Raw genomic sequence first — 56,351 nt, forward strand, 5'->3', positions numbered from 1 at the left:
GACGGGATGATGCGGCTGCTGCCGACGGCCGAGGTGGGCTTCCTCGGCATGATGCGCAACGAGGAGACCCTCGAGGCGATCACCTACGCCGAGCGGCTGCCCGACGACCTGTCGGGGCGCCAGTGCTTCGTGCTCGACCCGATGCTGGCGACCGGCGGCACGCTCGCCGCGGCGATCCGGTTCCTCGTCGACCGCGGCGCCGACCACATCACGGCGATCTGCCTGCTCGCGGCCCCGGAGGGCTGTGCGCGCGTCGAGGCCGACCTCGAGTCGCTGCAGGTCCCGGTCACCGTCGTCACGGCTGCCCTCGACGAGCGCCTCAACGAGAAGGGCTACATCGTCCCGGGCCTCGGCGACGCCGGCGACCGGCTCTACGGCATCGCGGGCTGACCCCGGCCGGTCGGACACCTCAGCCGGGCAGGCACGCCCGCAGGGCCGTCACCTCCGGGTCGTCGCCGGCGGGGTAGTAGAGGCGCGCGACGACGTTGCCGGCCACCCACGAGGTCGGGGTGTCGGCATCGGCCAGGGTGATCGTCGAGCGGTTGTCCTCGGCGGCGGTCGGGTCGGCGAAGACCCACAGGTCGGCGCCCTGGGTGCCGTCGCGGCCGGACATCGGCGCGACCTCCACCCCGGCCACCGGCACCTCGACGCCGAACGGCACCGAGTCCTGGGCGGTCGCGGCCAGCCCGGCGTCGGTCAGGCAGCCGAGCAGCTCCTCGGGGGTGGTGCCGTCGGTGACGACGAGGCCGCCGGCCGGTGCGGGCGTGGGGTCCGCGGCCGACGCCGCCGGGGTCGGCGCGGGCGTCGGCTCGTCGTCCCCGCCGCAGCCGGCCAGCACGGTGCCAGCCAGTGCCAGGCCGGCCAGCAGCCGGACCGGACGTCGGGTCGCGGCGGTGCGCAGGGGGTGCATGGGGTTCCTCTCGTACGGTTGGTCGTGGAAACCCTGGCGGCCGCGCCTTGCGGACCGCTTGCGACCGGCTGGCGGTCCGGTGGTCACCGGACCGGGCTCAGAGCCCCTCGCGCAGGAATACGTCGAGCCGGTCGAAGCGCTCGCCCCGCACCAGTCCCGCGAGGTCGCCGGCGAACACGACCCGCCGCCCGTCGGGGCTGAGGTTCGGCGTGAACGCCTGACCGTCCGGTCCGTCGACCGCCGCCACCGCGGTACCGGTCGCGCGCGACCAGACGAAGACCGTGGTGTCGGCGTCGATCCCGCCGGGCACCAGGTCGGGGGCGTAGGAGGTGAAGGCCACCCGGGCGCCGTTCGCCGAGACCGAGGCCTCGAGGCTCTCGCCCCAGGCCGTCGCCGTGCCGGCGGCGTTGCGGCTCACCAGCGTCGAGCGCGGGGCCACGGAGTCCTGGGAGTCCCAGAGCAGCACGTCGGGCGACCCGTTGCCGTCGTAGGCCCCGCTGACGTCGGTGGCCCACGAGGAGTAGGCGACCCAGCGACCGTCGGCCGAGATGTCCGGGGCCTCGCTGCTGCCGTTGGCCAGGCCGTCTATGCTGTCGCGGCTCACCAGCGTCGTCACCAGCGAGGTGGGACTGTGGAGGAACACGTCGGTGAACCCGTTGACGTCGTTGGGCACCACGTCGGGTGCGGTGGACTGGTAGGCGACCCGGCCGTTGTCGGCCACCGACGGCCGGGTGCTCGCACCGTCGGGGGCGGCACCCGCGCCCGTCCGGGAGACCCGCACCGGCGCCGTCGCCGGCGCGGTGCGGTCCCAACGGAAGACGTCGTAGGAGGCGTTGTCGTCGGCGTCGTCGCGGGCGATCCCGGACTGGAAGACCAGCCAGCGGCCGTTGGCGCTCAGGTCGACGCCGAGGCCGTTGCCCAGGCCCCGCAGGGTGCCGGTGACCCGGTCGAAGAGGTAGACGTTCTCGAACCCGGCATCGTCCTGGGGCGTGAGCTCGGCACCGAAGCCGCTGAACGCGACGTAGCGGCCGTCGGCGGAGATCCGGGCGCCGCCGTAGACGCCGACGTCGTCGCTGCCGCTGGCGGTGCGGCTCAGCTGGCGCGTGGTGCCCGTCCAGCGGTCGCGCAGGAAGACGTCGGTCACGTAGCCCGGCTCGGCGCCGGTGACGGCGGGGTCGAGGCGGCCGTTGGAGGCGAAGGCGACGTAGCGCCCGTCGCCGGATACCGACGGCGCCAGGCTCGCGGCGTCGTGCTGGGCGCCGCCGTTGTCGCGCGAGACCAGGGACGTCGGCGTGCCGCGGGGCGGCGCGCCCACCGCCGGGCTGGCGACCGCGCGGAGCCGGCGCGGCCCCGCCTGCGCGGCCGGCGCCTGCAGCCGGACGCCGAGCGGCAGGCCGCTGGTGCGCAGCGTCACCGTGCCGAGACCGCGGCCGGCCGGGGTGGTGGTGCCCTCGCCCAGGGTCGTCCACGCGCCGGCCACCCGGCCCTGGAGGCGGACCGTGCGGCCCGGGCCGGAGCCGACCAGCCCGCTGACGACGAGGGGCGCGCCCGGCTCGCGGCGGGTGGGGCCGACGTGCGGCAGGCCGGTGACCCGCAGGGCGGGGCCCCGCCTGCCGGCCACCACCGCGCGGTAGCGGGTCGCGCCGATCGGCACGGGCGTGCGGAACCGGACCCGCGGACCCGAGCCGAGCCGCTTGCCCGCGACGGTGGCCCAGCGGCCGCCGGCCCACTGCCGCTGGAGCACGACGCGCTGGCCCGGCCGGCCCTGCGGCACCCGCGCGGTCAGCCCCACCCGCGGCCCGGAGGTCACCTTCGTGCGGGCGGTCGTGAGCACCGCGGTGGGCGCCGCACGTCCGGCGGCCGGGAGGGTCGCCTCGGCCGCCGCGGTGGGGGCGGCCGGGGCGGTGGGGAGGAGCAGGGCGGCGGTGGCGAGGGTGGCCACGACCGCGGCGAGGGGACGGGTGCGCATCGGGAGTCCTGACGGGAGACGGTTAACTAGCGTTGCTAGTCGCAGAAACTAGCGCCGCTCGTTATCTCCGTCAAGCACCTGGGCTAGAGCGCCTTCACCGCCGACAGCAGCTTGGAGAGGGACTCCTTGGCGTCGCCGAAGAGCAGCGTGGTCGTGGGCTCGAACAGCAGCTCGTTCTCGATCCCGGCGAAGCCGGGACGCATCGAGCGCTTGAGGAAGACCACCTGCCGGGCCTGGTCGACGTCGAGGATCGGCATGCCGTAGATGGGGGCCGAGGGGGTGGTGCGCGCGGCGGGGTTGACCACGTCGTTGGCACCCACGACGAGCACGACGTCGGTGTGGCGGAACTCGGAGTTGATGTCATCCATCTCGACCAGCTGCTCGTAGGGCACCTGCGCCTCGGCGAGCAGCACGTTCATGTGGCCGGGCATCCGGCCCGCGACGGGGTGGATCGCGTAGTCGACGCGGGTGCCGCGGCCCTGGAGCACCTCGACCAGCTCGCGGAGGGTGTGCTGGGCCTGGGCGACCGCGAGGCCGTAGCCCGGCACGATGATCACCTTGTCGGCGTAGCCGAGCAGGATCGCGACGTCGTCGGGGCCTGCCGAGCGCACCGGCCGGTCGGAGGCCTCCCCCGCACCCAGCGTGGAACCGCCGCGCAGCGCCCCGAACAGGATGTTGGCCACCGAGCGCCCCATCGCCGACGCCATCAGCAAGGTGAGGAAGGTGCCCGACGCCCCGACCAGCGTGCCGGCCACCAGCAGCACGACGTTGCCCAGCACGTAGCCGCCGGCGGCGACGGTGAGACCGGTGAAGGCGTTGAGCAGCGAGATCACGATCGGCACGTCGGCGCCGCCCACCGGCAGCACCAGCAGCACGCCGATCGCCAGCCCCAGCAGGGCGAGCACCACGCCGGTGCCGACCGAGGGGTCGCGCACGACGAGCACCGAGAGCACCACGGCGGCGAGGAGAGCGGCGCCGAAGACCAGCGGCAGCGCCGGGAACACCACCGGCCGTGAGGTCATCAGGTCCTGGAGCTTGGCGAAGGTGATGACCGACCCGGCGAACGACACCGCGCCGACCACGATCGTGAACGCCGTCGCCGCCACGTCGAACCCGGGGGTGATGTCACCCATGTGCTCCAGCTCGAGGAGCGCCACCAGCGCGGCCGCGCCGCCGCCGACGCCGTTGAACAGCGCCACCATCTGGGGCATCTGGGTCATCTGCACCCGCTGGGCCCCCAGGACGCCGGCAGCAGTGCCGATCGCGATGGCGGCCAGGATCCGCGGCACGTGGTCGAGCTCGAGGTAGAAGAACGGCACCGCGACCGCGACCACCGCGGCGGCCGCACCGACCAGGTTGCCGGTGCGGGCGGTGCGCGGGCCGGCCAGCCCCTTGAGCGCGAGGATGAACGCGACCGCGCAGCCGAGGTAGACCAGCTGGGCCCAGGTGGGGGTCACCGGTCGGCCGCCTTGCCCCGGGGTCGGGTGAACATCCGCAGCATCCGGTCGGTGACCACGAACCCGCCCACCATGTTGATCGCCGCCAGCACGATCGCGACCAGACCGACGGCCAGCGCGACGCCGTCGTCGGTCGTGCCGGTCACGATCACCGCACCGAGCAGGATGATCCCGTGGATGGCGTTGGCGCCCGACATCAGCGGGGTGTGCAGCGTCGAGGAGACCTTGGCGATCACCTCGATGCCGACGAACACGCTGAGCACGAAGATCGTCAGCCAGACGACGGGCTCGCTCATGCGGGGTCCCCTTCCAGTCGCAGCCGGGTCGGCTCGTGGCGGACGACTCCGGCGTGGGTCACGCAGCACCCCGCGACGATCTCGTCGTCGAAGTCGGGCGCGAACGCCGCGCGGCCGGCGACCTCGCCCGTCATCAGCGTCACCAGGTTGACGACGTTCTGGGCGTAGAGGCGCGAGGCCGGGCCCGGCATCTGGGCGGGCACGTTGCGACCGCCCCAGACCTGGGCGTTGCCGATCCGCACGATCTCGCCGGCGACCACGCCCTCGACGTTGCCGCCGGAGTCGGCCGCGAGGTCGACCACGACCGAGCCGGGCCGCATCTGCTCCACCATCTCGGCGGTGACCAGCAGCGGGGCGCTGCGCCCGGGCACCGCCGCGGTCGTGATGAGCGCGTCGGCGGCGGCGACGTGGGGGGTGAGCAGCTCGCGCTGGTGCGCGGCCCGCTCCTCGGTCATCTCCCGCGCGTAGCCGCCGGCGCCCTCGAGGGTCGGCAGGTCGAGCTCGATGGCCTGCGCCCCCATCGAGCGGATCTCCTCGGCGGCCGCCGCGCGCACGTCGTAGGCCTTGACCACGGCGCCGAGCCGTCGCGCGGTCGCGATCGCCTGGAGGCCGGCGACGCCGGCGCCGAGCACCACGACCTCGGCGGGGGGCACGGTGCCGGCGGCGGTCATGTTGAGGGGGAAGAACCGGCGCAGCATCCCCGCCGCGACCACGGCGCAGCGGTAGCCGGCCACGAGTGACTGCGAGGAGAGCGCGTCCATGGCCTGGGCCCGGGAGATCCGCGGCACCAGCTCCATCGCGAACGACGTCGCCCCGACGTCGCGCAGGTCGGCCACCAGGCCGAGCTCGGCGCCGTCGACCCCGGTGGGCAGGAAGGAGATGGTGGCGGCGCCCGCGCGCAGGGTGCGCACCGCGGCCGGCTCGAGCGGCTGCACCGAGACGACCAGGTCGGCGGTCGCCACGGCGTCGTCGACCACGACCGCCCCGGCGGCGGCGTACTCGGAGTCGTCGATCAGCGCGGACCGACCGGCGCCGGGCTCGAGCGCGACCTCGTAGCCGAGGGCGGTCAGGCGGCCGACCAGCTCGGGCACCAGCGCGACGCGGGACTCGCCGTCGCGGGTCTCCCTGGCCACTGCGATCCTCACCCCACCGAACCTAGCCGAGCCCGGCCCCGCCCCGCGGGAGGTGGCGGCGTCCGTACTCTGGTCGGGTGAGCAGCGGCCCGGCCACGCCTCCGGACGACGACTTCCGCCGGTTCATGCTGGAGCACCGCTTCGGCATGGACGAGGTGGTCACCAAGCTGACGATCCTGCGCGACGAGTTCACCCACCTCCACGACTACAACCCCATCGAGTCGGTGTCGTCGCGGCTGAAGACCCCCGAGAGCCTGGTGGAGAAGCTGCGTCGCAAGGGCCTCGATCCCGAGGACGGACCGTCGTTCGACGAGATCAGGGCGCGGGTCACCGACATCGCCGGCGTGCGCGTGGTGTGCAGCTTCGCCTCCGACGTCTACCGCGTCTTCGACCTGCTGACCGAGCAGGAGGACGTGCGCACGGTGCAGGTGCGCGACTACATCAAGGAGCCCAAGCCCAACGGCTACCGGTCGCTGCACGCGCTCGTCGAGGTGCCGGTGTTCCTCTCCGGGGGCGCGGTTCCGGTGGTCGTGGAGGTGCAGCTGCGCACGGTCGCGATGGACTTCTGGGCCAGCCTCGAGCACAAGATCTACTACAAGTACCGGCGCGAGGTGCCGGCCGAGCTGCTCGCCGGGCTGCACGAGGCGGCCGAGACGGCGTACCAGCTCGACACCCGGATGGAGGGACTGCACCAGGAGGTGCGCGGCCTCGACCCGCTCGCCCCCGACCTGGTGGCCGGGCTGCGTGGCCACGCCGGCCCCGACCCGGGGCTGCTCGACGTGCTGCGGCGCCTGGGCACGCCGGAGCTGGACGGCGAGCCGGGCCCGCAGGCGCCCGTCTAGGAGCCCGCCTAGGAGCCCGTCTAGGAGCCCGTCTAGGAGCCGGGGCGCAGCGGCTCGAACCGACGGACGAAGCGGCGCTGCCACGGTGTCTCGACCGCGCGCGGGTGGTAGGTGCGCCGCACCCAGGCCACCGCCTCGTCGGCCGGGTGGCCGGCCAGCACCGCGAGGCAGGCCAGTGCGGTGCCGGTGCGGCCGCGGCCGCCGGTGCAGGTGACCTCGACCCGCTCGCCGGCCCGGGCCCGGGTCAGCGCCTCGACCAGCGTCGCCCGGGCGGCCGCCGGGTCGCGGGGCACCCGGAAGTCGGGCCAGTCGATGCGCAGCAGCGGCCAGGCGGCGGCGTCCGCGTCGTCGGGCCGGCGCGCGTCGGCGCAGTGGACGGCGACGTCGGGCACCGGCCCGGCGGGCAGCGGCGACCGGCGCGAGCGGCCGCGCACCGGGGTGCCGTCGGGCAGCGCGATCGAGCCGGCGAGCGTCACGACCGGTCGTCCAGGTGGTCCTCCCAGTGCCGGCGCAGCACGGTCGGCACCGGGCCGGACAGGGCGACCCGCAGCTCGTCGAGCTGGGCCGGCGACAGCGCGAGGGCCGGGAACGCGCGGCCCACCACCTGCGAGAAGGCCTGGCCGCGGCGCTCGGCGATGGTGGCGCCCTCGGCGAGGTACTGAGACACGTACGGCGCGCACAGGTCGGCCTGCTCGGGCGACCACAGCCCCGCGAGCAGCGCGGCGAACATCCGGTTGGAGACCCGCTCGTCGTCCGCGGCCGCCGACCACGCCTCGGCCTTGGCCTCCGCGGTGGGGCGCGCCGCGCGGGCCCGGGCGGCGCCGAGCTCGCCGTCGATGGTGCCGTCGTCGCGGCGCTGGCGCTCGACCTCGGCGTCGTCGATCGCGCCCAGCTCGGCCAGCCGGTGGACCGCGCTCCACCGCAGCCGCGGGTCGAGCTCGACACCGAGGTGGCGGCCCGCGCGCAGCCACTCGTGCAGCAGGTCGGCGTCGCGGGAGTGGTCGGCCAGCCCCGCGGCGAAGGCCAACCGGGCCTCGGCGTCGGTCGCCAGCCCGAGGCCCTCGCGGCACGCCGTCGCCAGCAGGTCACGGGCGGCGGCAGCGTCCGCGGCGGGGAGCTGGCGCGGCAGCACCGCGCCGGCCACCCGGCCGAGCACCGCGTGCACCAGGTCGCCGCTGCGCTCGCGGGGCAGGTGGGATGCGGCGGCGTCGAGCAGCGCGGACGGCGCGAGCACCCGCGACTGCACCTGCTCGAAGAGCGTCTGCCAGAGCACCGCGCGCACCAGGTCGTCGTCGACCGACGACAGCCCGGCGGTGACCGCGTCCGAGGAGCGCGGGTCGAGGCGGAGCGCGGCGAACGTCTCCCCGTGGGCGTTGGGAACCACCACCCGACCGGCATATTCCTCCAGCCGCACCGGATCGTCGCCGAGGTCGACCAGGCGCGACCCGACCTCGCCCAGCGCGTCGTCGTACGCCGTGACCCGGAACCGGTGCGGGCGCACGCCGTCGCGGTGGAGCACGGGCACGTCGCCGTCGAGCTCCACCCGGATGGTGTCGTGGCCGGCCCGCGCGAGCCACACCTCCACCCAGCCGCGCACGTCGCGGTCGGAGGCACCGTCGAGCGCCTCGACGAAGTCGGCCAGGGAGGCGTTGCCGAACCGGTGGCGGGTGAGGTGGGCGTTGACGCCGGCGAGGAAGTCGTCGTCACCGAGCCAGGTGGCGAGCTGGCGCAGCACCGAGTTGCCCTTGGCGTAGGAGATCGCGTCGAAGTTGCCGAACGCCGCGTCGACGTCGGGCACGTCCTCGGGAGCGGGAGCGACCGGGTGGGTGGAGCGGCGCACGTCGGCGTCGTAGGCGCCCGGTTTGCGCTGCCCCTCGTGGAGCAGCAGGGTGCCGGCGAACCCGGCGCCGTCGGCGGCCACCCGGTAGCCCATGTAGTCGGCGAACGACTCGTTGAGCCAGGTGTCCTCCCACCAGCGCATCGTCACGAGGTTGCCGAACCACATGTGGGCCATCTCGTGGGCGATGATCATCGCCCGGTGGCTGCGCTGGGTCTCGGTGATCCGGCCGCGCGGCAGCAGCTCGTCGCGGTAGACCACGCAGCCGGGCATCTCCTGGGCGCCCCAGTTCTGCCCCGGGACCATCGCCTGGTCGTAGGAGTCGAACGGGTACGGCTCGTCGAGCAGCCCGGCGTAGTGGTCGAAGCAGTCGACGGTGGTGCGCCGCAGCTCCTCGGCGTCGCGCTCGAGCTCGGCCGCGAGCGACCGGCGGGCGTGCCAGCCGAACGGCAGGCCGGCGTGCTCCCAGGTGACCGAGTGCCACGGCCCGCAGCAGACGACGAAGTTGTCGATCGGGATCGGCGGCGTGGTCGCGAAGGTCCAGCTGCCCTCCTCGCGCGAGGTCGCCCGGCCGTTGGCGAGCACCGTCCAGGCCGGGTCGGCGACCACGGCCAGGGTGACCGGCGCCTTGAGGTCGACCTGGTCGAAGCAGGGGAAGACCCGCTGGGTGACGTCCATGCCGAGGTAGGCCGACACGTAGGTCTCGCCGTCGGCCGGGTCGACGAAGAGGTGCATGCCGTCGCCGTCGGTCACGTACGGCACCCGGGCGGTCACCGTCACGACGTGGGCGCCCGGGGTCAGGCCGGTCAGCGGGATCCGCCGGCCGTCGTACGCCGGGTCGCGCGGCTCGCCGTCGACCGCGAGCGCCACGTCCTCGCCGCGGGTGAGCTCGAGGAACGTGTCGGCTCCCGTGGAGGTGAACCCGACGGCGACCTCCACGCCGAACCAGCCCCTCCCGGGCTCGGTGACGTCGAGCCGGAGGTCGTAGGAGACGTCGGACAGCGCGGCGGCCCGGGCGCGGGCCTCGTCGAGGGTCAGCGACATGCCGCCGACCCTAGGACCCGGGCCCCAGCGACCAGCCCGCGACGACCTCGTAGCGGGGTCGCCGCCGCGGCCCCTCCCCCAGGTGGGACTCGACCAGGTGCACCTCGTCGGCCCGCCACGCCGGCCCGTCGTAGGCGTCGAGCAGCCGCACCCAGCTCGTCACCTCGGTGGGTCGACCGGTGCGCGCGACGGTGACGTGCGGTCGGAACCTGGCCCCGTCGACCGCCACCCCGGCGTGCGCGGCGGCACCCCGGCAGTCGCGGGCCAGGGCCGCCAGCGTCGAGGCGCCGGCGTCGTCGAGCGCGAGCCCGGCCGCGACGACCTTGGCCCCCGCCGGGTGCGGGAACGCGACACCCCCGGCCAGCCGCACCTCGAACCCCGGCTTGCGCCCCACCGTCACCCCCAGCCCCTCGACCAGCGCGTCGAGGCTGCGCTCGGGCACCTCGGGCAGGAACGCCAGCGTCACGTGGAGGTGCTCCGGCAGCGTCCACCGGAACCCCGCCGCCGCCCGCCGCGGCTCCAGGAACGCGTCGAGGTGCTCCACCGCCTGCTGGCCGGGCAGCAGCGCCACGAACATCCTGCTCACCGCGGCAGTATCCCCCGCGGGCGCCGGTGTCGAGGACGTAGCACCAGCGACCGCCCCGCTGGTTGAGGAAGTCGCGCTAGCGACTGTCTCGAAACCCCCGCACCCGAGCGCCCTCCGGCGGGAACGGAGGGCTCTCGTCTCACCGGGTCACGCGCCGCGCGCTGGTTGAGGTGCGAGCGAAGCGAGCCTCGAAACCCCCGCACCCGAGCGCCCTCCGGCGGGAACGGAGGGCTCTCGTCTCACCGGGTCTCGAGGCTCAGGCCTAGCGGCCTTCGCACCTCGACCAACGCCAGCCGGCGTGCCGCGCCGCACGGCACGGAGGCGGCGGAGCGAGGGGCGGCGTTCGGCACGTAGACGGCGGCGTGGCGCCGCAGCGAGCGCCGGGGAACCGCAGGGCAGCTCCGGCGACACGGCAACGAGTGCCGAACGACGTCCGGCGCGCAGCAGCCGCAGTGCCCCACCCACGCGCGGCACGCCGCACCCACCCCCACCAACAGTCACCACCCGCCCGGATCACCCAAGCCGGAGTCAGCACCGGCCCGAGCCCCCGGCGCGGAGTCCCCACGCACGGGAGGGCGGTCACCTCACCGGGTTTCGAGACACGACGTCGTCGTTCCTCAACCGGCGGTGAGGGAGGGCGGTCGACTCACCGGGTCTCGAGGCTCAGGCCTAGCGGCCTTCGCACCTCGACCAGCGAGCGGCGCTAGACGTGCGTCCCCAGCAGCGTGCCGATCAGGTACGTGATCCCCATCGCGAACAACCCACCCACCACGTTGCGGACGACGGCGCGGCCCCAGGGGCCGTAGCCGAAGCGGGCGGAGGCCCAGCCGGTGAGGGCGAGGGCCAGGGTGACCGCGGCGACGGTGACCGGCACGCGGGCGTCGGCGACGACGAGCAGGATCGTGAGCAGGGGCAGCAGCGCGCCGACGGTGAACGAGAGCATCGAGGCCCAGGCGGCGGTCCAGGGACTGGAGATGTCGTCGGGGTCGATGCCGAGCTCGGCCTCGGCGTGGGCGCCGAGGGCGTCGTGCTCGGTGAGCTCGCGGGCGACCCGGAGCGCGAGCTCCTCGGAGAGACCCTTCTCGACGTAGAGGCCGGCCAGCTCCTCGAGCTCGTCGACGGGGTCCTCCACCAGCTCCCGCCGCTCCTTGTCGAGCAGGGCGAGCTCGGAGTCGCGCTGGGTGCTGACCGAGACGTACTCCCCGGCGGCCATGCTGAGCGCGCCGGCGGCGAGCCCCGCGACGCCCGCGACCAGGATGGTGCCCCGGTTGCTGGTCGCGCCGGCCACGCCCATCACGATGCCGGCCGTCGAGACGATGCCGTCGTTGGCGCCCAGCACCCCGGCCCGCAGCCAGTTGAGGCGGTTGTTGAGGCCGCCCTCGTGGGGCTCGTGCGGGTGGGGCTGGGCGGTCAGGTCGTCGAGCTCGAGGTCGGCGGGCAGCCCGTCGGTGGTCATGCCCCGATCGTGCTGATGCGCCTGCGGCGGCGCAAGGAAGGCGAGGCTGCGCTACGGCCCGTCCTGACCGGCGACCTGGTCGGAGGCCTACTCGGTGGCGATGTCGGCCTCGGCCGGCGCCTCGGTCTCGACGTCCTCGTCGAAGGAGTCGAAGGTGAACTCGCCGCCGTCGGCGCCCTCGCGGCTCAGCTTGAGCAGGTAGTGGTCGCCGTCGACCTTGACGTAGCCGGTGGAGTCGCCCTCGTCGTCCTTCTTGGTGACCGGCACGGCGTCCTCGCCGGCGACCTGCTCGACCTCGCCCACCTCGTACTCGTCGTCGTCGTTGTCGGCGAAGAGGTTGCCGAGGAACTTCTCGAGGTCGCAGAAGTCGCCGAAGGTGCCGTCGTCGACGATCCACTTGCCCTGGGTCTGCGGGGCCTGGAACCACACGTCGCCGTCCGCGCCGAGCACGGTGATGGTCTCGCCGCCGGCGGTGAGCTCGCCGGTGCAGTCGCCCTCGGCGTCGACGGCGATGTCGAGGGCGAACCCGTTGCCCTCGCTCGAGGCCTCGCCGGAGAGGTGGACGCCGTCGAGCTCGAGCATCGTCTCCTTGGCCTCGTCGGCGATCTCCTTGCCCGACAGCGAGGTGAAGTCGCCGCCCGAGCCGGAGTCGCCGGAGCCGCCGTCACCGCCGTCGTCGCCACCGCATGCGGCCAGCGAGAGCGAGGCGGCGAGCGCCAGGGAGGGCAGGGAGAGCAGGCGGGTGTTCACGAACGGCCTTTCGCGGTACGTCGGGAGGGGTGGGGCTCAGAGGCCGAGGTCGCGGCCGATGAGCTCCTTCATGATCTCGTTGGACCCGGCCCAGATCTTGGTGACCCGGGCGTCGCGCCAGGCCCGGGAGACGCGGTACTCGTTCATGAAACCGTATCCGCCGTGCAGCTGCACGCAGTGGTCGAGGATCTCGTTCTGCACCTGGGAGGTCCACCACTTCGCCTTGGCGGCGTCGACGGCGGTGAGCTCGCCGGCCGAGTGGGCGATCACGCACTGGTCGATGTAGGCCTGGGTGACGTCGACCTGGGTGAACAGCTCGGCGAGCAGGAACTTGTTGTGCTGGAAGGTGCCGATGCCGGCACCGAACGCCTTGCGCTCCTTGGTGTAGTCGAGGGTCTCGACGAGGATCTGCTTGGCGTGGGCGAGGTTGGAGACCGCGCAGGTGAGCCGCTCCTGCGGCAGCTTCTCCATCATGTGGATGAAGCCCTGGTCGAGCTCGCCGATGATGTCGTCGTCGGTGAGGCGGACGTTCTCGAAGAACAGCTCGGCGGTGTCGGACTCGTCCTGGCCGGCCTTGTCGAGCTTGCGGCCGCGGCTGAAGCCCTCGGCCGTGGCCGGGATGCCGAACAGCGTGATGCCCTTGGCCTTCTTCTCCGGGGAGGTGCGCACCGCGGTGACGACCAGGTCGGCGGAGTAGCCGTTGGTGATGAAGGTCTTGGAGCCGTTGATCACCCACGCGTCGCCGTCGCGCACCGCCGTGGTGCGCAGCGCGGCGAGGTCGGAGCCGCCGGACGGCTCGGTCATGCCGATCGCGGTGAGCAGCTCGCCGCTGGCCGCGCCGGGCAGCCACCGCTTGCGCTGCTCGTCGGTGCCGAGCTCGACGATGTAGGGGGTGACGATGTCGGAGTGGATGCCCACGCACGAGGAGAGTGCGGCGTTCACCTTCGACAGCTCCTCGGCGAGCACCGCGTTGAAGCGGAAGTCGCCCGCCCCGGAGCCGCCGTGCTCCTCGGGGATCTCCAGGCCGAGGAAGCCCTGCCGACCGGCCTCCAGCCAGAACTCGCGGGGCAGGCCCTTGGCCGCGGCGTGCTCCTCCACGTGGGGGATCACCGACCGGTCCAGGAACTCGCGCACCGACGCGCGGAAGGCCTCGTGGTCGTCGTCGTAGATGGAACGCCTCATGGCGCCCATGCTACTTCCCGGTAACCGCGAGGTCAGTCGGCCATGACCGGAGTCACAGCGGGCGCCTCGACCCGGCGCGGCATCAGCAGCCCGGCCACGACCAGGGCCACCGCGATCGCCGCCGAGGCGACGAAGACGCCGTGGACGGCGGGGTCGAGCACGGCGGGCGAGAGGTGCTCGAGGTCGGGCGAGGTGTCGCCGAGCCGGTCGGCGACCGCACGGTTGACCACCGCGCCGAACGCCGCCACCCCGACGGCGCTGCCGACCGAGCGGGCGAACAGGTTGGCGCCGGTGGCGACGCCGCGGTGCTGCCAGGCCACCGACGACTGCGCCACCACCACGGCCGGGCTCGCGGCGTACCCGAAGCCCAGCCCCATCACGAAGCACGGGACCGCCAGCCACCAGACCGAGTCGTCGGCGCCGACGGTCGTGAGCAGCAGCGCCCCCGCCAACGCGATGACGCCGCCGAGGGTGACGGTGGCGCGGAACCCGAGGCCGAGGTAGATCCGCCCCGAGGTCGACGCCGCGATCGGCCACCCGATGGTCATCGCGGCCAGCGCCAGGCCACCGGCCAGCGCGCTGGAGCCGTAGACGACCTGGGCGTAGACCGGCACGTACGTCGTGAGCCCGAGCAGCAGCACGCCCACCACGAACGACGCCGCGGCGGCCGCGTTGAGCGCCCGGCTGCGGAAGAGCCACAGCGGGAGCACCGGCTCGCGGGCCCGGCGCTCGACCAGCACGAAGGCGGCCACCAGCACCGCCGCCGTCGCGAAGACCGCGATGCTCGCCGGCGACGACCACGCCCAGCGGACGCCGCCCTCGAGCAGGCCGAGCAGGAGGAGGGTGCCACCGCCGGCGAGCAGCACGGCGCCCAACCAGTCGACCGAGCGCTCCCGGCGCTGCACCTCCTCGTGGAACCCGCGGCGCAGCAGCCAGGCGGCGACCAGCCCGATCGGCAGGTTGACCAGGAAGATCCAGCGCCACGACAGGTGGTCGGAGAACAGCCCGCCCAGCGTGGGGCCGACCAGCGACGAGACCGCCCAGACGCTCGCGAGGTAGGCCTGCACCTTGGCCCGCTCCTCGAGGGAGTAGATGTCGCCGACGACCGTCATCCCGGTCGACTGCACCGCGCCGGCGCCCAGGCCCTGCACCACCCGGGCCGCGATCAGGGTGCCCATGTTCCAGGCCAGCCCGCACAGCAGCGAGCCGACGACGAACAGCACGATGCCGGCCAGGATCACCGGCTTGCGGCCGACCAGGTCGGCGACCTTGCCGTAGAGCGGCAGCGTGACCGCCTGCGCCAGCAGGTAGGCCGAGAACAGCCAGGGGAACGACGAGAACCCGCCCAGGTCGTCGACCACCGCGGGCACCGCCGGCGCCAGGATCGTGGAGTCGATCGCCACCAGCGAGATGCTCAGCATCACCGCCAGCAGCACCGGCCCGCGCTCGCTGCGCAGGCCGACGTCGCGGCGCGAGATCGCGGGGGCGGAGGTCACGTCAGGGCGGAACCGCGACGGGCGCCGGGTTTGTTCCCGGGCGTCCGGATCGTGGGCGTCCGACCGCCGTACGCCGCCGGGTGCCCCGGGGGAGTGCGAGCCGGGGCGGGTGGGTGTGGTGGCGGCGTACGGCGGTGGCTCAGACCCCCGCGGGTTCGCGGGCGGGGGTGGCCGGCTGGGAGGAGCCGGCCTCCTCGCCCTCGCGGAAGCCGTGCCGCTCCCACCAGCGGGCCAGCGGGCCCGGGGCCCACCAGTTCCACCGGCCGAGCAGCTTCATGGTGGCCGGGACCAGCAGGGCCCGGACGATGGTGGCGTCGATGAGCAGGGCGACCAACATGCCGATGCCGAGCATCTTCATGAACGTGATCCCGCTGGTGCCGAAGGCGCCGATGACCACGCCGAGCAGCAAGGCGGCGCTGGTGATGATCCGGCCGGTCTTCTGCACGCCGGTGGCGACCGCGAGGTCGTTGTCGCCGGTGCGGTCCCACTGCTCGCGCACCCGGCTGAGCAGGAACACCTCGTAGTCCATCGACAGGCCGAACAGCACGGCCAGCATCAGGATCGGGTTGGTGGCGTCGAGGAAGCCCTGCGGGGTGAAGCCGAGCAGGCCGGAGAGGTGACCGTCGTTGAAGATCCAGGTGACGACGCCGAACGCCGCCGTGATGGAGAACGCGTTCATCAGCACGGCCTTGATCGGCAGCACCAGCGAGCCGAACGCCAGGAACAGCAGCACCAGCATCACCGCGACCACGATCAGGCCCATCCACGGCAGGTGGTCGCCGACCGAGTCGATCAGGTCGACGGTGTCGGCGGTCAGGCCGCCGACGAGCACGGTGCCCTCGGCCGGCTGCACGGCGCGGATCTCCTCCAGCAGCCGCTGCGACGACTCGACCTGGCTGTTGCCCGGCCACGAGGCGCGCAGCAGGGTGGCGCCGTCCTCCGAGAGCACGGGCTCGACGGCTGCGACGCCGTCGAGCGCGGCGACCGCCTCGGTGTAGTCGGCGACGGCGGCCTCGTCGGCTCCCTCGAGCAGGAGGTTGGCGGTCGAGCGCTCCCCACCGAACTCCTCGTTGGCGAGCTCGGCGGCGATGTACGACGGCGCGTCCTCGGGCAGCACCCGGTAGTCGACGCTGCCCCAGTTGGCGTGGAGGAACGGGCTCGCGACGGCCAGCAGCGCGGCGACGGTGCCGGCGATCACCAGCAGCGGGCGGCGCATCACGCCGCGGGCCAGCGCGGCCCAGCGGCCCCGGCCGTCCTCGAGCGGCGTGCGGCGGGCCAGCCACGGCAGCCGGCCCTTGTCGACCCGGTGGCCCAGCACGGTGAGCAGCGCGGGCAGCACCGTGAGCGAGGCGACCATCGCCACGACCACGGCCGCGATGCCGCCGTAGCCCATCGAGCGCAGGAACGCCTGGGGGAAGATCAGCAGGCTCGACATCGCCGCGGCGACCGTGAGGCCGGAGAAGAGCACGGTGCGGCCGGCGGTCTGCATCGTGGTGCGGATGGCGGCCGCGGGGGCGCCGGGGTCGTCGGCGGGGAGGGTGGCGAGCTCCTCGCGGAACCGGCTGATCACGAAGAGCGCGTAGTCGATCGCGAGGCCGATGCCGAGCAGCGAGATGACGTTGACCGAGAAGACCGAGACCTCGGTGACGTGGGTGAGCACCCGCACGACGGCCATCGCGCCGACCATCGCCAGCAGTCCGACCAGCACCGGCATCGAGGCGGCGACCAGGCTGCCGAAGATCAGCAGCGCGAGCACCAGCACGATCGGCATCGAGATGAGCTCGGCGCGCTTGAGGTCGTCGCTGGTGGTCTTGTTGACGTCCTTGTAGACGGCGTAGGAGCCGGCGAGCGAGGTCTCGACCACGTCGGCGTCGGCGGTGAGCGACGACTTGATCTCGTCGTAGCTGGTGATGAAGTCGTCCTGGGTCTCGCCCGCCAGCGAGACGTGCACCTGGGCGTGGTGGGCGTCCTCGCTCACCAGGCCGGCCCCGGCCGGCGCGTCGTAGTACGGCGTCACCCGGGTCACCGAGTCGGCCGGGATCGCAGCCACGACGTCCTCGACGGCGGCGCGAAACTCCGGCTGGTCGGCGGTCAGCTCGTCGCTGGAGTAGATCGCGACGACGTCGACGCCCTGGTTGCCGAAGAGCTCCCGCTCGCGCTGGAGCTCGCGCGACGACTCCGAGCCGCGGTCGTCGAAGCCGCCCTGCGAGAGCGAGTCGAAGACCCCGAGCCCGTAGATGCCGGCGCCGAGGATGGCGGCGATGCCGACCAGCAGCACGGCCCGGGCCCGGCGACCCACGAAGGCGGCCCAGCGATCGATCATGACGACTCCTGTGAACTCTGGTGAAGGTGCATCAGTTTGGTGAACGGTGTAAACCGTAAACGGTGTAAACTCTCGTCGTCAACCCCGCATCCGAGGAGCTGCACCCCGTGCCGACCCTGCCCCAGACCACCCGCCGCGAGCGCCAGCGCGAGGCGACGTACGACGAGATCGTGCGGGTCTCGCGCGACCTGCTCGCCGAGGGCGCCGAGCTGTCGCTGCGGGCGGTGGCCGGCCGGATGGGGATGACCGCGCCCGCGCTCTACCGCTACGTCGGCAACTACCAGGAGCTCGTCGACCTGGTCGCCTTCGAGATCGACAAGGCCGCCACCGCGACCTTCGCCGCGGCGGCCGACGAGCTGCCCGAGGACGACTACGCCGGCCGGCTGGTCGTGTCGGTGACCGAGTTCCGGCGCTGGGCGCTGCGCAGCCCCCGCGAGTTCGGCCTCGTCTTCGCCAACCCGATCGCCGACGCGTCGTGCCAGCGCCGCGAGCTGCTGACCCTGGCCTCCTCGGGGCACCTGTTCACCGACCAGATGCGCGCGCTGTGGGAGCACAACCACCACCCGATCCCGGCCCTCGACGACCTACCCGAGACGATCCGCACCTCGGTGCTCGACCCGTTGATCCCGGCCGAGGTCGAGGGCCTGGCGACCGAGGACCGCGGCCTGGTCTGGATCTACATGCAGGGCTGGACCCGCCTCTACGGCGTCGTCGCCCTCGAGGTGTTCGGCCACATGGACCCGCGGGTGATCGAGAGCGGCGAGATGTTCATCAGCGTGGTGCGCGAGTTCGCGCCGGTCATCGGCGTCGAGGACGACGTCGAGCGGCTGGTCGGGTTGGTGCGCGCCCGGCTCGCCCTCCCCTGATCGACCCGCGTCGAATCAGCCGGACGGCGGCGGCGGGGCGTCGCGGAGCCACCGCGAACCCGGCGGCATCGCGTCGACCTCGGTCGCGCCCCAGGCCCGCACCTCGCGGGTGAGCCGGAAGTCCGCGAGCTCGACCGCCACGGTCAGCACCCGCACGACGCCGTCGACCTCGGCGACGACGATCTCGCCGCTGCCCGAGCCCTCCGGTCCGCGCGAGCGCAGCACCACCCGGGGCCGCCCGTCGACCAGCTCGCGGCTCGCGACCTCGGGGTCGGGCACCAGCGAGCCGGGCGCCTGGGTGCGACCGGTGCCGAAGATGTTGCCCTGCGGCGAGTCGCACGGCACCTGCGCCCGCTCCACGACCAGCCAGCGGCCGTCGAGGTCGCGTCCCTGGAACGGCTGCTCCGACGTCACGACCGTGCTGCCGGCGTAGCGCGACACGAAGTCGACCCGGCCGCCGGCGGTGTCGACGTGGCCCGAGCACGCGCCGCTGTCGTCGATCTCGACCAGGGTGCGGCTGCGCTGGTCGCCCTCGACGAGCCGGGTGTCGACGGTGACGCTCTCCGGGGCGAGGGAGGTGACGATGTCGACGACCTCCTCGTCGGTGCCGAGCGCCAGGATCCTGCGGGTGTCGTCGGCGTCGAGCTCCTCGTACTCCGACAGGTCCGCCCCCTCGGCGTACGCCGGGGCCGCGGAGGCGGGCTCGGTCGGCGAGGCGGGATCGGCGTCGTCGCTGCACCCGGCGAGCACGAGCGCCGCCAGCAGCGCGACGCCCGGGGCCAGCCGCCTCACGACGGGTTCCCCAGCTCGGCGATCAGGTCGTCGACCCAGGCCGGCACCAGCTCGCCGGCGCGGCCGTGCCGGGCCTCGCGGAACCAGTGGGTGCCCTCGCTGGGCATCAGGTTGAGCTCGAGGGTGCGGGCGCCGGCGCGGGTCGCGGCCTGCACGAACCCGGCCGCGGGGTAGACCGCACCCGAGGTGCCGATCGAGACGAAGAGATCGGCGCTCTCCAGGGCCTCGACGATGCGCTCCATCTCGTAGGGCACCTCGCCGAACCACACCACGTCGGGGCGCAGCTCGGTGGCGCCGCAGCCGGGGCAGGGCGGGAAGTCCGACAGCGGGCCGGTCCACGGCACCCGCGCCTGGCAGGCGCGGCACAGGGCCTTGAGCAGCTCGCCGTGCATGTGCAGCACCCGGGTGGCGCCGCCGCGCTCGTGGAGGTCGTCGATGTTCTGGGTCACGATGAGCAGGTCGTCGCCGAGGAACTCCTCGAGCCGGGCCAGCGCGCGGTGCGCCGCGTTGGGCTCGACGCCGGCGAGGGCGGCCCGCCGGTCGTCGTAGAAGCGCTGCACGACGCCGGGCTGGAGGTCGTAGGCCTCGGGGGTCGCGACGTCCTCGACGTGGTGGCCCTCCCAGAGCCCGTCGGAGTCGCGGAAGGTCGGCACCCCGCTCTCGGCCGAGATGCCGGCGCCGGTGAGCACGACCACCTTCATGGCCCTCACCCTCTCACCCCGCCCGATCCCCCGGTCCGCGTCTCGGCCACCGTCACGGCGTACCCGTCGCGCTGGTCCGCGAACGGCGTGCGCTGCCACGACGACCAGCGCTCCACGACCTCGAGCCCGGCCGCCGCCAGCGCCGCGTCGACCTGGGCGAGCGGCAGCACCGGGCAGCCTGCCGGCAGGTGTTCGGCGTCGAGCCCGAACCCGGTCACCAGCCGTCCGCCCGGCGCCACGTGCGCGGCCAGCGCGGTGCACGCCGGCCCCAGCGTCCCGGGCTCGAGCAGCGGCAGGGTGTTGCCGGCGACCAGCACGACGTCGAAGGCCCGCCCCAGGTCGAATGTCGACAAGTCGTCCTGTCGCCAATCCAGGTCCGGGTGGTCGCGCTCGGCCTCGGCGAGCATCACCGGGTCGACGTCGACGCCCATCACCTCGTGCCCCAGCTCGGCCAGCCGCGCGGCCACCCGTCCGGTGCCGCACCCCGCGTCGAGCACGCTCGCCTCCGGCGCCAGCGCGTGCACCAGCGCCGCCTCCCCGTGCACGTCGCCCCCGCGCTCGGCGATCCGCCGGAACCGCTCGGCGTACGCGCGCCCGTAGTCGGCACCGTTGGTGTCACGGGCGATGCGTTCCCAGAGCGTCGGCACGTCGCGAATCCCCTGTCGTGGCAGGGGTTCAGTAGTACCAGGGGAAGGGCGACCAGTCGGGGTCGCGCTTCTCCAGGAACTGGTCGCGGCCCTCCTGGGCCTCGTCGGTCATGTAGGCGAGGCGGGTGGTCTCGCCGGCGAACAGCTGCTGGCCGACCAGGCCGTCGTCGATGGCGTTGAAGGCGTACTTGAGCATCCGCTGCGCGGTGGGGCTCTTGCCGTTGACCAGCCGGCCCCACTCCAGCGCGGTGGCCTCGAGCTCGGCGTGGGGGACGGCGCGGTTGACGGTGCCCATCCGGACGCCGTCCTCGGCGTTGTACTCCTGCCCGAGGAAGAAGATCTCGCGGGCGAGCTTCTGGCCGACCTGGCGCGCGAGGTACGCCGACCCGAAGCCGCCGTCGAACGAGCCGACGTCGGCGTCGGTCTGCTTGAACCGCGCCTCCTCCCTGCTGGCCAGGGTGAGGTCGCAGACGACGTGGAGGCTGTGCCCGCCGCCGGCCGTCCAGCCCGGCACCACGCAGATGACGATCTTGGGCATGAACCGGATCAGCCGCTGCACCTCGAGGATGTGCAGCCGCCCGAGCCGGGCCTTGTCGACGGTGTCGGCGGTCTCGCCCCCGGCGTACTGGTAGCCGGCGCGGCCGCGGATCCGCTGGTCGCCGCCGGTGCAGAACGCCCACTTGCCGTTCTTCTCGCTCGGGCCGTTGCCGGTGAGGAGCACGCAGCCGACGTCGCCGGAGGTGCGCGCGTGCTCGAGCACCCGGAGCAGCTCGTCGACGGTGTGGGGGCGGAACGCGTTGAGGACGTCGGGCCGGTCGAAGGCCACCCGGACGGTGCCGTGGGCGCGGGCCCGGTGGTAGGTGACGTCGGTCAGGTCGTCGAACCCGGGCACCTCGTCCCAGGCGTCGGGGTCGAACGTCTGCGACACACCCTCGATGGCACTCATGACCTCGGAGGCTATCGCCGCTGGAACAACCGGCCTCCTCGTGGTCTTGTGGAGGCATGACCCTTCAAGGCGAGTACGAGCCCAGTCCCGAGCAGTGGGTCCGCGACCAGGTCGCGGCCTACGAGGCCAGCGGCGGCCGCGAGGCCAACACCCTCCCCGACCACCCGGAGTGGCCGATCGTGGTGATCACCTCCCGCGGCGCCAAGAGCGGCAAGCTCCGCAAGAACCCGGTGATGCGAGTCGAGAAGGACGGCGTCTACGCCGCCGTCGCCTCCAAGGGCGGCGCCCCCCAGCACCCCACCTGGTACCACAACTTCCTCGAGCACCCCGAGGTCGACCTCCAGGACGGCCCCGAGCCCCGCACCTACCGTGCGCGCATCGCCGAGGGCGAGGAGCGCGCCGAGTGGTGGGAGCGCGCGGTGGCCGTGTACTCGCCGTACGCGGAGTACCAGCAGAACACCGACCGCGAGATCCCGGTGTTCCTGCTCGAGCCCGTCGACTGACCGCTGTTGGTTCTGTGGGTTGAGGAAGGGCGACCGTCGCCCCGCGCTGGTTGAGGAAGGCGTGCAACGCCTGTCTCGAAACCCGGTGGGACGAGCACCCTCCCGTACCCACCGGCGGGCTTTCGTCTTCCGGGGTTCCGAGACAGTTGCTAGCGCAACTTCCTCAACCAGCGATCAGTTCCGTCTGTGGAAGCGGACCTTCCCGGTGGGCAGGTAAGTCGTCCGGTACGCGGGGTCGTGAGCCCGTTGGTGGTGGCTGGGGCAGAGGAGGACGCCGTCGCGGAGGTCGGTGTTGCCGCCGTCGGTCCAGCGGACTCGGTGGTGGGCCTCGCAGGTGGAGGCGGGGCGGTCGCAGCCTTCGCTGCGGCAGGTCTTCTGCTGTAGGCCGAGGGCGATGCGTTGCGGGGTGGTGAACAATCGTCGGGTGCGACCGATGTCGAGGACCTGGGACTGACCGTCGAGGACGACGGGGATGAGTCCGGCCTCGCAGGCGAGGCGGCGTGCGGCGCCGGGACTGAGGCGGGTGCCGGTGTCGAGCTCGCAGGCGGCCAGCCGTCCTTCCAGCACGGCGAGCGGGATGGTGACCACGACGGTGGCGTTGACGCCGCCGCGCTGCGGAAGCCGGTCTGCGGGGTAGCGGAGGATGTAGTCGCAGAACGCCTGGCCCAGCGTCTGCGAGGTCACCTTCTCGTGGGTGAGCGCCGCGTGCGCGAAGAGCGCCTTCTTCAGTGCTTCGGCGTGCATGGTCGGGATGACGAATCGCCCGTGCGTCGAGCCTTCGCCGTCGTCGAGCATGGTGAGCTTGGAGGCCTTCTCGGCCTCTCGCTCCTCCCTGGCCAGCGCGGCTGCTTCGGCTGCTTCGCCGACCTCGGGGCAGACGATGTCGAGGATCCGGTTGCCGAAGATCGTGAGGTCCTTGGCGTCGTGATGCCGGGCCAGCTCGACGAGCTTGACCTGTGCCTGCTCGCGGATCCGGGGATCGGTGTCGTCGGGGAGCTTGTCGATCGCTCGGGCGATGACCTCGGCCTGCTCCAGCAGCAGCTCACCGCGTCCAAGCGCCTGCGCGACGACGGGCATGGTGTCGAGCTGCTCCGCCAACCGCAGGGTCCTGCCTGCTTCGCGACGTGTGGCGTGAGTGGCGACCGCGAGCCACGCCGCGGTGCTCGTGACGCCGGAGGCGGCTTCGACCTTCTGGCTCTGGGCGTGCCTCGCGACGCGCAGCTCGAGGGCTGCGACCTGGCTCTTGAGCTTCGCGAGCTCGGTGAGGGTCTCGGCGGCTTCAGGTGCCTGCATGCTCCACAGCGGCAGCTCCCCGACGTCGCCCAGCGTGGCGCGCACCTCCGCGACAGCGCGGCCGATGCGGTGCCGTCCGTGAGGTGTGGCCTTCGCTGTCATGCCTCTACCCAAGCACCGACCACCGACAGTCCCCGACCGGTTTTCGCGTTGTCCACAACGGGGATTCGTGGTTGTGACCCGATCGTTACCTTGCTCGCCGGTGGTTGAGGAAGTCGCGCTAGCGACTGTCTCGAAACCCCCGCCGGCCGAACGCCCTGCCGTCCCAACGGATGCGGACTCGGGTATCGCCGAGCCGGCGTTAATTGACGACGGCTCGGCGAAACCTGGGTTGCCCGCCGGGTGGTTGCGGGAGGGCTGTCGGCTCACCGGGTTTCGAGGCGGGCGGGCACGCCTTCCTCAACCAGCGGTGGGACAAGCGCCCGCGCACTGCTGGCGGCGCGAGCTTGCGAGTGCCGGCAGTGCGCCGTCGTACCTGGTCGGGAGAGGCTCGGGTCAAGGGCGCGGAGCGCCGAAGGGAACCCTTGACGCCGAGACCCGACCAGGTAGGCGCGCGGGCGCACCGAGTCACCACCGGGGTGACCCGAATCCCGAGCAAGGGAGGGCGCTCGGCTCACCGGGCAACGAGGGAGGGACTTCGTCCCTCCTCAACCAGCGAACGGCGACTACGGGCGAGCCAACGACGTCGCCAACCCGACCAGGTGGCCCAGCCGGGCGAGCTCGGACTCCAGGAACTCCGGGCCGCCGCGGCGGCCGATGACGACGATCTCGTTGCCGTCGATGCGGGCGCCGGCGTAGAGGTTGTCGTCGTCGGAGAGCTCGAGGTAGCGGGCCCGCTCGATCTCGGTGAACGGCAACGCGTCGGGGGCGTTGGCGGTGCGGGTGCCGGGGCCGGTGACGCGGTGGATGCGGACCGCCCAGTCGGCGCGGAACACCACCGGCAGGAGGTGGACGACGCGGTCGAGGGCCTCGGCGGGGTCGGCGGTCAGCTCCTCGACGGCCTCGAGGTCCAGGAACAGGTTGCCGCCCGCGGCGTAGCGGCCGATCCACACCACCTCGACGCCCTCGAGCGCGTTGCACGCCGACACGATCGAGTCGGGCATCGCGCCGGGCGCGGTCTCGAGCAGCACGTCGTCAACGGCGACCCCGTCGTGGCGCTTCTCGACGATCTCGATGGCCTCGATGTCGCCGCCGGCCTCACCGATCGCGCTCGCCAGCCGGCCCAGCGAGCCGGGGACGTCGGGCAGCTCCACACGCAGCAGGAAGGGCACCCGTCGACCCTAGCCCCCGGATGTTGCGGGCCGGTGTCGGCCGTCGGCGCCTAGGAGCCGGCCTCGGCGATCCGGCGGCGCAGGCCCGTGGCGCGCTGCGCCTCGGTCGCCACCGCGGCGCGGACGGCGGCCTCGCTGCCGACCACCCGCACCAGCCGCTGGGCCCGGGTGACGGCGGTGTAGAACAGCTCGCGGGTCAGCAGCCGCGAGCCCTCGTCGGGGAGCAGCACGGTCACCTCGGCGGCCTGGCTGCCCTGGCTCTTGTGGATCGTCATCGCGTGCATCGTCTCGACGGCGTCGAGCCGGCCCGGCGCGAACGAGCGGGGCCCGCTGGAGCCGGAGATCACCGCGCGGGCGCGGCCCTCCTCGCGGACGACGACGCCGGTCTCGCCGTTGTAGATGTCAAGGGCGTAGTCGTTGGAGGTGACCAGCACCGGGCGGCCGACGTACCACTGGCCGAACACGTCGACGCCCGGCTCCTCGGCCAGCCAGCGCTCGACCAGCTGGTTCCACCGGCGTACGCCGTAGGGGCCCTCGCGGTGGGCGCAGAGCAGCCGGTAGCGGTCGAGCCGTTCGATCGCCGCTGCGGCGTCGCCGGCCACGGCGGCGTCGAGCACCGCGCGGGCGGCCGCGACGGCCGGTCCCCGGAGCGCGCGCTCGACGTCGGCCTCCGTGGTCGCCTCGACGAACTCGACCTCGGCGGGCGCGGTGCGCAGCACGTCGAGGACGGCGTCGGCGTCGCCGCTGCGCAGCGCGGCGGCGAGCGCCTTGATGTGCTGCTGGGACCGGAAGTTCTCGGCCAGCGCGGCGACCGGCGAGTCCGGCCGCCCGGCGTGACCCTCCACGAGGTCGCGCAGCACCGCGCCGGCGCCGACCGAGGTCAGCTGCTGCGGGTCGCCGACGAGCACCAGCCGTGCGTCCGGGCGCAGCGCCTCGAGCAGCCGGCCCATCATCGTCAGCTCCACCATCGAGGCCTCGTCGACGACGACGACGTCGTGCTTCAGGCGGTTGCCGCGGTCGTGGCGGAACCGGGTGGCGTTGTCGGGCCGCCAGCCCAGCAGCCGGTGGAGGGTGACGCCCTCGGGCGCCCCGACCGCGGCCGCGGCCTCCGGCGACGACTCGGCGACGGTCGCGAGCTCGGCCGCCACCGCCTCCTGGAGCCGGGTCGCGGCCTTGCCGGTGGGGGCGGCCAGCGCGATCGAGAGCCGCTCGCCGCGGGCCGCTGCCTGGTCGGCGAGCACCACCAGCATCCGGGCCACCGTGGTGGTCTTGCCCGTGCCGGGCCCGCCGGTGAGGATCGTGGTCCAGCGCCGTGCGGCCGCGACCGCCGCGGCCTCCTGCTCGTCGCTGAACCTGCCCGAGCGAACGACGTCGAGCACGGCGGCCAGCCGCCCCTGGTCGACGGGCGGGGACGGCAGCGCGGCGCGGGCGCGGAGGTCGTCGAGCACCTGGGTCTCGAGCCGGTGGTAGCGGTCGAGGTAGAGCAGCCCGAGGTCCCACCGCAGCACGCCGGCGGCCACCAGCGGCGAGGCCGCGACCGCGCCCGCCCACTCCACCGGGTCGGGCCAGGGCAGCTCGGGGTCGACGCCGGTCACTGCGTCGAGGTCGAGGCAGACCGCGCCCCGCCGCACGGCCCGGACGGCGAGCGCCAGGGCCAGCCGCACCCGCTCGTCGTGCTCCTCCCCCAGCGCCGCCACGCGGTCGGCGACGTGGACGTCGGAGGCGGTGAGCACGCCGGCGGCGTTGAACGTCGCCAGCAGGCCCCGCGCGCCGGCGGCGAGCCGCCAGTCGTGCTCGCCGGTGGGCTCCCACAGCTCGGTCACGGCGCTCCCCCGTCGAGCAGGTCGGAGACGGCCTCGACCAGCGCGACCGGCGGCCGCCACGAGAAGACGCCGCACGGGTGCCCGTCGACCACCGGGGTGTCCGGACCGCACATGCCGCGCAGGTAGAGGTAGAGGACGCCACCGAGGTGGAGCTCCGGGTCGTAGCCCGGCTGGCGCCAGCGCAGGAAGCGGTGCAGCACCGCGGCGTAGAGCAGCGCCTGCAGGGGGTAGTCGGAGTGGCCCATCGCCGCCGCCAGAGCCTCGGGTCGGTAGGAGTGGGCGGTCAGCGGCTCGTCGGCCGGGCCGAGCCAGTTGGTCTTGTAGTCGACCACCAGGTAGCGCGGACCGGCGTCGGTGCGGGTGCGCAGCACGACGTCGACCGAGCCGGTGAGGTAGCCGCGGAGGCTCTGCGCGGCCAGCTCGCCGGTGAGCTGCTCGGCGTAGGCCCGCACCGGGTCGCCCTCGGGGAGGTGCGCGCGCAGGATCGGGGCGAGGTCGCCGAGCCGGGGGTCGACCACCGGGCCGCGCACGTCGCCACCGGCCAGCGGCAGCTCGAAGTCCATCTCGCGCAGCCGGTCGCGCAGGGGCAGCCGGCGCAGCGTCAGGTCGCCGACGAGCGGTCCGAGCGGCGAGTCGCAGACCGTCACCAGCGCGTCGGCGAGCTCCTCGCGGTCGAGCTCCACGGGCCACCAGCCCAGCTGCTCGTCGATGTGGCCCAGCAGCTCGGCGCGGAGGTCGGGCGCGTCGGGGTCGGTGTGCTCGAGCACGGCGTGCACCAGCGAGCCGAACGTCGCGCCCACCGGCAGGCCGGCCATCGGCGACACCGGGGCCGCCGCGGCGCCAGTACCGACAGGGGCACCGGCCGCCACCACCAGCGCCTCGCCGTCGAGGCCCTCGTCGTCCTTGGCGGTGACCTCGGGCTCGCTGGTGACCCGGTCGGCCGGCACGGTCGCCGACTCCAGCCGGCTCAGCGAGGAGTACGACGTGCGCCGCCACGCGGCGTCGACCTCGCGGGTGAACGACCGGGCGGCGAGCGCGGGCGGGGCCGGGCGGGGCGGGTCGGCCCCCGGGTCGCCGGGCACCGCCGGCTCGGGCACCGGGCCGCCGCGGTCGCGCCACTCGGCGAACAGCCCGACCAGCTCGTCGTCGGACGGCACCGGCGGGGCCGCCGGCACCTCGCCCGGGTCGGGACCGTCGGGGTCGCGCATCAGTAGCCGGTGCAACGGGGAGGCGACGGCGTTCTTGGTGGGCGCCCACCAGGCCACGACCTGCGACTGGGCGCGGGTCACCGCGACGTAGAGCAGCCGCAGCCACTCGCCGGCCTCCTCCTCGGCCCAGCGCCGGCAGTGGTCGGCCCAGTCGGCGCCGCCGCCCCCGACGTTGATGCAGCGACGGCCGGCGTCGTCGTGGAAGAGCGGCCGGGTCGGCTTGCCGACGAAGCGGTCGGCGAGGGCGGGGAGGTAGACGACGGGGTACTCCAGCCCCTTGCTGGCGTGGATCGTGACGAGCTGGACGGCGGCGGCGTCGGAGTCGAGCCGGCGGGTGCGCTCGAGACCCCGACCCGCCCGGCCCTCGGCGACCTGCTCGCGCAGCCAGGTCAGCAGCGAGACCAGGCCGTGCCGCTCGGTGAGCGTGACCTCGTGGAGCGCCTCGCCGATGTGGCGCAGGTCGGTGAGCCGACGGTCGCCGCCGACCTCGGCCAGCACCCGCTCCGGCAGCCCGCCGACGGTGGCGGCCTCGACCACCGCGGCGACCCCGCGGGTGGTGAACAGCTCGACCCACCCGCGCAGCGTCTCGGCCACGTCGTCGGTGAGGGCGTCGCCGCGCTCGTCGAGCTCGGCCGCGCTGTGGCCGAGGAAGCAGGTGAGCGCCGCCGACCGCACCCGCGTCGAGCGGTGCGGCTGCTCGAGCGCCTCGAGCAGGGTCAGCCACTCCACGGCGGCGGGGGTGGCGAACACGCTGCCACCGCCCGCGATCACGGCCGGCACGCCGACCTCCTCGAGGGCGGCCCGGGTGGCGGCGAGGTCGGCGTGGCGGTAGGCGATCACCGCCACGTCGGCCGGGCGCAGCGGGCGGCCGTCGAAGGTCGCGCCGCTCGCGAGCAGCCGGCGTACGTCGAGGGCCAGGTCGCGGGCGACGTGGGGCCGGGTGTCGCCGACCGCGAGCGTGGCGTGACCGGGGCGGCCGAGCTCGTGGCGGCGCAGCACCCGCACCCGGAACGGCGCCGGGGCGGGCGCCCCGACCAGGCGGCTCTCGTCGTGGCGGGCCTCGACGTCGCGCACCACGATGCGCGGGTCGCCGAGAGCGGCACCGACCAGCAGCCGCTGGAACGACGCCAGCAGGGGGGCGTCGCTGCGCCAGTTGACCGAGAGCGTCTGGCTGGTGGTGGCGCCGGCCGCGGCCCGCAGGTAGGTGGTCACGTCGCCGCCGCGGAAGGCGTAGATCGCCTGCTTGGGGTCGCCGATCAGCACCATCGTGGCGTGGCCGGAGAAGGCCCGGTCGAGCACCTGCCACTGCACCGGGTCGGTGTCCTGGAACTCGTCGACCAGCACGATCCGCCAGCGCTGCCGCATCCGCTGGGCGGCCGCGCCGTCGGTGTCCTCGAGCGCCCCGGCGAGCCGGCTGAGCAGGTCGTCGTAGGAGAGGATGCCGAGCCGGCGCTTGCGCAGCTCCAGCTCCTCGCGCACCCGCAGCGCGAACGAGACCCGCCGCCCGGCCGGCGTGGACCGGTCCTCCCCGGCCGGCTCGAGGTGGGCCTGCGGGTCGTTGACCACCGTGCGCGCGATGGCCAGCGCCTCGTCGTGGGAGAACGCCGGGCCGGCGGGGTCGAAGGCGAACGCGCGGAGGTAGAGGTCGTCGACGGTCTCCTTGACCAGGTCGTCGAGGTCCTCGACCAGCCGCGACCGGGAGTCGGTGTCGCCGGCGACGCCCAAGGAGTCGAGCACCATCGAGCAGAACTGGTGGGTGGTCGCGATCGTCGCGCCGTCGAAGCCGGCCAGCGCCTCGGTCACCCGCCGATGCGCGAGGCGGCGGCGGTCGGCGTCCCACTCCCGGAGCAGGTCGACCAGGTCGGAGCCGGGCACCTCCCCGGCCGCCGGGTCGTCGCCCAGCACCCGCTCGGCCTCCACTAGCTGGGCCCGCACCCGCTCACGCAGCTCCTGGCTGGCGGCGCGGCCGAAGGTGACGATCAGCATCTGCTCGAGCCGGGCCCGGCCCTCCGCGACGTAGCGGGTGACGAGCGCGCCGATGGTCCAGGTCTTGCCGGTGCCGGCACTGGCCTCGAGCAGCACGGTGCCCGACGGCAGCTCGCCGCGGACGTCGAACGGCGCCGGGGTGCTCCCGGCCTCGCTCGTGGGGGCGCTCACAGCGGCCCCAGCCGTTCGGCGCCGGTGAGCAGGGGCTCCCAGACCCGCCAGGCCAGCTCGGGCAGGCCCCGCTCGAGCAGCACCTCCAGCCGGGCGCCCTGGCCGAACACCTGCTGGTGGTGGGGATCGGCGTCCTCGCCGGTGATCCCGAAGGCGTTGTGGGGGTCGGTGACCCACTCGCGGTCGGCCAGGTCGACCGGTCGCACGTCCTGGCCCGCGAGCTCGCGGGCGCGCGCCTCGGCCCAGGCGGCGCCGGTCGCGAGCGGCAGCGGCAGCGGGGTGGTGAGGCCGAGGTCGCGCACCGCCACGAGGTCGCGCAGCCAGTCGAGCGCGCGGTGGTCGAGCGGGCCGGAGAGCGCCCGCTTGGGCCCGGCCCGCTCCCGGCCGACGGCGTGGCCGGTCCAGCTCTGGTCGGGGTCGGAGGCGGTCAGGGCGAGCACGTCGACCCAGGTGTGCAGCCGCTGCCGCGCCTTGAGCCGGGAGTAGCCGAGCGAGACCACCCGGGTGCCGTGGACCCCCGGCACGGTGCCGGTGAGCCGCCGGCCGTCGCCGAGGTCGACGTCGACGTCGACCGAGCGCCGCTCGCCGGTGCGCAGCTCGGCGGTCGAGACCCAGAGCCGCTGGCACTCCTCGACCACCTTCTGCAGGTCGCGCTCGCCGAGGCGGCCGGGCGGGAGGGTGCCGCGCAGCTGCTCGGCGGTCATCACCGCCGTCGGGTCGGCGCCGGCGAGCACCTCGCGCAGCAGGGTGTCGCCGACCTGCCAGAGCTGGAGGCTGTTGAGGGTCACCGGGATCGCGTCGTCGAGCTCGTCGGGCTCGAACGGCGTCGCGACGTCGAGCCGGCCGCGCAGGAAGCCGCGCACCGGGTGGGTGAGGAAGGCCTTGAGGTCGGCCAGCGACACGTCCTCCTCGCCGCCCCGGGGCGGCAGCGGTGCGGTCAGCAGCGGCGGCCGCGGCCGCCGCTCGGCCACGGCGGAGCGAGCGCCGGCCAGGGCGGCGGTGTCGAAGCTGAACGGCCGCTCCCGCGGCCCGCGCAGGGCGGGGTCGCCCCACTCCTCCGGGTCGTCGGCGGGGGCCCCGCCCTTGAGGTTGCGGGCGTCGTAGGGCTGGAGGGGGTGACGGGTGACCACGTGGTCGCGCACCGGACCGGCGGCGGTGCGGTCGGCGGCGTCGAGCAGCTCGCCCAGCGGTACGGCGGGCGGCCGCCGGGCCCCGGAGTGCTCGTTGGCGCCGGTGTAGGTGACGACGAGGTGCTCGGTGGCGGCGAGCACGGCGTCGAGCAGCAGCTGGCGGTCCTCGCTGCGGCCGTCGCGCTCGCCGGTGAGCGGGCGCCGGCCGAGCACGTCGTCGCCGTCGACCGACTGCGAGCGCGGGTAGACGCCGTCGTCGAGACCCACCAGGCAGACCACCCGGTGGGGCACCGAGCGCATCGGCACCATCGTGCAGACCGTGAGCGTGCCGGTGCGGAAGTTGGCGCGGGTCGGGCGCCCGGCCAGCCGCGAGCCGAGCAGCGCCCGGACGTCGGAGAGCCGCAGCTCCAGCGATTTCTCCTGCGACGACCCGGCCGCGCGCAGCAGCTCGCGCTCGAGCTGGGGCACCTGCCAGGCGTCGTCGGTGGTGGTGTCGGTGAGCTCACGGACCCCCAGCCGCAGCGCCTCCAGCCAGTCGCCCACCGATGCGGCGGCCTCGAGCGCGGCCAGGCAGCGCGCCAGCCGGTCGACGAGCTCGGCGAGCCGGCCCACCAGGTCGATCTCGTTGCTGCCCACGTCGTCGAGCGGCAGCCCGCGACCGAGGTGGCGGTGGTCGTCGCCGCTCATCGCGACCCCGAGCAGCACCCGGTCGAGTCCGGCCCGCCAGGTGTTGTGCTCGAAGCCGGCCATGTCGAACGCCGCGCGGGTGGAGGCGTCGAGGCCCCAGCGCACCCCGGCCCGTGAGACCCACCGGCCCACTCGGTCGAGCTCGTCGTCGGTGAAGCCGAAGCGCCGCCGGCACGGCTCGCTCGAGGCCAGGTCGAGGACGTCGGACGCCGTCACCCTGCCGCCGCTGAGCTCGAGCAGCGCGGCGGCGACCGCGAGCAGCGGGTTGGTGCTGGTGAGCGCCCGGTCTGCGAGCTTGACCCGCAGCCGGTGCGCCGGGTGGCCGACCGGCACGTCGGCGCCGGTGACCGGCGCGAGCCCGAACCCCGCGGAGATCAGCGGCGCGTAGGTCTCGATGTCGGGGCACATCACGAGGATGTCGCGCGGCTCGAGGGTGGGGTCGTCCTGGAGCAGGCCGACCAGCACCTCGCGCAGCACGTCGACCTGGCGCGCCGGGCCGTGGCAGGCGTGCACCTGGAGGCTCCGGTCGCCCGGGCCGACCGCGCGGCCCGCCCGCTCGTCGGCGGTGGGCGCGTGGTTGGCGCGCAGGTCGTGCTGGAGCCAGCCGAGCAGGGTCGTCGGGCTCACGGGGTCGGGCGCCGCCCCCGCGTCGTGGGGCTCGACCGCGGCCAGGGTGCGGCGCAGCTCGCGGGCGTCGCGGCCCAGCGAGGCGAGCAGCGGGTGACCGACCCGCTCGGCGGAGTCGTCGGCGTCGCGCGGCACCACCAGGCGGGCGTCGGCCAGCGCGTCCCACAGCGCGGGCGAGGGCTGGGGCAGCCACAGGTGCACCTCGCGGTGGGTGGCCAGCGCGCCGAGCAGCGCGACCTCGGTGGCGGGGATCCGGGTGTGGCCGAAGAGGGACAGGCGGTCGGGCAGCGGCAGCCCGTCGCCGCCGGCCTCGAGCCGGCGCACCGTGTCGGCGTGCCGCTCGTCGGGCGCGGGCTCGCCGACCCGGGCGACCAGCCGTCGCCACAGCTCGGGCTGCCAGGCCAGGTCGGGGTCGAGGCCGCCGCCGGCGCCGTCGGTGTCGCGGCCCGCCCGCCAGTCGGTGACCAGCGCGGGCCGCTGCACGGCGTAGGAGGCGAACAGGTGGGCCAGCCGTGAGGCGACCGACCAGCGCCGGCTGCGGCGCAGCTCGCCGTCGGCGCCCGCCACCCCGTGGCCGAGGTGACGGGCCAGGGTCGCGCACCACGGCTCACCGAGCGACTCGTCGACCACGGCGAGCAGCGGCCAGACCAGGCGGTCGGGGTCCCACGGGTCGTCGCGCTCGCGCCCCAGCAGCAGCGAGACCAGCGAGCGGGGGCTGAGGAACCGCACGCCCGCACACACGCCGTCACCACCGCGCGGACCCGCCCCCAGCCGGTGGGAGAGCCGCTGGGTCAGCCAGCGCTCCACACCCTTGGCCGGCACCACCACGACCTCCTCCGCGAACGGGTCGGCCAGCGGCACCGCCAGCAGGTCGCCGAGGGCGTCGGCGAGCCGGTCGGTGCGCGCGGCGCGGTGGAGGTGGAGCGGCACGGCGGCAGCATCGCACGGGCGCCCGACAGCTCGGAGGTCCTCGCGTGGTCCAGACTGGCCGCGTGGACGACGCCGGCGACCTGCTCACCGCCTTCCTCTGCGTGCTGGTCGCGGGCGCCGTGCTCGGCCGGGCCAGCCGCAGCTCGTCGGTGGGCGTGCCGCTCGAGGCCGCGGAGGTCCCGCCGGAGCACCACGCGTCGTACCTCACCCTGGCCCTGGTGGGCGCCGCCGGCACGATCGCCGGCACCTGGCTGCCCGAGGTCGGCGTCGTGGGCGCGCTGCTGGTGCTGGGCTACTCCGTGCCGCTGTACGTCGCGCTCCGGCGCCGCGGCGTGCCCGGCGGCGGCACCGCGCTGGTGGCCCTGGTCGCCCTGGGCGTGGCCACGGCCCGGGTCGTCGAGGTGCTCTGATGCAGGTCGCCGCCGACCTGGTCGCGGTCGCCCTGGCCCTGCTGCTGCTCGGCACCGCGCTGGGCCTGCTGGCCGGGCGCCCCGAGCCGGTGCGGCTGGTGACCGGCGCCGGCGTCGACCCGGCGCGGGTGCGGGCGGTCGCGGCCGTCGAGGTCGTGGTGGCCCTGGCGCTGCTCGGCGGCACCCGGGCGCCGGAGCTGGGGGTCGCGGGCGCGGTGCTCGCGCTGTTCCTCGGGCTGGCCGCCGCCGACTTCCGCCGCCGGGCCCGGCTCCCGGTCGTCGCGCCCGCGGCGTTCGCCGTCGCGGCGGTCGTGGCCCTCGTGCTCCGGGCCGCGACCCTCTAGGTTCTCGCCATGGCGATCGACCGGGTGGCAGCGACCGTGGGCGGGCTCCGGATGGCGTCGGGGATCTCCTTCCTCGTCGACCCCGTGCGGGCGAACCGGTGGTGGGGCGACCGGCGGGAGCCGGTCACGACGACCCGGCTGCTGCTGCGCTCGATGGGCTACCGCGACGCGCTGGTGGGCGGGCTGCTGCTCACCGCGGCGCTGCGCGGTCGCGACACCCGGGGCTGGTTCCTGGCCTCCGGCGGCGCCGACGCCGCCGACCTGCTCGGCGGGCTCGGCGTGCACCACGAGATGACCCGCTCGCAGCGGGCGATCGGGCTGGGCGGCGCCGCGGTCGGCATCGGCGTCGGCCTGTGGGGCGCGACCCGCAAGCGCTGACGCGTCGGCGCCGCCGCTCAGTCGTCCCGCTGGGCCAGCCGGAGCAGCAGCTCGGCCTCCCACAGCGCGGCCCGGTCGCGGTGGAACAGGCCGTGGTGGCCGATCCTCGGCAGCCCGTGCTCGGCCGGGTCGAGCCGGCGCGACTCCACCGGCGCGCACGCGAACAGCGCCTCGAGCTCGGCGATGCTGCGCGCGCTGAGCAGTTCGTCGTCGGTGACCGAGATCGAGGCGATCGGCACCGTGACCTCGCGGGCGCGCTCCTCGATGTCGGGCACGTCGACGCCGTAGTAGCGCGGGTCGCGGCACCAGCGGCCCCACTGCCTCATCACGTTGGCCGGGGCGTCGCCGAGCATCCGCAGCCGGCGGCCGGGGTAGTAGCCCGCGACCCGGATCGCCAGCGGGGCGACCACGCGGAACAACAGCGGCGCCCAGCGGCGCACCCGGTCGGCGTTCCAGCCGACGTAGCCGAGGCCGGCGGCGACGGTGACCACCCCGTCGAGCAGGTCGTGCCGCGCGAATGGCAGCACCTGGCCGCCGAGGCTGTGCCCGAGCCAGGTCACCGGCGTGCCCTCCGGCACCGCCTCGATCAGCGTCTCGAGGGCACTGGCGGCGTCGTGGGCCCAGCGCAGCAGGTCGCCGCGCTCGGCCCGCATCTCCGCCACCGAGCCGGTGCCGCGGTAGTCGAACGTCAGCACGACGTACCCGTGCCCGGCCAACCAGGTCGCCAGCGGCGCGTACCACGTCGACGGCGTCGCCATCGCCGGCACCACGACCACGGCGCCCCGGGGCCGGGTCGGATCGCTCGAGGTCGGGGACGGCAGGAACCAGGTGGCCCGCAGCTCGCGGCCGTCGTCGGCGCGGACGACGCCGAGCCGAGTATCGACGGTCGGGGTCTCGACCGGGGTCGTCCGCTCCGTCATATGACGGGTGTCATAAGTGGTCATGCCGCGACTCTAAGACACCTGTCATAGCGGGCGCAATAGACTGGTCTCATGACGCCCGCGACCACCCGTGACACCCGGCAGCGGATGGTCGCCGGCGCGGCCCGGATGATCGCCACCTCCGGCGTCGAGGCGATGAGCCTGCGCGACCTCGCCGAGCGCGAGGGCGTGCCGCTGGGCTCGACGTACCACTACTTCCCGGGCGGCAAGAAGCAGCTGGTCGACGAGGCGGTGCGGTACGCCGGCCAGACCGTGCTCCGGCTGATCGTGGACTCCCGCACCCAGAGCACCCGGTCGGTGCTGCGGGTGCTGGCCGACGGCTGGCGGGGGGTGCTGGAGCGGTCGGACTACCGCACCGGCTGCACGGTCGCGGCGGCAGCGACGTCGACCGAGGACCAGCACCAGGAGGTGGCCCGCGAGGTCTTCGAGGAGTGGCACCGCGCGCTCTCGACGACGCTGGTCGAGACCGGGGTGCCCGAGCGGGTCGCGCCCGGGGTGGCGCGCACGGTGGTGGCCTCCACCGAGGGCGCGCTGCTGCTGGCCCGGGCCACCCGCTCGGTCGGGCCGCTCGACGAGGTGGTCGCCGTGCTCACCGACGTCGTGGAGGCCGCTCGCCGTCTGCCTCGCTGATGTCGGTGTCGAGGGCTGCGCGGGCCTCCGGCTTGCCGTGGAAGCGTCGGTAGCTGTAGACGATCAGGCCCAGCGCGAACAGGCCCGAGAAGATCTGGGTCACGCCGGTCCAGACCCCGCCCGGCAGCCACCAGGTCTCCGAGAGCGGCCACCAGCCCGGCTCGGCCGGCTTGACGATCCACAGCACCCCGCAGGCCACCAGCACCAGCGCCCCCAGCGCCGAGGCGGCGATCCGCGGCCAGGTCTCCACCGACTCGGCGGCGCCGCGCAGCGCGCGCAGCAGGATGGGGTCGACCCGGCGCTCGGCCCACTCGTACTGCTGCGAGAGCACCAGCAGGCCGGCGCCCAGCGCGAGCAGCCCGGGGCCGGGCAGCACCAGGGCGGCGATGCCGACCACGACGAGCAGCCAGCCGACCACCTCGAGGGCGACCCGCTTCGCCGTACCGATGCCGGGGATCCTCATGGCCCGAAGCCTCGCAGACCGCACCCAGCCACGACCTCAGGGCTCGCCCCCGACCCGACCCCCGACCCGACCCCGGGCCTCGGCCAGCTCGGCGTCGAGGGCGGCGACGGCAGCGGGGTCGCCGTGGTAGCGCCGCCAGGCCCACCAGACCAGGACCACGCCGGCCAGCCCGGTCACCACCTGGCCGACGCCGGCCCACAGCCCGCCGGGGAACCAGGTCCAGTCCGGCAGCGGCCACCAGTCGGGCTGCGGCGGCACCCAGATCCACAGCAGCCCGGCGGCGGTCAGCGCCAGCGCGCCCACGCCGGTCCCGACCCCACGCCAGGTCGTGACCACCCCGTGGGCGACGCCCTGGACGGCGCGCAGCCGCACCCTGTCGACGCGTCGGTCGGCCCACTCGTAGTGCTGGGAGAGCAGGGCCAACCCGACGAACAGCACCAGCAGGCCCGGCCCGGGCAGCGGCCACAGCACGACACCGAGCACGACGAGCACCCATGCCGCGCCCTCCCGGGCCACACGCCGCACCACCGTCCGCGGAGACATGCCCGCAGGATCGCACCGCCGGGTGAGCGGCGGGTGAACGACGGGTCAGCCGCCGTACTGGGCGACGTAGGCGCGGCCCTCCTCGGAGAGGTTGCCGTGGGTGTCGGCGACCTTCGCCCAGCGCAGCGACATCTGCAGGAAGCGCAGCGGGTTGTAGACGTCCTCCTCGCGCGAGAACAGCCCGTCGCCGGCGTAGGTCATGATCGTGAGGTTCGACTGCTCGTGCACCGACCCGTCGCCCGGGTCGGGCATCAGGTTGCGCACCTCGCACAGCAGCCGCGAGGTCGGCACGTCGACCACCTGCCAGGCCAGCGGGAAGCCGGTCATCACCCCGCCGGGGAACGACGTCATCGTCGCCACCGACCAGGCCCGGATCTCCTCACGGCCGCGGAAGGTGCCGAACGCGTGCTCGACGTACTCGGCGTCCTCGGTGAAGTTGTCGGCGAAGGTGTGCCAGTCGCCGGTGCGCGCGTGCTCCTGCACGCGCGCGTGCATGGCGGCGTAGGCCTCGGTGATCTCGTCTGCGCTGAACGTGCCGGTGCGGTCCACGCGGCCATCCAAGCAGGGAACGAGAACACGTTCTAGGTGTGGCGAGTCGGCGGAGTTGGGCACTCGTCTCGCCTAACTCGACTCGCCAACTGGACTTCTGGCCGTCCGTCGGTCAGTATCTCTACTAGTTCAGTAGTGAACATGCTTTGTATCGACTACGTCTGTCCGGTGCGGGACAGAACAGCCGAAGGGTGCTCGACCATGCGCAAGCTCATCGTCCTCGGATTCGTGGGACTCCTCGCCCAGCTCATCGACGGCTCGCTCGGGATGGCGTACGGCGTCACCTCGTCGACGCTGCTGCTCGCCGCCGGGGTCGCCCCCGCCGCCGCGTCGGCCGCCGTCCACTTCTCCGAGATCGGCACCTCGCTGGTCTCCGGCTTCTCCCACCACAAGCTGGGCAACGTCGACTGGCGGACCGTCTCGATCCTGGCGGTGCCGGGCTTCGTCGGTGCCTTCGCGGGCGCCACGCTGCTGTCGAACCTCGACGGTGACACCGCGAAGCCCTGGGTCGCCGGCATCCTGCTCGGCCTCGGCATCTACGTCATCTGGCGGTTCCTGGTGCTCGGTGGCCGCCGCCCGACGTTCAAGTCCCGGCCGTCGGCCGGCTTCCTCGCCCCCATGGGAGTGGTCGGCGGCGCGCTCGACGCGATCGGCGGCGGTGGCTGGGGCCCGGTGGGCACCACCACGCTGCTCTCCTCGGGCCGCCTCGAGCCGCGCAAGGTCGTGGGTTCGATCGACACCTCCGAGTTCGTGGTCGCCGTCGGCGGCTCGCTCGGCTTCATCCTGGCCCTCGGCTCTCAGGGCATCGAGTGGGCCTACGCGGGCGCGCTGCTCGCCGGCGGCGTCGTCGCCGCCCCGATCGCCGCCTGGCTGGTGCGCAAGCTCGCCGCCCGGGTGCTCGGCGTCGCGGCCGGTGGCCTGATCGTGCTCACCAACTCCAAGACCATCGCCGAGGCCCTCGGCGCCACCGGCGAGCTGGTCGCCGTGATCGCCTCCGTCGTCGGCGTCCTGTGGATCGCCGGCATCGTCTGGGCGGTCCGCCAGGAGCGTCTCGCCCGCGCCCTCGAGGCCGCCGGCACGACCGAGCCGGAGCCCGTCGTCGTCTGACGCCAACGCTGGTCGAGGAAGTTGCGCTAGCGACTGTCTCGAAACCCCCGACGGCCGAACGCCCTCCCGTCCCCACCGGAGGGCACTCGCCTCACCGGGTTTCGAGACAGGCGTTGCACGCCTTCCTCGACCAGCGGGGGTCAGCCGCGCGGGCGCCCGTCGGGGACGGCGAAGACGTTCATGCCGGTGGGCTCGCGGTCGCCGAGGGGGTGGAGGGTGCCGCTCTCGTCGCTGACGTGGAGGACGTAGCCGGCGTCGTCGAGGAGCTTCTTGCAGCCGGCCCGGTTGTCGATGCCGAAGCCCTCGGCGACCAGCCACTCCAGCTGGAGCAGGGTGATCCGTTGCTCGGCCAGGGCCCGGGCGGCGCCCCGCAGGACCAGCTCCTCGGCGCCCTCGACGTCGACCTTGGCCGCGGCCCTACGGTCGCCGAGCAGCTCGTCGAGGGTGGTGGCCGGCACCTCGATGGTCGCCTGGCCCTCGGTGTCGACGATCCGGTTGAGCACATCCTCGCCGTCGGTCATCCGGACCGTGCCCGGCGCGTCGGCGATCGCCTTCTCGACCACCTCGGCCGTGACCCGGTTGAGGGCCAGGTGCTCGCGCACCCGGGCGGCGAGCGTGGGGTTGGGTTCAACGGCGATGACGTCGGCACCCTGCTCGAGCGCGTAGAGGGTGTAGGTGCCGATGTTGGCGCCCACGTCGAGGAAGAGGTCGCCGCGCCCGAGGCGGTTGCGCCACACCAGCATGTCCGGCCACTCCGGCGGGTTGTGCACCAGGCAGCGCACCGGGTCGTACTCACCGGGGTAGGCCACGATCCGGGACCGTTCGCCCAGCGGGATCTCGGTCGGCTTGCCGCGCACGATGGTCCGCCAGTCGTAGCGGATCGCCCGCGCCGCCCAGCGCAGCCGCTGACCCCGGTGGCTGGGGTGACCGGCCGCGGCGGCGACCCGCCACAGCCGCTGGTGCTTCCAGAGCCGGTGGTTGACGGTGGTGCGCAGGCTCATGCGGGTCCTCGGCGGGCTGAGGTACGGAACGGTCTGACGTGCGGCAGGCGACGGTGCGTGCGCGGCACGACCCTAGTCGTCCCGGCTGGGCAAAATATGGTCAACCCGGGGTTTGGCCGCTCTCCTCGACGGGTACGGCGGAGTAGTCGACCCGGGCGGTGTCGACTCGGGAGAGGTGCCGCCCGGGTCGTTCTGCGTCCTCGCCCCGCCCCGCCGGTGGTTGAGGAAGGCGTGCAACGCCTGTCTCGAACCACCGATCAGTTGCGCCTGTGGAACTGGACCTTCCCGGTGGGGAGGTAGGTGGTCCGGTACGTCGGGTCGTGGGCGCGTCGGTGGTGGGAGGGGCAGAGCAGTACGCCGTCGCGTAGGTCGGTGTTGCCGCCGTCGGTCCAGCGGGTCCTGTGGTGGGCGTCGCAGGTGGAGGCGGGTCGGTCGCAGCCCTCGCTGCGGCAGGTCCTCTGCTGGAGCCCCAGTGCGATCCGTTGCGGGTTGGTGAAGAGTCGTCGGGTGCGGCCGAGGTCGAGGGCCTGGGACTGCCCGTCCAGCACCGCGGGGATCAGCCCGGCCTCGCAGGCGAGCCTGCGTGCGGCGCCGGGGCTGATCCGGGTGCCGGTGTCGAGCTCGCAGGCCGCGAGCCGCCCCTCGAGCACGGCGAGCGGGATCGTCACCACCACGGTGGCGTTGACGCCGCCGCGCTGGGGCAGCCGGTGTGCGGGGTAGCGAAGGATGTAGTCGCAGAACGCCTGGCCGAGGCTCTGCGAGGTCACCCTCTCGTGGGTCAGAGCCGCGTGGGCGAACAGCGCCTTCTTCAGCGCTTCGGCGTGCAGGGTCGGGATCACGAACCGGCCGTAGGTCCGGCCCTCCCCGTCGTCGAGCATCGTGAGCTTGCACGCCTTCTCGGCTTCCCGCTCCTCGCGAGCCAAGCCTCGGCTTCGGCTGCTTCGCCGACCTCGGGGCAGACGATGTCGAGGATGCGGTTGCCGAAGATCGTGAGGTCCTTGGCGTCGTGGTGCCGGGCGAGCTCGACGAGCTCGACCTGTGCCTGCTCGCGGATCTGCGGGTCGGTGTCGTTGGGGAGCTTGTCGATCGCGCGGGCGATGACCTCGGCCTGCTCCAGCAGCAGCTCACCGCGTCCAAGCGCTTGCGCGACGGTAGGCATGGTGTCGAGCTGTCCTGCCAGCCGCATCGTCCTGGCGGTCTCTCGGCGGGTGGCGTGGGTGGCGACCGCGAGCCACGCTGCGGTCGAGGTGGCACCGGAGGCTGCTTCGACCTTCTGGGTCTGGGCGTGCTTGGCGGCCCGCAGCTCGAGAGCCGCCACCTGGCTCTTGAGCTTGGCGATCTCGGTGAGGGTCTCGGCCGCTTCGGGGGCGGGCATGCTCCACAGCGGCAGCTCCCCGACCTCGGCCAGCGTGGCGCGCACCTCCGCAACAGCGCGGCTGATGCGGTGCCGTTTGTGGGGTGTGGCCTTCGCTGTCATGCCTCTACCCAAGCACCGACCACCGACAGTCCTCGGCCGGTTTTCGCGTTGTCCGCAACGAGATTCGTGGTTGTGACCCGATCGCTACCTGGGCCACCGCTGGTTGAGGAAGTCGCGCTAGCGACTGTCTCGAAACCCCCGCCGGCCGAACGCCCTCCGTCTCCACCGAATGCGCATCGGGGTATCGCCGACCCGGCGCTTGTTGTCGCCGGCTTGCGCCGACCCGGCGTTAGTTAACGACGGCTCGGCGAAACCTGGGTTGCCCGCCGGGTGGTTGCGGGAGGGCTGTCGGCTCACCGGGTTTCGAGACAGGCGTTGCACGCCTTCCTCAACCACCGGTGGGCACGAGTGCCGGCAGTGCGCCGTACCAGCAGGCCGACCGAGTCTCGCGGTCAAGGACGCCGAAGGCGCCGCCGGGAATCCTTGACGGCGAGCGTCGGCCTGCTAGACGCGCGGGCGCCCCGAGTCACCCCCGGAGTGCACGACCCGTGGTTCAGGGAGGGCGCCCGGCTCACCGGGTTTCGAGACACGACTTCGTCGTTCCTCAACCTGCGGTGCGCGCAGCACGCGCAGTGCGCCGGATCCGCAGGTCGCCCTGGGTCAGCACCGAAGCGACCGAGTCGCGAGCAGGAGGGAAACGATCGTCTGCCACCATGCACCCGTGTCCCCCCTCGTCGCGACCAGCACGGTGCTCTGGGTCGTGGCGGTGGCGGTCGAGGGAGCCGCACTGATGGCGGTGACGACGCTGTGGCTGGTCGCGCGGCGGCGGCAGCGGGTGCTGCGGGCGGAGGTACGGCGGCTGCGCGAGGCGGGCTCCGGGGACCCCCGGCCCCGGGGCGGCGTACGCCGGTTGGTGCCCCGACCCGACGAGACGGTGAAGGCGATCTGGGAGACCGCGTCGCTGGTGCGCGAGAAGGGCGTCGGCGGGGCGATCCGCACGTCGATCAACGACCTCGCCGGGTGGGCGCAGGTCGAGCGGCCCGACCTGGTCCGGCTCGCCGGGGCGGACGGCCGCGTGGCGATCCTGTTCTCCGACATCGAGAGCTCGACGGCCCTCAACGAGGAGGTCGGCGACCAGGCCTGGGTGCGGTTGCTGCGCAAGCACGACGAAGTGGTGCGGGCCCGGGTCGAGCGGCACGGCGGCCACGTCGTGAAGACCCAGGGCGACGGGTTCATGGTCGCCTTCTCCGAGCCCGGCGAGGCGGTGCGCTGCGCGGTCGACGTGCAGCGCGCGTTCGACCGCCGACGCCGGCGCGGCCGCCGGTCGCTCCTCCTGCGCATCGGCGTGCACCACGGCGACGTGGTGCACCGCGACAACGACATCTTCGGGCGCAACGTCGCCCACGCCGCCCGGGTCGCCGCCCTCGCCGAGGGGGGTCAGGTGCTGGTGAGCCGAGCGGTCGCCGAGGCCCTCGCCGACCAGGACGACGTGGTGCTCGGCGAGGAGCGCCTGGTGGAGCTCAAGGGTCTCACCGGCGAGCACCTCGTCGTCGAGGTGGAGTGGCGGGACGACGTCGCGGCCGGACCTCAGGGAGCGCCGCAGGGCCAGTAGCTGCGCGAGACCTTCTTGCCCTTCTTGCCGCCCTCCATGGTCAGCCGCGCCTGCAGCGTGATCCGGCGGAGCCCGGCCAGGCCGCGCAGCGCCACGACCTTGCCGCCGCGGGGGTTGCGCACCGTGCGACGGGCGACGCCGTTGACGAGCAGCTTGGCCTTCTTGACGTGGCGCGAGGCCTTGCGGAACGAGATCGTCGCGCGACCGTCGGCGCACGTCACCGCGGCGGGCAGCGTGACGAACCTGCTGCCGACGCCCACGGCGTCGCCGGTGGCCGAGCCGATCGGGTGGAACTCGGCCTGCAGGCGCATGGTCCCCGTCGCCGACCCGTTGGCGTCCGAGCCCGGGGCTCCGGGGTACCGCTCGACGACGGCGTAGGCCTCGAGCTCGTAGAGGTCCGGGGTCAGGAACACCGTCGAGGTCCGCTCGCCGGCTCCGGTGCTGCCGCCGTAGTGCTGGACGGGGTCGGGGCTGTCGCCCTCGACGTTCCACTCCAGGCGGCCCACCCGGGGGGAGCTGGTCGTGACGGTGAGCCAGCCAGCGGTCGCGATGCCGAACACCACGTCGACGGAGGAGCCGCTGGCGGCGTAGGGGAAGCAACCGGCGTCCGAGCCGGGCCGCGGCTTGGCCCGCGCCGTGGCCCGGGTGGTGATGCCGAAGGTCCCGAGGGTGCCCCCCGCCCGGGTCAGGCGCGAGGTCGTGGTGATCGATCCCGACACGTCGCTGACGTCCGCGGCATCACCGGGGTCGCTGACGACGGCGGTGTCGGAGAGCTGCTGCACCTTGTTGCTGCCGTCGGGCAGCAACGGCTCGTTGGCGTTGTCGCCGAGGTCGGTGACGGCGCAGTTCGGCTGGCCGTCCTCGCCGAGGTCGATGTCCGAGCGCACCTGCGCGAACAGCGAGGGCGGGACGGCGGAGGCGGTCGACGGCACCACGGCCAGACCGGCCGCGGCGCACGCGGTGACGAGCAGGGAGCTGGCGAGGACGCGCTTCATGGGGTGCACGATAGGAACGGCCCGCCGGGGGTGTCACTGCCCCCGACGGGCCATTGACACGTCGGGGGGACCGAGGTTGTCCCCCCGACGAGCGGTCGTGCCTAGACGCTGCCGCAGGCGCGGTAGCTACGCGTGACCGTCTTGGTCACCGAGCCGCGCCGGCCGGGCGGGTCGACGACGAGCTTGACCTTGACGGTGTTGGTCCGCGTCGCGGGCAGCGGCAGCAGCACGGTGCGCCCCTTCTTCGGGTTCTTCACCGTCTTGCGCTTCTTGCCGTTGACCAGGAACGTCGCCTTCTCCACCTGCTTGGCCTTCCTGGTGAACGTCGCCGCCACCTTGCCGGTCGCACAGCTCACCGCGTCCCCGGGCTTGAGGAACTTCTTGCCCGACCCGAACGCTCTGCCGGTCGCCGACCCCGCCGGGCGCAGCTCGACGTGGACCCGGCCGGTGCCCTCACCCATCGCCTTCGCCGCCGCCTTGGCCCGGGCGCCGGCCCGGTCGAGGAAGCCGGAGCCGTTGCTGCTCCAGCCGATGTGCCCCTGGACCTCGTACTGACCGGGGGGCAGGAGCTGGCTGGAGGTGTGCTGGCCGCCGGAGCCGACGCCGCCCAGGATGTACCGGTCCTCGCCACCACCCTGCACGACCGCCGTGGTCTGCTTGTTGCCGGTGACGGTGGCCGTGAGCCAGGTCGGTCGGGTGAGGGTGAACTGCGCCCCGCCCTCGACGTTCGCCTGTGCGTTCACGTTGCACTCGCTCGGGTCCTTCTGCGGGGTGGCCGTGGCCCGTCCCGTCGCCCAGAGGTCGAGCTCGGACAGGTTGCCCTCGGTCACGACCATCCGCATCCGGCCGGTCACGCTGGCCGCGGCGTTGGTGACGTCGGCGGCGTCGCCCGTGCTGGTCACCACCGAGGTGACGCTTCGCGAGCGGGTCACGGTGGCGCCGTTGGCCGGCTGCTCACCGCTGTCGTCGTCGCCGTTGTCGGTGCCCGTGCACTCCATGCTGTCCCAGTAGACGTGGGCGCCGACGCCGAACCCGGCGCTCGCGACCGGCGCCGCCTGGGCGGCCGGCGCGAGCGCGCTGAGCCCGGCGAGCGGCAGACCCACCACGGCCAGGCCGGCGACGGCCGTGCGCAGCCGGGTGCGGTGCGTCCCCAGGCCGCTCACGCCTGACCACAACCCCGGTAGGAGCGGGTCACGGTCTTGGTGACAGCGCCCCGCCGGCCGGGCGGGTCGACGACGAGCTTGACCTTGACGGTGTTGCTGCGCGTAGCCGGCAGCGGCAGCAGCACGGTGCGACCCTTCTTCGGGTTCTTCACCGTCTTGCGCTTCTTGCCGTTGACCAGGAACGTCGCCTTCTCCACCTGCTTGGCCTTCTTGGTGAACGTCGCCGCCACCTTGCCGGTCGCGCAGCTCACCGCGTCGCCGGGCTTGAGGTACTTCTTGCCCGAGCCGAACGCCTTGCCGGTCGCCGACCCCGCCGCACGCAGCTCGACGTGGACCCGGCCGGTGCCCTCACCCATCGCCTTCGCCGCCGCCAGCGCCTCGGCCCGCGCCGCGCCCCGAGCGGCGGCTGCCTGCTTGAGGTAGAAGCCGCTACCGTCGCTGCTCCAGCCGAAGTCGAGCGACAGGTAGTACTGCCCCGCCGGGAAGAGCTGGCTGGCGGTGCTCTGCCCGCCGGCGCCGATGGCGGCGACCATGAACGACTTCTGGTTGCCGCCCTGGACACCGACCGCGGTCTGCTTGTTGCCACTGACGGTGGCGACGACCCACGTCGGCCGGGTCAGGGTGAACTCCACCCCACCCTCGATCTCGGCCTCGATCTCCGCGTCGCACTCCGACGGGTTCTTCTGCGGGGTGGCGGTGGCCCTGCCGGAGCCGGACAGCTCGACCTCGGAGAGGTTGCCATCGGTCACGACCATGCGCATCCGGCCGGTGACGTTGGCCGTCAGGTTGGTGACGTCGGCCGCATCGCCGGTGCTGGTCACGGTCGAGGTGGTGCTCTGGGTGCGCGTCACCGGCACCCCGTTGGCGGGCTGCTCGTCGCCGTTGCCGTCGCCACCGTTGGTGGCGGTGCACTCGGCGTCGTTGTAGTCCACGTCGGTGCCGACGCCGAACCCGGCGTTCTCGACCGGCGCCGCCTGGGCGGCCGGCGCGAGCGCGGTCAGCCCCGCGAGGGGCAGACCGGCCACGGCCAGGACGGCGACGGCCGTGCGCAGCCGGGTGCGGTGTGCTCGCAGGCCGATCACGCCTGACCACAGCCCCGGTAGGAGCGGGTCACGGTCTTGGTGACAGCGCCCCGCCGGCCGGGCGGGTCGACGACGAGCTTCACCTTGACGGTGTTGCTGCGCGTAGCCGGCAGCGGCAGCAGCACGGTGCGGCCCTTCTTCGGGTTGTTCACCGTCTTGCGCTTCTTGCCGTTGACCAGGAACGTCGCCTTCTCCACCTGCTTGGCCTTCTTGGTGAACGTCGCCGCCACCTTGCCGGTGGCACAGTTCACCGCGTCCCCGGGCTTGAGGTACTTCTTGCCCGAGCCGAACGCCTTGCCGGTCGCCGACCCCGCCGGGCGCAGCTCGACGTGGACCCGGCCGGTGCCCTCACCCATCGCCTTCGCCGCCGCCAGCGCCTCGGCCCGCGTCGCGCCCCGAGCAGCGGCCCCCTTCAGGATCGCGATGTTGCCGTCGCTGGTCCAGCCGATGGAGCCGTAGAGCTCGTACTTGCCCGCGGGCAGCAGCTGGGTCGACCGACCCTGACCACCGGAGCCGACCCCCGCGAGCAGGAACGTCTCCTCGTTGCCGCCCTGGACCATGGCCGAGGTCTGCTTGTTGCCGGTCACGGTGGCGGTGATCCACGTCGGCCGGGTGAGCGTGAACTCCGCCCCGCCCTCGAGGCTGGCGCGCGCGTCGACGTCGCACTCCGAGGGGTCCTTCTGCGGGTCGGTGGCGGCCCTGCCCGTGGCCCACAGGTCGAGCTCGGACAGGTTGCCCGCCGTCACGACCATCCGCATCCGGCCGGTGACGTTGGCCGTGACGTTGGTGACGTCGGCGGCGTCGCCGGTGCTGGTCACCACCGAGGTGGTGCTCTGCGAGCGGGTCACGGTGACGCCGTTGGCCGGCTGGTCGTCGCCGTCGAAGTCACCGCTGTCGGTGCCGGTGCACTCGTTGGTGTCCCAGTAGACATCGGTGCCGACGCCGAACCCGGCGTCCTCGACCGGAGCCGCCTGCGCGGCCGGTGCGATCGCGGTCAACCCGGCGAGGGGCAGTGCCAGCAGGGTCAGCCCGGCGAGGACGGCCCGGGGCCGTCGGTGGAGAGGTGCGTTCACGTTGGTGCTCATCTCTGGTGGTGGGTGTGGGTGGGAGAGGGATCCGTGGGGTGCGGCTCAGGCGCGACAGGCCTCGTAGGAGCGGGTCACGGTCTTGGTGACCGCGCGGCGGCGGCCGGGCGGGTCGACGACGAGCCTGACCGTGACGGTGCTGGGGCGGGTCGCCGGGACCGGCAGGAGCACGGTGCGACCCTGCTTCGGCTTGTTCACCGTCTTGCGCTTCTTGCCGTTGACCAGGAACGTCGCCTTCTCGACCTGCTTGGCCTTCTTGGTGAACCTGGCCGCGACCTTGCCGGTGGCACAGCTCGCGGCGTCGCCGGGCTTGAGGTACTTCTTCCCGGAGCCGGTCGCACCGCCGGTGGCAGCGCCGGCCTCGGTGAGCACGGCGTGGATCCGGCCCGAGCCGGCGACGTCGGCGCGCTTGCGGGCGGCCCCGCTCGACCCCTTGACCCACAGCATGCCGCCCTCGTGGGTCGACCAGCCGATCTCGCCACCGATGCCGTAGAGACCGGGAGCGAGGTAGCGGCGGATGGTGGCCCGGCCGCCGCCGTCGTCGAACCCTGCGCTGGAGCTGTCGATGCCGGCGCCGCCGACGCCGAAGTAGACGGACGTGTCCTTGGTGCCGGTGAGCGTGACGGTGAGCCAGGCCGGGCGGACCAGCGTGAACTGGAGACCGCCACCGACCTCGACGTTGCCGCTGGCCGAGCACTCGGACACGGCCGGTACGACGGCGCGGGCGCGACCGGATCCGCGGATGTCGAGCTCGGCGAGCTGGCCGCCGCGCAGCCGTGCCGAGGCCTGCCCGCTCGCGCTCGTGGTCACGGTCGACGTGTCGGCGGGGTCGCCGGTGCTGGTGACGCTGCGCACGCTGGAGCCGGAGACCTTCACGACCTGGCCGGTGCCGGGCAGCACCGTCCAGCCGCTGGGCGGCGACCCGGACGGGGTGCACTCGTTGCCGTCGTAGCCCAAGCCGCCGTCCACCTCGATCCCGGCGTCCTCGATCGGGGCCGCCTGCGCCGGTGGCGCCACCGCCGCGAGGCCGCCCAGGGCCAGGGCGGCGAGTGCGGTCCCGACCAGGACGGTCCGGGCGGGACGGGCTGCGTGGGGGGTGCGGAGCGCTGTCATGACGGGTCCCGTCTGGTCGTGGGGTGGGTGCGGCCGGTCACGCCGGTCGGCACGGCTCGTAGGAGCGGCGGACGGTCTTGGTGACCCGGGAGCGTCGGCCGGGCGGGTCGACCACGACCTCCACCTTGACCGTGGTCGGGCGGGTCGCCGGCAGACCAGGCACCAGCACGGTCCTGCCCCGACGGGGGTCGCGGACCGTCTTGCGAACCTTGCCGTTGACCCGGAAGGTCGCCTTGACGACCTGGCCGGCGCGCCGGGTGAACGTCGCCCCGAGTCGCCCGGTGGCGCAGGTGCCCGCGTCGGCGAGGCGGACGAACCGCTTCCCCGACCCGGTCGCGGCCCCCGTCGCTGCGCCCGCGCCGAGCACCCGGAGCCGGATGCTCCCCGAGCCGGCGGCCGACTCGGTGACGGCCTTGCGGGCGTTCCCGCGAGCGCTCCGGATGGCGAACGGCCCGCCCGTGCTCCACCCGATGCCGGCGAAGACCTGGTAGGTGCCGGCCGGCAGGTAGCGCCGCAGGGTCCGCTCGCCGCCGCCGCTACCGCCGACGCCGAAGCTGTCGCCCGGGGCGCCGCCCTCGACGTAGGCGTTGGTCTCGGAGGTGCCGGCCATGGAGACCTGCACCCACGACGGCCGGACGAGGACGAACTCGAACCTGGCGTTGATCCCGGTGTAGCCCCCGGCGTCGCAGGCTGTGCCGTCGGTCTTCTCGGCGACGGCCCGGCCGCTCGCGCGCATCGCCAGCTCGGCGAGCTGGCCACCGGCCACGCGCACCGAGGCCTGACCGGAGACGCCGAGACGCACGGTGCTCTTGTCCGCGGGCACGCTGTCGTTGGTGATCGTGGAGGTACTGGCGGCCGACCGGGAGAGCGGCTTGCCGTTCGCGGGCAGGGACACCGCGCTGTCGAGAGGGTCGTCGCCGGTCAGCGAGCAGTCGTCCTGGTCGCGGTAGACCGCGGCCTCGAGCTCGAGCTCGGCGTCGCTGACCGGGGCCGCCTGGCGCGCCGCGACGCCGGGGGCCGCCTCGGCCGGGAGCCCCACGGCGCTCAGGCCGGCGAGCGGCACTGCGACCAGGGCGAGCGCGGCGGCCAGGGAGCGGCCGCGGCGCGCAGGATGGATCGTCATCGGTCTGCCTTCGGTGTCGGGGACGAAGCAGGCGAGGGCGCGCGCTCGGGCCGGACCGTGGCACGGTCGGCGCGACGCCGTCCTCCGGGACACGGTAGGTACGGCGGGTCCTAGGTGTCAGTGGCCCTGCTGGGCCATTGACACCCGGGCTCGGACGAGGCATGTCCCGACGACTCCGGTGGCCAGGCCCCGCGACGTCTCAGCCGCGGCGGTGCGGTTCGAGCCACACGGCCGGGTCGGGCCCCTGCGGCACGATGCCGGTGGGGTTGATGTCGCTGTGCACGACGTAGTAGTGCCGCTTGATCTGGTCGAGGTCGATGGTCTCGCCGAAGCCGGGGGTCTGGAACAGGTCGCGCGCGTAGCCCCACAGGTGCGGCAGCTCGGTGAGCTTCTGCCGGTTGCACTTGAAGTGGCCGTGGTAGACCGCGTCGAACCGGGCCAGGGTCGTGAACAGCCGGACGTCGGCCTCGGTGATCGCCTCGCCCATCAGGTAGCGGCGGTCGGCGAGCCGCTCCTCGAGCCAGTCCATCGCCGTCCACAGTCGGTCGTACGCCGCGTCGTAGGCCTCCTGGGAGCCGGCGAAGCCGCACCGGTAGACGCCGTTGTTGACCTCGGTGAAGATCCGCTGCATCACCGCGTCCATCTCCTCGCGGAGCGCGGTCGGCCACAGGTCGGGGGCGCCGGCCCGGTGGTGGTCGGCCCACTCGTGGAAGAGGTCGTGGGTGATCCACGGGAAGTCGTTGGTCACGACGCGGCCGGTGGCGACCTCGACGATCGCCGGCACGGTGATGCCGCGGGGGTAGTCGGGGAAGCGCGCGAAGTAGGCCTGCTGGAGCCGCTCGATGCCGAGCACCGGGTCGACGCCACCGGGGTCGAGGTCGAAGGTCCACGACCGCTCGTCGTGGGTGGGCCCGGGCATGCCGAGCGAGATCACGTCCTCGAGGCCGAGCAGGTTGCGCACGATGATGGCGCGGTTGGCCCACGGGCAGGCCTTGGCCGCGATCAACCGGTAGCGGCCCGGCTCCACGGGCCAGAGCTCGCCCTCCACCGGACCGTGCTCGGGGCGCCGCGCGCCGCGGGTGATCCGGTCGGGGATGTACTGCATGTCGCGGTTGAACTCGCCGGCCTCGACGTAGGGAGCCATGCCGCCCAGCGTAGGTGGCGGGCCTAGGTTGGGGGCGTGCGTACGCCGCTCCCCCGCCCCCCGCTGGCCGGGCTGCTGGCGGTGCTGGCGGTGCTGGCGGTCCTGTCGATGCTGGCCGGCTGTGGCGGCGGCGAGGAGCCGACCGCGACCCCGTCCGCCGCACCCTCGTCCTCGGGGCGACCGGCGCCCCCGGCGACCCCGACGACCTCCACGACCCCAGCGGCGCCGGCCACTCCGGCACCTGCCGACCCGGGGACGGTGCCGCCACCCTGGCTCGGCACCCGGGTGCTGCCCGTGCGCGCCGACGGCTCGGTCGCCCCGCAGGAGACCCCGCCCGAGCTGCGGCACCGGCGATTCACGCTGCCCGACCGGTTGCCGCCGCTGCCCGGCACCGGCTTCGCCGCGCGGATCGCCTCCCCGGCACCCGCCGACGTGATCGCCCGCTCGACCTGGGAACCAGGCTGCCCGGTCGACCGCGCCGAGCTGGCCTGGGTGCGGCTGACCTTCCGCGGCTTCGACGGCGCCCGCCACACCGGAGAGCTGCTGGTGCACGCCACGGCGGCCGAGCCGCTGGTCACGGCGTTCCGCGGACTGTGGCGGGCGCGCTTCCCGATCGAGGAGATGCGGATCACCGCGCGTCCCGAGCTCGACCTGGCGCCCACCGGCGACGGCAACAACACCACGGCGTTCGTGTGCCGAGCGGTGCGCGGCGGCACGTCGTACTCCCAGCACGCCTACGGCCTGGCCGTCGACGTCAACCCGTTCCAGAACCCCTACGAGAAGGGCACCGGCGCCGACCGGGTGGTGCTGCCCGAGCTGGCCACGTCGTACCTCGACCGCGGCGACGTGCGCCCCGGCATGCTGCTGGCCGACGGCCCGGCGGTGCGCGCCTTCGGCGCGATCGGCTGGGGCTGGGGCGGGTCGTGGCGCAGCCTCAAGGACTACCAGCACCTCAGCGCGAACGGGACCTGACGGCCCGGCCGTGGCACCCTGTTCGCCGTGCCCGCCCCCTCCCGCCACCCGCGCCTCGGCGTCGGCCTCGCGACCGCCCTGCTCGGCCTCGCGACCGCCGTCGCGCTGACCGCGTGCACGGGGACGCCCGAGCAGCAGGGGGTCGACGGGAGCGTCGAGGCCGGCGCCCCGGCCGGGGTCGAGGCACCCGCCGGGCAGGACGGCGAGGCGGCGGACGAGGCGCGGACCCCCGCCGAGCGGGCCTACGCCCGGATGACGCCGGAGGAGCGGGTCGGCCAGCTGTTCATGTTCGGCGTCGCCTCCACCGGCCCCACCGAGGTGCAGCTGCTGCAGCTCCAGGCGTTCGGCGGCGGCAACGCCTTCCTGCGCGGGCCGAGCGAGCTCGGCGTCGAGGCGATGGCGGAGCTGACCGCGGAGGTCGACGACGACGCGACGTTCGCCGGCGTCCGGCCGTTCATCTCCGCCGACCAGGAGGGCGGCAACGCCCAGGCCCTGGAGGGCCCCGGGTTCAGCCAGATGCCGACCGCGCTCGAGCAGGCAGACCTCGGCCGCAGCGGGCTGAAGCGGGCGGCGCGCGGCTGGGCGCGCGAGCTGCTCGACGCCGGGGTCAACCTCAACCTCGCGCCGGTGGCCGACGTGGTGCCGCCCGACGTCGGCACCGCCAACGAGCCGATCGGCTTCTTCCACCGGCAGTACGGCGGCACCCCCGACGAGGTCGACCCGGCGATCGGGGCCTACGTGCGCGGCATGCAGTCGGTGGGGGTCGCGGCCGCGGTCAAGCACTTCCCGGGGCTGGGTCGGGCCACCGGCAACACCGACTCCGACCCCACGGCCACCGACCCGACCACCCGTCGCGACCCGTTGCTCGCGCCGTTCCGCAAGGGGATCAAGGCGGGCACCGACTTCGTGATGGTCTCCTCGGCCCACCACCCGGCCATCGACCCCGAGGCCCGCGCCTGCTTCTCGCCGGTGGTGATGCGGACGATGCTGCGCGAGGAGCTCGGCTTCGGGGGCGTGATCATCTCCGACAGCTTCGGCTCGGCCAGCGTGGCCGACGTCCGGCCGGGCGAGCGGGCGATCCGGTTCCTCGAGGCCGGCGGCACCATGGTGCTCGACACCAACTCCTACGACCTCGAGCCGATGTCGCGCGCGGTGCTCGCCCGCGCCGAGGCCGACCCGGCCTTCGCCGAGCTGGTGCGCGACAACGTGATGCTGGTGCTCGAGACCAAGGCGCGCTACGGGCTCGTCGGCGACTGAACCGCGGTCCTACGGGTCCGACCGGGCCGATCGGGCCAGCCCCGCGACGTACTCGAGCTTGTCGAGCACCGGCCCGGGGATGACGAACGGGTAGAGGTCGTCCTTGCCCATGCTCCGGTTGACCATGTTGAGCGCGACCGTGAGCGGCGCCCACACCCCGGTGACCAGGTCGCGGACGCTGCTGAACGCCGACGGCGGCGCCAGCGCCAGGCCGTACTCCGAGGCGGTCTCGATCGTGTCGGTGATGTGCAGGTGGTGGGCCCAGGTCTCGGCGAAGTCCTCGAACGGGTGCATGGTCGCGTAGCTGCTGATGAACTCCTCCTGCCAGCCCTCGGGCGGACCGTCGGCGTAGTGCCGGTCGAGGGCCGCCTGGTAGTCGGCGGTCTCGTCGCCGAACAGCGCGCGGCAGCGCTCGACCTCGTCGCCGCGGACCAGCTGCCACTCGTAGTAGTGGCCCACCTCGTGGCGCAGGTGACCCAGCAGGGTGCGGTAGGGCTCGGCCAGGGTGGCGCGGACGTGCTCGCGGTGGGCGTCGTCGCCCTCGGCGAGGTCGATGGTGACCACGCCGTCCTGGTGGCCGGTGGTCACCGGCCCGTGGGTGCTGGAGAGCAGGTCGAAGGCGAGGCCCTCGTGGGGGTCGGCCTGCTTGCCCGTGGTCGGGAGGCCGAGGGTGTCGAGCTCGACCAGGAGGTGCCGCTTGGCCCGCTCGGCCGCGGGCAGCCGGGCCAGGCCCTCGGCGTCGTCGTCGGCCGGCCGGGTGCGGGTGAGGTCGCACGCCGAGCACTGGCCGCCCGCCTCGGGGGCCAGCCAGGTGCAGCCGGTCAGCGCCAGGTTGCGGCACACGTGCCAGGTACGGCCGGCCTGGTCGCGGTAGCGGCCGCGGTCGTCGACCGGCACGATCGCACGCTCGTCGCGCGCGTAGCCCAGCGCGGTGCCGCAGGCGACGCACACCGAGTTCTCGAAGTGGAGCGGGTTGTCGCACACCCGGCAGCGGTAGGCCTTCACGCCCCCATCCTCACCGCCCGCACCTGAGGCGGCTCAGAGCGCGAGGGTGAGGAAGCGGCTGAACGGGTCGTCGACGTAGTCGGCGAACGGCCCGCACGGCTCGAACCCGAACCTGGCGTAGAGGGCGTGGGCGGCGTCGAACGCCGGCCCGGAGCCGGTCTCGAGCGAGAGCCGTGCGTAGCCGCGGTCGCGGGCGGTGTCGACGATCGTGGTGAGGAGCGCGGCCGCAACCCCGCGGCGCAGGTGACCGGGGGCGGTGCGCATCGACTTCACCTCCCCGTGGTCGGGGGCCAGCTCCTTGAGCGCGCCGCAGCCGGCCAGCTCCTCGCCCCACCAGGCCGACCAGAACGTCACCTCCGGCGAGCGCAGCCGGTCGGCGTCGAGGGCGTGCACGCTCTCGGGCGGCGAGGTCTCGTGCATCGAGGCGAGGTGCTGGGCCAGCAGCGCCCGGACCTCGGCCCCGGTCAGGTCGTCGACGACGACGTGCAGCGGCGTGCTCACGGGCACGGCTCCTCTCGGTCGAGCGGGGAGACGTCGACCGACACGCGGAGCGTGCTGGTCGCGGCCTCGGTGAAGATCACACCCTTGACGGGCGGGACGTCGGCGTAGTCGCGCCCCCAGGCCACGGTCACGTGGCGGTCGGCGACGACCTGGTCGTTGGTGGGGTCGACCATCAGCCAGGTCTCCGAGCCCGGCACCCAGACCGCCACCCAGGCGTGGCTGGCGTCGGCCCCGACCACGCGCGAGCGGCCCGGCGCCGGCTCGGTCGCGAGGTAGCCCGAGACGTAGCGGGCGGCCACCCCGTGGCTGCGCAGGCAGGCCAGGGTGAGGTGGGCGAAGTCCTGGCACACGCCGGCGCGCCGGGCGAGGGTGTCGGCGACGGTGCTGGTCACGGTGGTGGCGGTCGCGTCGTAGTCGAAGTCACGGTTGACCCGGGCCACCAGGTCGAGCACCGCCTCGCCGAGCGGCCGGCCGGGGGCCAGCGAGGCCGCGGCGTAGTCGCGGGCGGTCGCCTCGTGGTCGACCAGCGCGGAGGCCAGCGCGAAGTCGGTGACCGCCCAGGCTCCTGGCGCGTGCGGCTCGGCCAGCGGCCGGGCGCGCTCCCACGGCCGGGCCAGCCCGGCGTCGTCGTACGCCGGCGGGTGCACGTCGACCACGCTCGTCGCCTCGACCACCAGCTCGGTGTGGGGCTCGACGACCTGGAAGTAGGTGACGGCGTTGCCGTAGTAGTCGCTGTCGTGCCCCAGGTCGAGCGGCTCCGGGGTCACCCGCACCTCGGTCGACTCCACGTGCTGCCACGGCAGCGCGCGCGGGCGCAGGTGACCGACGCCCACGCTGTCGGCGACCGGTGCGTCGTAGCCGTAGGTGGTGGTGTGGGCGACCCGGTACCTCACGACCGCTCCCCCGGCCCGAGCTCGACGAGCGCCACCGAGTGCAGCGCGCGCGGGCCGGGACCGCTGGCCAGGTGGAGCTCGGCGACCGCGTCGGCGAGCCGCTGCAGGTTGGTCGACCCGGCCTCGAGGAACCGGGCCAGGTGGGGCCGGTCGGCACCACCGATCGCCACCAGCGAGGCGACGTCGGCGGCCGCGAGGTCCCGCTCGAGGTCGGCGACCAGGCGCTCGGGGCGGGTCGAGCCGGTCGAGGCCGGCAGCGCCGCGAGGTGCTGGCGGAGGTCGGCCAGGCAGGCGCGCACCGAGCGCGGGTTGTCGGCGTCGAGCAGCAGCAGCTCGACCACACCGCCCGGACGCACGTAGCCGCGGTAGCGGCGCCGGTGGGTCACCGCGCTCTCGGCCACCGCCAGCACCGCATCGAGCACCTGCCGGTCGGCGTCGAGCCCACGGCGCACGGTGGTGGTCGAGGCCAGCAGGTGGTGCACCTGGAGGGCGCGCTCCAGGCTGCGGCCGGCCCCGACGGCGTGCCAGCCGGCGTCGCGCATCATGCTCGCGGTCACGCCCTGCAGCGAGAGCACCGCGGTGAGCATCCGCCCGGCCGACTCGGCCACCTGGTGGGAGTGGTGCGACGCGACCAGCGCGGCCGCCGCGCGGTCGGTGGAGCCGACCGCCCGCCACACGTCGGGCGAGAGCTGGTCGCGCACGCCGGAGAGCGCGTCGCGCAGGCCGGCCAGCGCGTGTGCGGCCGAGCCCGGACGGTCGGCGTCGAGCAGCAGCGAGCGGAGCTCGGCGTCGAGGTCGTCGTGGCGACGGCCCGCCAGCCCGGCGAGGGCGTCGAGCAGGACGCCGAGGCTGGTGCCGCCGGCGGTGCGCGGACGGGTGCGGAAGTCCTCGGCCAGGGCGTGGGTCGCGAGCAGCAGGCGCAGCAGGTCCTCGGCGCGCTCGGCGTAGCGGCCGACCCAGAACATGTCCTCGAGGATGCGCGGCACCACCACGTCGACCGCTCGCGCGCTGGTGGTCGGCAGCACGTCGGCGAGCCCCTGGTCGGGGTCGCCCGCGTTCGCCTTGAGCACCCAGACGTCCTTGCTCGCCGGGCTCCGCGGGTCGACGACCGTGGCCAGGCCGCCGACGAGCGGTCGGTACGCCGCGCCGTAGCGCAGCGTGAACGTCCGCAGCGTCACCGGGCGGGGGGTCGCGGCGCCGGACGCGCGGCCGGTCTCGCCCCAGGTCGGCGCCTGCGACAGCGGGAGCCGCTCCTGGCCGACGAAGAGGTGCGGCTCGGCGAGCACCCGCTCGCGCAGCGCAACCCGCGACTCCCCGGCCGGCCGGGGCCGCCCGTCGATGGTGCGGACGTCGAGGGCGTCGAGGTGGTCGAGCACGTGCGCCCGGCCCGCGGGGTCGCCGCACCACCAGGTCGGCACCGACGGCAGCCGCAGCTGCTCGCCGAGCAGCACCTCGCAGGCGGCGGGCAGGTAGGGCAGCAGCCCGGGGTTCTCCAGCACGCCCGCGCCGAGCCCGTTGACCACGCGCACCCGTCCGCGCCGCACCGCCTCGGCGAGCCCGGCCACCCCGAGCCGGGAGTCGCCGCGCAGCTCCAGCGGGTCGCTCCACGCGGCGTCGACGCGGCGCAGCACCACGTCGACGCGCTCGAGGCGGCCGACCACCTTCATCCACAGCCAGCCGTCGCGCACCACCAGGTCGCTGCCGTGCACCAGGGGGAAGCCGAGGGCGGAGGCCAGGAACGCCTGGTCGTACGCCGTCTCG

At 74.1% G+C, this 56,351-nt stretch carries 52 protein-coding genes (2 of these 52 cut by a window edge); 12 read left to right on the top strand and 40 right to left on the bottom strand.

Going from position 1 to position 56,351, the window contains the following annotated elements; translation table 11 throughout:
- Positions 1-390, top strand: the 3' portion of a protein-coding gene (gene upp / locus JT721_RS09150; RefSeq protein ID WP_205472719.1) for a uracil phosphoribosyltransferase. It extends 252 nt beyond the left edge of the window; the window shows 390 of its 642 coding nt (coding positions 253-642); its start codon lies off the left edge, out of view; its stop codon occupies positions 388-390.
- Positions 391-409: 19 nt separating this feature from the next.
- On the opposite strand, the gene JT721_RS09155 is transcribed toward upp, so the two are convergent.
- The 5 genes from JT721_RS09155 to JT721_RS09175 form a co-directional block, all read right to left on the bottom strand.
- Positions 410-910, bottom strand: coding sequence for a hypothetical protein (locus JT721_RS09155; protein WP_205472720.1), 501 nt, complete (start codon positions 908-910; stop codon positions 410-412).
- A gap of 97 nt (positions 911-1,007) precedes the next feature.
- Positions 1,008-2,879 (bottom strand): PD40 domain-containing protein, encoded by a 1,872-nt coding sequence (locus JT721_RS09160; protein ID WP_205472722.1) that lies wholly within the window; start codon positions 2,877-2,879, stop codon positions 1,008-1,010.
- Positions 2,880-2,962: 83 nt separating this feature from the next.
- Positions 2,963-4,336 carry an NAD(P)(+) transhydrogenase (Re/Si-specific) subunit beta gene (locus JT721_RS09165; RefSeq protein ID WP_205472724.1) on the bottom strand — a complete coding sequence of 458 codons (1,374 nt, stop codon included), beginning with the start codon at positions 4,334-4,336 and terminating at the stop codon, positions 2,963-2,965.
- On the bottom strand, positions 4,333-4,632 hold the full coding sequence (locus tag JT721_RS09170) for an NAD(P) transhydrogenase subunit alpha (protein WP_205472726.1): 300 nt from the start codon (positions 4,630-4,632) through the stop codon (positions 4,333-4,335). Before JT721_RS09170 ends, JT721_RS09165 begins: the two co-directional genes overlap by 4 nt.
- Complete coding sequence (locus JT721_RS09175; RefSeq protein ID WP_205472727.1) at positions 4,629-5,777, bottom strand: NAD(P) transhydrogenase subunit alpha; 1,149 nt, start codon at positions 5,775-5,777, stop codon at positions 4,629-4,631. The genes JT721_RS09170 and JT721_RS09175 overlap by 4 nt, the downstream gene beginning before the upstream one ends.
- Positions 5,778-5,842: 65 nt before the next feature.
- Between JT721_RS09175 and JT721_RS09180 the strand changes: the two genes are divergently transcribed.
- Positions 5,843-6,607, top strand: coding sequence for a GTP pyrophosphokinase family protein (locus tag JT721_RS09180; RefSeq protein WP_307827966.1), 765 nt, complete (start codon positions 5,843-5,845; stop codon positions 6,605-6,607).
- Between the two features lie 32 nt (positions 6,608-6,639).
- Here the strand turns inward: JT721_RS09180 and JT721_RS09185 are convergent, their stop codons facing one another.
- The 8 genes from JT721_RS09185 to JT721_RS09220 all read right to left on the bottom strand — a co-directional run bounded on the left by JT721_RS09185 (position 6,640) and on the right by JT721_RS09220 (position 17,281).
- Positions 6,640-7,083, bottom strand: coding sequence for a protein-tyrosine phosphatase family protein (locus JT721_RS09185; RefSeq protein ID WP_205472729.1), 444 nt, complete (start codon positions 7,081-7,083; stop codon positions 6,640-6,642).
- A complete protein-coding gene (pepN, locus tag JT721_RS09190) occupies positions 7,080-9,488 on the bottom strand; it encodes an aminopeptidase N (RefSeq protein ID WP_205472730.1) in 2,409 nt (802 codons plus the stop codon). The genes JT721_RS09185 and pepN overlap by 4 nt, the downstream gene beginning before the upstream one ends.
- A 10-nt stretch (positions 9,489-9,498) precedes the next feature.
- The gene (gene thpR / locus JT721_RS09195; RefSeq protein WP_205473099.1) at positions 9,499-10,065 is read right to left on the bottom strand and encodes an RNA 2',3'-cyclic phosphodiesterase; all 567 of its coding nucleotides are present in this window, start codon (positions 10,063-10,065) and stop codon (positions 9,499-9,501) included.
- Between the two features lie 712 nt (positions 10,066-10,777).
- Entirely contained in the window at positions 10,778-11,530 is a 753-nt protein-coding gene (locus tag JT721_RS09200) for a VIT family protein (protein WP_205472731.1), read from the bottom strand.
- An 87-nt stretch (positions 11,531-11,617) separates the two neighbouring features.
- Positions 11,618-12,280 (bottom strand): hypothetical protein, encoded by a 663-nt coding sequence (locus tag JT721_RS09205; protein ID WP_205472732.1) that lies wholly within the window; start codon positions 12,278-12,280, stop codon positions 11,618-11,620.
- Between the two features lie 36 nt (positions 12,281-12,316).
- Positions 12,317-13,462: an acyl-CoA dehydrogenase family protein gene (locus JT721_RS09210; RefSeq protein WP_205472733.1), complete on the bottom strand. Its 1,146-nt coding sequence runs from the start codon at positions 13,460-13,462 to the stop codon at positions 12,317-12,319.
- 32 nt (positions 13,463-13,494) lie between these two features.
- Entirely contained in the window at positions 13,495-14,958 is a 1,464-nt protein-coding gene (locus JT721_RS09215; RefSeq protein ID WP_307827967.1) for an MDR family MFS transporter, read from the bottom strand.
- 139 nt (positions 14,959-15,097) lie between these two features.
- Entirely contained in the window at positions 15,098-17,281 is a 2,184-nt protein-coding gene (locus tag JT721_RS09220; protein ID WP_205472734.1) for an MMPL family transporter, read from the bottom strand.
- 107 nt (positions 17,282-17,388) lie between these two features.
- Here JT721_RS09220 and JT721_RS09225 point away from each other — a divergent pair, with 107 nt between their 5' ends.
- The gene (locus tag JT721_RS09225; RefSeq protein WP_205472736.1) at positions 17,389-18,147 is read left to right on the top strand and encodes a TetR/AcrR family transcriptional regulator; all 759 of its coding nucleotides are present in this window, start codon (positions 17,389-17,391) and stop codon (positions 18,145-18,147) included.
- A gap of 15 nt (positions 18,148-18,162) precedes the next feature.
- On the opposite strand, the gene JT721_RS09230 is transcribed toward JT721_RS09225, so the two are convergent.
- The 4 genes from JT721_RS09230 to JT721_RS09245 are packed head-to-tail and all read right to left on the bottom strand — an operon-like array spanning position 18,163 to position 21,233.
- Positions 18,163-18,939 carry a hypothetical protein gene (locus JT721_RS09230; protein ID WP_205472738.1) on the bottom strand — a complete coding sequence of 259 codons (777 nt, stop codon included), beginning with the start codon at positions 18,937-18,939 and terminating at the stop codon, positions 18,163-18,165.
- On the bottom strand, positions 18,936-19,640 hold the full coding sequence (locus JT721_RS09235; protein ID WP_205472740.1) for an NAD-dependent deacylase: 705 nt from the start codon (positions 19,638-19,640) through the stop codon (positions 18,936-18,938). The genes JT721_RS09230 and JT721_RS09235 overlap by 4 nt, the downstream gene beginning before the upstream one ends.
- 5 nt (positions 19,641-19,645) lie before the next feature.
- The gene (locus tag JT721_RS09240; protein ID WP_307827968.1) at positions 19,646-20,287 is read right to left on the bottom strand and encodes a class I SAM-dependent methyltransferase; all 642 of its coding nucleotides are present in this window, start codon (positions 20,285-20,287) and stop codon (positions 19,646-19,648) included.
- Between the two features lie 28 nt (positions 20,288-20,315).
- Positions 20,316-21,233 (bottom strand): 1,4-dihydroxy-2-naphthoyl-CoA synthase, encoded by a 918-nt coding sequence (locus JT721_RS09245; RefSeq protein ID WP_205472742.1) that lies wholly within the window; start codon positions 21,231-21,233, stop codon positions 20,316-20,318.
- Positions 21,234-21,289: 56 nt separating this feature from the next.
- Here JT721_RS09245 and JT721_RS09250 point away from each other — a divergent pair, with 56 nt between their 5' ends.
- A complete protein-coding gene (locus tag JT721_RS09250; protein WP_205472744.1) occupies positions 21,290-21,736 on the top strand; it encodes a nitroreductase family deazaflavin-dependent oxidoreductase in 447 nt (148 codons plus the stop codon).
- A gap of 174 nt (positions 21,737-21,910) precedes the next feature.
- On the opposite strand, the gene JT721_RS09255 is transcribed toward JT721_RS09250, so the two are convergent.
- From JT721_RS09255 to recC, 5 genes are all read right to left on the bottom strand, one after another.
- Complete coding sequence (locus JT721_RS09255; RefSeq protein ID WP_205472747.1) at positions 21,911-23,131, bottom strand: HNH endonuclease signature motif containing protein; 1,221 nt, start codon at positions 23,129-23,131, stop codon at positions 21,911-21,913.
- Positions 23,132-23,694: 563 nt separating this feature from the next.
- Positions 23,695-24,300, bottom strand: coding sequence for an ACT domain-containing protein (locus JT721_RS09260; RefSeq protein WP_205472749.1), 606 nt, complete (start codon positions 24,298-24,300; stop codon positions 23,695-23,697).
- 50 nt (positions 24,301-24,350) lie between these two features.
- Positions 24,351-26,123: an exodeoxyribonuclease V subunit alpha gene (gene recD / locus JT721_RS09265; RefSeq protein ID WP_205472752.1), complete on the bottom strand. Its 1,773-nt coding sequence runs from the start codon at positions 26,121-26,123 to the stop codon at positions 24,351-24,353.
- Positions 26,120-29,488, bottom strand: a complete 3,369-nt coding sequence (locus JT721_RS09270) for a UvrD-helicase domain-containing protein (protein ID WP_205472753.1) — start codon at positions 29,486-29,488, stop codon at positions 26,120-26,122. The genes recD and JT721_RS09270 overlap by 4 nt, the downstream gene beginning before the upstream one ends.
- Entirely contained in the window at positions 29,485-32,862 is a 3,378-nt protein-coding gene (gene recC / locus JT721_RS09275) for an exodeoxyribonuclease V subunit gamma (protein ID WP_205472754.1), read from the bottom strand. The genes JT721_RS09270 and recC overlap by 4 nt, the downstream gene beginning before the upstream one ends.
- 62 nt (positions 32,863-32,924) lie before the next feature.
- Here recC and JT721_RS09280 point away from each other — a divergent pair, with 62 nt between their 5' ends.
- The 3 genes from JT721_RS09280 to JT721_RS09290 are packed head-to-tail and all read left to right on the top strand — an operon-like array spanning position 32,925 to position 33,994.
- On the top strand, positions 32,925-33,272 hold the full coding sequence (locus JT721_RS09280; protein ID WP_205472757.1) for a hypothetical protein: 348 nt from the start codon (positions 32,925-32,927) through the stop codon (positions 33,270-33,272).
- A complete protein-coding gene (locus JT721_RS09285) occupies positions 33,272-33,616 on the top strand; it encodes a hypothetical protein (RefSeq protein ID WP_205472759.1) in 345 nt (114 codons plus the stop codon). The genes JT721_RS09280 and JT721_RS09285 overlap by 1 nt, the downstream gene beginning before the upstream one ends.
- 9 nt (positions 33,617-33,625) lie before the next feature.
- Positions 33,626-33,994 carry a DUF4267 domain-containing protein gene (locus tag JT721_RS09290; RefSeq protein ID WP_205472761.1) on the top strand — a complete coding sequence of 123 codons (369 nt, stop codon included), beginning with the start codon at positions 33,626-33,628 and terminating at the stop codon, positions 33,992-33,994.
- Positions 33,995-34,011: 17 nt separating this feature from the next.
- Here the strand turns inward: JT721_RS09290 and JT721_RS09295 are convergent, their stop codons facing one another.
- Positions 34,012-34,938, bottom strand: a complete 927-nt coding sequence (locus tag JT721_RS09295; RefSeq protein WP_205472763.1) for an alpha/beta fold hydrolase — start codon at positions 34,936-34,938, stop codon at positions 34,012-34,014.
- Positions 34,939-34,986: 48 nt separating this feature from the next.
- Between JT721_RS09295 and JT721_RS09300 the strand changes: the two genes are divergently transcribed.
- A complete protein-coding gene (locus JT721_RS09300) occupies positions 34,987-35,565 on the top strand; it encodes a TetR/AcrR family transcriptional regulator (protein ID WP_205472765.1) in 579 nt (192 codons plus the stop codon).
- Here the strand turns inward: JT721_RS09300 and JT721_RS09305 are convergent.
- Genes JT721_RS09305 through JT721_RS09315 form a run of 3 tightly spaced genes read right to left on the bottom strand, consistent with a single transcriptional unit; the run spans position 35,525 to position 37,120 of the window.
- Positions 35,525-36,028 (bottom strand): PGPGW domain-containing protein, encoded by a 504-nt coding sequence (locus JT721_RS09305; protein ID WP_205472768.1) that lies wholly within the window; start codon positions 36,026-36,028, stop codon positions 35,525-35,527. The two genes, JT721_RS09300 and JT721_RS09305, sit on opposite strands and share 41 nt — an antisense overlap.
- 36 nt (positions 36,029-36,064) lie before the next feature.
- The gene (locus JT721_RS09310; protein ID WP_205472770.1) at positions 36,065-36,571 is read right to left on the bottom strand and encodes a PGPGW domain-containing protein; all 507 of its coding nucleotides are present in this window, start codon (positions 36,569-36,571) and stop codon (positions 36,065-36,067) included.
- A 45-nt stretch (positions 36,572-36,616) separates the two neighbouring features.
- Positions 36,617-37,120, bottom strand: a complete 504-nt coding sequence (locus tag JT721_RS09315; protein ID WP_205472773.1) for a nuclear transport factor 2 family protein — start codon at positions 37,118-37,120, stop codon at positions 36,617-36,619.
- A gap of 201 nt (positions 37,121-37,321) precedes the next feature.
- Between JT721_RS09315 and JT721_RS09320 the strand changes: the two genes are divergently transcribed.
- The gene (locus JT721_RS09320) at positions 37,322-38,227 is read left to right on the top strand and encodes a sulfite exporter TauE/SafE family protein (protein WP_205472775.1); all 906 of its coding nucleotides are present in this window, start codon (positions 37,322-37,324) and stop codon (positions 38,225-38,227) included.
- Between the two features lie 140 nt (positions 38,228-38,367).
- Here JT721_RS09320 and JT721_RS09325 read toward each other — a convergent pair whose 3' ends face one another.
- The 3 genes from JT721_RS09325 to JT721_RS09335 form a co-directional block, all read right to left on the bottom strand.
- Positions 38,368-39,228: an FkbM family methyltransferase gene (locus tag JT721_RS09325; RefSeq protein WP_205472777.1), complete on the bottom strand. Its 861-nt coding sequence runs from the start codon at positions 39,226-39,228 to the stop codon at positions 38,368-38,370.
- 257 nt (positions 39,229-39,485) lie between these two features.
- Positions 39,486-40,106, bottom strand: a complete 621-nt coding sequence (locus tag JT721_RS09330; RefSeq protein ID WP_205472779.1) for an HNH endonuclease signature motif containing protein — start codon at positions 40,104-40,106, stop codon at positions 39,486-39,488.
- Entirely contained in the window at positions 40,064-40,705 is a 642-nt protein-coding gene (locus tag JT721_RS09335; protein ID WP_205472781.1) for a DUF222 domain-containing protein, read from the bottom strand. The genes JT721_RS09330 and JT721_RS09335 overlap by 43 nt, the downstream gene beginning before the upstream one ends.
- A gap of 661 nt (positions 40,706-41,366) precedes the next feature.
- Here JT721_RS09335 and JT721_RS09340 point away from each other — a divergent pair.
- Positions 41,367-42,257 (top strand): adenylate/guanylate cyclase domain-containing protein, encoded by an 891-nt coding sequence (locus JT721_RS09340; protein ID WP_307827969.1) that lies wholly within the window; start codon positions 41,367-41,369, stop codon positions 42,255-42,257.
- On the opposite strand, the gene JT721_RS09345 is transcribed toward JT721_RS09340, so the two are convergent.
- From JT721_RS09345 to JT721_RS09375, 7 genes are all read right to left on the bottom strand, one after another.
- Complete coding sequence (locus tag JT721_RS09345; protein WP_205472782.1) at positions 42,233-43,252, bottom strand: hypothetical protein; 1,020 nt, start codon at positions 43,250-43,252, stop codon at positions 42,233-42,235. The genes JT721_RS09340 and JT721_RS09345 overlap by 25 nt on opposite strands.
- Positions 43,253-43,353: 101 nt before the next feature.
- A complete protein-coding gene (locus tag JT721_RS09350; protein ID WP_205472783.1) occupies positions 43,354-44,415 on the bottom strand; it encodes a hypothetical protein in 1,062 nt (353 codons plus the stop codon).
- The gene (locus tag JT721_RS09355) at positions 44,412-45,497 is read right to left on the bottom strand and encodes a hypothetical protein (RefSeq protein ID WP_205472784.1); all 1,086 of its coding nucleotides are present in this window, start codon (positions 45,495-45,497) and stop codon (positions 44,412-44,414) included. The genes JT721_RS09350 and JT721_RS09355 overlap by 4 nt, the downstream gene beginning before the upstream one ends.
- Entirely contained in the window at positions 45,494-46,570 is a 1,077-nt protein-coding gene (locus JT721_RS09360) for a hypothetical protein (RefSeq protein ID WP_205472785.1), read from the bottom strand. The genes JT721_RS09355 and JT721_RS09360 overlap by 4 nt, the downstream gene beginning before the upstream one ends.
- Before the next feature lie 57 nt (positions 46,571-46,627).
- On the bottom strand, positions 46,628-47,695 hold the full coding sequence (locus JT721_RS09365) for a hypothetical protein (protein WP_205472786.1): 1,068 nt from the start codon (positions 47,693-47,695) through the stop codon (positions 46,628-46,630).
- A gap of 37 nt (positions 47,696-47,732) precedes the next feature.
- Positions 47,733-48,818, bottom strand: a complete 1,086-nt coding sequence (locus tag JT721_RS09370) for a hypothetical protein (RefSeq protein ID WP_205472787.1) — start codon at positions 48,816-48,818, stop codon at positions 47,733-47,735.
- Positions 48,819-49,017: 199 nt separating this feature from the next.
- Positions 49,018-49,962, bottom strand: coding sequence for a glutathione S-transferase family protein (locus JT721_RS09375; protein ID WP_205472788.1), 945 nt, complete (start codon positions 49,960-49,962; stop codon positions 49,018-49,020).
- A 36-nt stretch (positions 49,963-49,998) separates the two neighbouring features.
- Between JT721_RS09375 and JT721_RS09380 the strand changes: the two genes are divergently transcribed.
- Together JT721_RS09380 and JT721_RS09385 are read left to right on the top strand one after the other, a co-directional pair.
- Positions 49,999-50,934, top strand: a complete 936-nt coding sequence (locus JT721_RS09380) for a M15 family metallopeptidase (protein WP_307827970.1) — start codon at positions 49,999-50,001, stop codon at positions 50,932-50,934.
- Positions 50,935-50,961: 27 nt separating this feature from the next.
- Entirely contained in the window at positions 50,962-52,191 is a 1,230-nt protein-coding gene (locus JT721_RS09385; RefSeq protein ID WP_205472789.1) for a glycoside hydrolase family 3 protein, read from the top strand.
- A 9-nt stretch (positions 52,192-52,200) separates the two neighbouring features.
- Here JT721_RS09385 and JT721_RS09390 read toward each other — a convergent pair whose 3' ends face one another.
- The 4 genes in view from JT721_RS09390 to JT721_RS09405 are tightly spaced (at most 33 nt apart) and all read right to left on the bottom strand, a layout consistent with a single transcriptional unit that may run on beyond the window.
- Positions 52,201-53,196 carry a putative zinc-binding metallopeptidase gene (locus JT721_RS09390; RefSeq protein ID WP_205472790.1) on the bottom strand — a complete coding sequence of 332 codons (996 nt, stop codon included), beginning with the start codon at positions 53,194-53,196 and terminating at the stop codon, positions 52,201-52,203.
- Between the two features lie 33 nt (positions 53,197-53,229).
- Positions 53,230-53,697 carry a GNAT family N-acetyltransferase gene (locus tag JT721_RS09395; protein WP_307827971.1) on the bottom strand — a complete coding sequence of 156 codons (468 nt, stop codon included), beginning with the start codon at positions 53,695-53,697 and terminating at the stop codon, positions 53,230-53,232.
- A complete protein-coding gene (locus JT721_RS21695) occupies positions 53,694-54,590 on the bottom strand; it encodes a transglutaminase family protein (protein ID WP_205472791.1) in 897 nt (298 codons plus the stop codon). The genes JT721_RS09395 and JT721_RS21695 overlap by 4 nt, the downstream gene beginning before the upstream one ends.
- Positions 54,587-56,351 carry the 3' portion of a circularly permuted type 2 ATP-grasp protein gene (locus JT721_RS09405; RefSeq protein WP_205472792.1) on the bottom strand. 728 nt of this gene lie beyond the right edge of the window, so the window shows 1,765 of its 2,493 coding nt (coding positions 729-2,493); the start codon falls outside the window, past its right edge; it ends in the stop codon at positions 54,587-54,589. The genes JT721_RS21695 and JT721_RS09405 overlap by 4 nt, the downstream gene beginning before the upstream one ends.

It is taken from the genome of Nocardioides sp. SYSU D00038 (assembly GCF_016924665.1).
Taxonomy (GTDB): Bacteria; Actinomycetota; Actinomycetes; order Propionibacteriales; family Nocardioidaceae; genus Nocardioides.

Bases quoted from the DNA above. Each gene is read 5' to 3' on its own strand.
- JT721_RS09255 (WP_205472747.1), bottom strand. From the start codon at position 23,131: ATGACAGCGAAGGCCACACCTCACGGACGGCACCGCATCGGCCGCGCT.
- JT721_RS09370 (WP_205472787.1), bottom strand. From the start codon at position 48,818: ATGACGATCCATCCTGCGCGCCGCGGCCGCTCCCTGGCCGCCGCGCTC.
- thpR (WP_205473099.1), bottom strand. From the start codon at position 10,065: ATGTTCGTGGCGCTGCTGCCCGGCCAGCAGGCGGTGGAGCACCTCGAC.
- JT721_RS09365 (WP_205472786.1), bottom strand. From the start codon at position 47,695: ATGACAGCGCTCCGCACCCCCCACGCAGCCCGTCCCGCCCGGACCGTC.
- JT721_RS09285 (WP_205472759.1), top strand. From the start codon at position 33,272: ATGCAGGTCGCCGCCGACCTGGTCGCGGTCGCCCTGGCCCTGCTGCTG.
- JT721_RS09250 (WP_205472744.1), top strand. From the start codon at position 21,290: ATGACCCTTCAAGGCGAGTACGAGCCCAGTCCCGAGCAGTGGGTCCGC.
- JT721_RS09325 (WP_205472777.1), bottom strand. From the start codon at position 39,228: ATGAGCCTGCGCACCACCGTCAACCACCGGCTCTGGAAGCACCAGCGG.
- JT721_RS09245 (WP_205472742.1), bottom strand. From the start codon at position 21,233: ATGAGTGCCATCGAGGGTGTGTCGCAGACGTTCGACCCCGACGCCTGG.
- JT721_RS09210 (WP_205472733.1), bottom strand. From the start codon at position 13,462: ATGAGGCGTTCCATCTACGACGACGACCACGAGGCCTTCCGCGCGTCG.
- JT721_RS09235 (WP_205472740.1), bottom strand. From the start codon at position 19,640: ATGAAGGTGGTCGTGCTCACCGGCGCCGGCATCTCGGCCGAGAGCGGG.
- JT721_RS09345 (WP_205472782.1), bottom strand. From the start codon at position 43,252: ATGAAGCGCGTCCTCGCCAGCTCCCTGCTCGTCACCGCGTGCGCCGCG.
- JT721_RS09335 (WP_205472781.1), bottom strand. From the start codon at position 40,705: ATGACAGCGAAGGCCACACCCCACAAACGGCACCGCATCAGCCGCGCT.
- JT721_RS09300 (WP_205472765.1), top strand. From the start codon at position 34,987: ATGACGCCCGCGACCACCCGTGACACCCGGCAGCGGATGGTCGCCGGC.
- JT721_RS09375 (WP_205472788.1), bottom strand. From the start codon at position 49,962: ATGGCTCCCTACGTCGAGGCCGGCGAGTTCAACCGCGACATGCAGTAC.
- JT721_RS09160 (WP_205472722.1), bottom strand. From the start codon at position 2,879: ATGCGCACCCGTCCCCTCGCCGCGGTCGTGGCCACCCTCGCCACCGCC.
- JT721_RS09320 (WP_205472775.1), top strand. From the start codon at position 37,322: ATGCGCAAGCTCATCGTCCTCGGATTCGTGGGACTCCTCGCCCAGCTC.
- JT721_RS09305 (WP_205472768.1), bottom strand. From the start codon at position 36,028: ATGAGGATCCCCGGCATCGGTACGGCGAAGCGGGTCGCCCTCGAGGTG.
- JT721_RS09170 (WP_205472726.1), bottom strand. From the start codon at position 4,632: ATGAGCGAGCCCGTCGTCTGGCTGACGATCTTCGTGCTCAGCGTGTTC.
- JT721_RS09200 (WP_205472731.1), bottom strand. From the start codon at position 11,530: ATGACCACCGACGGGCTGCCCGCCGACCTCGAGCTCGACGACCTGACC.
- pepN (WP_205472730.1), bottom strand. From the start codon at position 9,488: ATGTCGCTGACCCTCGACGAGGCCCGCGCCCGGGCCGCCGCGCTGTCC.
- JT721_RS09155 (WP_205472720.1), bottom strand. From the start codon at position 910: ATGCACCCCCTGCGCACCGCCGCGACCCGACGTCCGGTCCGGCTGCTG.
- JT721_RS09290 (WP_205472761.1), top strand. From the start codon at position 33,626: ATGGCGATCGACCGGGTGGCAGCGACCGTGGGCGGGCTCCGGATGGCG.
- JT721_RS09220 (WP_205472734.1), bottom strand. From the start codon at position 17,281: ATGATCGATCGCTGGGCCGCCTTCGTGGGTCGCCGGGCCCGGGCCGTG.
- JT721_RS09295 (WP_205472763.1), bottom strand. From the start codon at position 34,938: ATGACCACTTATGACACCCGTCATATGACGGAGCGGACGACCCCGGTC.
- JT721_RS09330 (WP_205472779.1), bottom strand. From the start codon at position 40,106: ATGCTCGACGACGGGGAGGGCCGGACCTACGGCCGGTTCGTGATCCCG.
- JT721_RS09310 (WP_205472770.1), bottom strand. From the start codon at position 36,571: ATGTCTCCGCGGACGGTGGTGCGGCGTGTGGCCCGGGAGGGCGCGGCA.